Here is a 56,122-nt window from a genome sequence, read left to right on the forward strand (position 1 = left end):
GATCAGCGCGGAGGTGTAGAAGACGCGTTGGAGGCGGCGGCTGTATCGCTTGGGCCGGTGCAGGTTGCCGCTGATCTTGCCCGAGTCCCGGGCGGCGGGAGCGACGCCGGCGAATCCGGCGAGCCGGTCGGCGCTGTCGAAGGCGTCCATGTCGCCGCCGGTGGCTGCGATGAATTCGGCGCCGAGCAGGGGCCCGATGCCGGGCATGCTGGCGATCACTTCGGCGTGCCGGTGCTGGCGAAACCGGCCCTCGATGAGTTTGTCGGTCTCGGCGATCTTCTCGTTGAGGGCCATCACCTCCTTCGCGAGGGAGTGCACGACCTGGGCGGTGATCTTCTCGCCGGGGACGGCGGTGTGCTGTTTCTCGGCGGCCTGGACGGCTGCGGCGGCGAGCTGGTCGGCGCCGCGGACCTTGCGGTTGCGCAGCCAGGTGGCAAGCCGCTTGACGCCCGTGCGGCGGATGGCGGCCGGTGTCTGGTAGCCCGTCAGCAGTACCAGCGGGCCGGCGTTGCCGAGGTCGAGTTCGCGTTCCAGACCGGGGAAGATCCCGGTCAGGTGGCCGCGGAGCCGGTTGATGGCTCTCGTGCGGTCGTCGGCGAGGTCGCGGCGGCGACTGGTGAGGACCTTCAGTTCGGTGACCAGTTCGTCTCCGGTCCGCAGGGGCATCAGGTCGCGGCGGACGCGGGCCTGGTCGGCGATGATCGCGGCGTCCTTGGCGTCGGTCTTGCCGTCGCCGCGGTAGCCCTCGGAGGCGCGGTTGACGGCCCGGCCGGGGATGTAGAGCAGGTGCTGGCCGTGGTTGAGCAGGACCGCGATCACGAGGCCGGCCCCGCCGTCGGCCAGGTCGATGCCCCAGGCCGTCACCTCGCCCAGGTCCAGGACATCGCCAAGAAGCTTCAGCAGCTCGGTCTCATCGTTGGCCACCCGACGGGACAGCAGCCGCTTGCCGGTGTCGTCGATCACCACACAGTGGCGGTGGGTCTTCCCGGCGTCGATGCCGGCCCAGATCGCTGTCACTCGCCTCTCCACAGGTCGGTGTTCGTACAGGTACCACGGACGACCTCGCTGTCGAGTCCCTACTGAGCGATCAGTGCCGCAATTCCTCATGAGCAGCCGAGTCGTCGTGGGGGCCCGGCGGCGAATCGCAGTCAGCCACGGACGGCAGAGAGCTGAAAGCCACACCCGGGCCCCCTGGGTGAGCCAACCCTACGAATGGCTCGCTCATCCCGATCAACAAGGTAGGGAGAGCTGAGCGGTGCCCACCGCCGTACCCCGCCGTCGCCGGGCCCCGGCCCTGCCCGCGCGTCGTCCGCATGGCGCTCTTGATGGACAAGTTCTGTCGTCATGCATGGACGAGATTTGTCTATAGAGATGGACATCGACGAGGGCTCGTTCGAACTGGTGATGCGTCCGGCGGACGCCGCCATGGCCGCAGCCATCATCGAAGCGGAGAGGACCAGAGAGGAGGCAGAGCAGGCCGCGGCAAGGGCGCGCAAGGCTTTGGCCGCCGCGGCCAGGGAACTCACCAAGAAGGTCACGGTGAGAGATGCGGGCGCCATGCTGCACGTCTCTCATCAGCAGATCGCAAAGCCGGCGCCGAAAGGGAGCTGAACAACGGGGCGATGGTCCGCGGACGCGCCGCGAGACCACCGGTCCCGGAAGCCGCCGGGCGCATTCTTGCCCGGCCGCTCCCTCGCCCCGCACACCGGTGGCCGGCCGCGACTCGGGACCAGGTGGCTAGGTGCCGTCGGGGCGGGTGTTTTCCGGGGGAGTCTCGCCTGGGGCCGGCTCGCCCGGCTGCCGCGTCACCTCGCGCGGCAGCCGCCACCACCACCGCCCGTACCAGAGCCGGGAGACGGTGAAGCCGAAGGCCACGCAGGCCAGGCCGCCGACCGCGTCCAGCCAGAAGTGGTTCGCGGTCGCGACGATGACCAGCAGGGTCACGGGCGGGTAGAGCGCGCCGAGCACCTTCAGCCACAGCGGCCTGGCGAGCAGGACCAGCGCGATCGCGCACCAGACCGACCAGCCGATGTGCATCGAGGGCATCGCCGCGTACTGGTTGGACACCGAGGCCGCCGCGGTGTCCTTCGTGGCCAGCGAGCCCCAGGTGTGGTGCACGGTGGAGGTGTCGATGAAGTGGCCGCCCTCTATCAGCCGCGGCGGGGCCAGCGGGTAGAAGTAGAAGCCGACGAGGGCGATCGCCGTGGTCGCGAACAGCGCCGTCCTGGCCGCGCCGTAGCGGCCGGGGTGGCGGCGGAAGAGCCACACGAGGACCGCGATGGTGACCAGGAAGTGCAGCGTCGCGTAGTAGTAGTTCATGGGGACGATCAGCCAGTCGACCTTCGCCAGCGCGTGGTTGACCGCGCGTTCGAAGTCGAGGCCGAGGTGGCCCTGGAGGCGCCAGATGTCCCTGGCGTGGTCCTGGGCCTGCGCCACGCGCTCGGGGGCGGCGTTGCGGATGAGGGAGTAGACGCCGTAGCTGACGGCGATCAGGAGCAGTTCGAACCAGATCCTGGGGCGGGAGGGGGTACGCAGCCGGCGAAGCCTTCCCCGGGGACCGGGCGCGGCCTCGGCCTTTCGATCGCTCACAAGCCCTGCCGTCTTCTTCCGCGCCGTCTCCGGCCTCGCGCCGGTCTCCGCCCTCGTGCCCGTCTCCCCCATGGCCCCACAGTCTGCCAGAGGTCACCCGGGCGACCTGATCAACCTCCGGGCGCGGCCGGTCCGCAACCCGGGGCCCGGCCGGCCGGACGCGGGGGACGGGAGCCCGAGGAAGGACGGGAGACGGTGCGGGAGACGAGCGGGGGACGGGCGGGCGTGGCCGGTGTGGTTCAGGAGACGGCCGCGTCGAGGCAGCGGGCGAGTTCCGCGGGCGCCGAGAGCATCGGCCAGTGCCCCGTGGGCAGGTCGAAGCGCCGCCACGGCGGCTGGTGGAGAGCCGCCAGCATCGGCACCCCGGCGTCCAGCAGCCCCGTGAAGTCGCGGCAGGCGACCAGGACCCGGTCCACGCCGGCGCCGAACTCGGCCGGAGCGGCGAGTGGGTGTAGGTGCCGAACGGCTGCGGGGTGGCCCGCGCGTACAGCGCGTCGAGCAGGCCCTCGTCGAGCCCGTCCAGGCTGCCCGATCCGCCCAGTTCCTCGCGCGGCGGCATCGGCAGCCGCCGGCCCGGGCCGGCGGCGGAGACCTGCCGGCGCAGCCCCTCGGCCGCCTCGGCCGGCATCAGGTCAAGCATGCTCATGCCCGCCGAGAAGGGCGCGCTGTCCACGTAGATCACGCGCGCCAGCCGGTCGCCGAGGCGCCCGGCCGCCCCGGTGACCGGGGCGGCGGCGTAGCTGTGGGCGACCAGCGTGACCTCCCGCGGGCCGGCCTGCCCGGCGGCCTCGACGATGTCCGCGATGTGCGTGTCGAGGTCCGTCTCCGGCCCGCCCTGCCCGGCGCGTTCGGCCAGGCCGGTCAGCGTCAGCGGCAGCGCGGTGTGGCCGCGTTCCCGCAGGGCGCGGGCGGTGTCCTCCCACGCCCACGCGCCGAGCCAGGCTCCGGGAACGAGTACGAAGGTGGCCATGTGGATCTCCCCTGGTCAGGTGCCGTTGCCAAGGAGCGTAGAGTCCATACAGGACAGTTTCCGTCCTGAGTTTCCCGCCCAATCTGCCGAGTGATCCATGTCGCATCCCCTGACCCGCGTGCTGACCCTGCTGGAGCTCCTCCAGTCGCGCGCCAGGCTCACCGGGGCGGAGCTGGCCGCCCGCCTGGGCACCGACGTCCGCACGGTGCGCCGCTACGCCGCCCACCTGCGGGAACTGGGCATCCCCGTGGAGGCCGAGCGCGGCCGTTACGGCGGCTACCGGCTGGCCCGCGGATACCGGATGCCGCCCCTGGTCCTCACCAACGACGAGGCGCTCGCCGTCGTCCTCGGCCTGCTCGCCGCGGACCGCCTGGGCATGGCCACGGCCGCGCCGGCCGGCGCCGGCGCCCTGGCGAAGATCGAGCGGGTGCTCCCGCAGTCCCTGCGGGAGCCGCTGGCCGCCATGCGGGAGACCCTCTCGTTCACCGCCGTCGCCGTCCCGGGGCAGGCCCCGGGCACGGGCGTCCTGCTGGAACTGGCCCGGGCCTCCCGGGCCCGCACCACCGTCGCCCTCAGCCACGTGTCCTGGCGCGGCGAGCAGACCGAACGCGAACTCGACCCGTACGGCGTGGTGTTCCACACCGGCCGCTGGTACGTCGTGGGCCACGACCACCTCCGCGGGGAGCTGCGGACCTTCCGCATCGACCGCATCGCCTCCGTCACCCCGGGGACCCGCGGGTTCACCGCCCCGGACGGCTTCGACCCCGTCGCCCACCTGACCGCGAACCTGGCCCGGGGGACCTACCGCTGGGAGGTGGAGGCGACGATCCACGGCCCCCTCGACGCGGTCGCCCGCCGGCTGCCCGGCCCGGCGGTGAGCCTCACCGCGGGCCCCGGCGGCGTCCTGCTGCGCGCGTGGGCCGAACGGCTGGAGGACATGGCCCACCTGCTGGCCTCCCTGGAGTGGCCCTTCACCGTCCACCGCCCGGGCGAACTGCGGGAGGAACTGCTGCGGCTGGCGGACCGGCTCGCCGAGACCGCCCGGCGGGAGCCGGGGGAGCCGCCCCGGTAGCCGGCGCGTCCCGGTCGGGAACAGGCGGCCGGGAGGGAGGCCGCGGAGAGGAAGGCGGCCGGCGGTGGGCTCAGCCGGGGTGATCGGCGGGCGCGGCGGCCGTGGAGCCGCGCACCACCAGCTCCGGCATGAACACGAACTCGCTGTGCGGGGCCGGGGTGCCGGCGATCTCTTCGAGCAACGCCCGCACCGCGGCCTGCCCCATGGCGGGCACCGGCTGCCTGATCGTGGTCAGCGGCGGGTCGGTGAAGGCGATCAGCGTGGAGTCGTCGAAGCCGATGACCGAGAAGCGCTCGGGCACCGCCACGCCCCGCCGGCGCGCCGCCCTGATCGCGCCGAGCGCCATCATGTCGCTGGCGCAGATGACGGCGGTGCAGGAGCGGTCGAGCAGGGCGGCCGCCGCGGCCTGGCCGCCCTCCAGGGTGAACAGCGAGTGCTCGATCAGCCGCTTGGCCTCCTCCTCGGCCATCCCGAGCTCCTCCCGGCAGGCCTGCAGGTAGCCCTCGATCTTGCGCCGCACGGGCACGAACCTGGCCGGGCCCAGGGCGAGTCCGATCCGCCGGTGCCCGAGCGAGGCGAGGTGGGTGAGGGCCAGCCGCATCGCCGCCCGGTCGTCCGGCGAGACGAAGGGCGCGTTGACCTTGGGGGAGAAGCCGTTGACCAGGACGAAGGGCACGCCGTTGCCCCGCAGCCGCTCGTAGCGCTCCGTGTCGGCGGTGGTGTCGGCGTGCAGCCCCGAGATGAAGATGATCCCCGCGACCCCGCGCTCGACCAGCATCCCGGTCAGCTCGTCCTCCGTCGAGCCGCCCGGGGTCTGCGTGGCGAGCACCGGGGTGTATCCCTGCCGGGTGAGGGCCTGGCAGATGACCTGGGCGAAGGCCGGGAAGATCGGATTCTCCAACTCCGGCGTGATCAGGCCCACCAGACCCGCGCTGCGCTTCTGCAGCCGCGCGGGCCGCTCGTAGCCCAGCAGGTCGAGGGCGGCAAGCACGGACTCGCGGGTGGCCGTGGCGACGCCCGGTTTGCCGTTCAGCACGCGGCTGACGGTCGCTTCGCTGACCCCCGCCTGGGCTGCGATGTCAGCTAGCCGTGCGGTCACAGTTCCGGACTGTACCTGCCGTGGACTGCGCTGCCCACCGGGCTGGGCAAACAGTACCGAGATGTATGAATTTCACGCCTGTCATCCCACATGTGACGACCACCAGGCGGGCTCTTGCTGAAATTTGCCGCAAGGTCTTTCCAAGGTGGGGGCGCGCTGTTACGTTCCTGGACGGTCCGGCGCCGCAGCGGCGCGGCGCAGCGGGTGGCCAGACCGCCCGAACCGGGCGCAATCCATGGAGGAGTTGACATGCGGCGCAGCATAGGAACGACGGCCGTGGTCGCGGCGCTGGCCTTCGTCGCAACGGCTTGCGGCAGCGACGGCGACGAGGCCGGAGGCGGCGGCGCGGACGGGGAGCTCTCCGGAACCGTCACCTTCTGGGACACCTCGAACGAGACCGAGGCCGAGGTCTTCGAGGCCGTCGCAAGGGATTTCGAGAACATGCACCCCGGCGTCACCGTCGACTACGTGAACGTGGGCTTCGACGACGCGCAGAACCGGTTCAAGAACGCCGCCGCCGCCAACGAGGCACCGGACGTGATGCGCACCGAGGTCGCCTGGGTGGCCGACTTCGCCAGCCTCGGCTACCTCTACCCGCTCGACGGCACCGCCGCCGTCGAGAACCAGGAGGACTTCCTCGACGAGGCGTGGACCAGCACCCAGTACGAGGGGGAGACCTACGCCGTCCCGCAGGTCACCGACACCCTCGCCCTCTTCTACAACAAGTCCCTGCTGACCGAGGCCGGGGTCGAGGTGCCGCAGAGCCTGGACGAGATCGAGCAGTCCCAGGCCGCGTTCGAGGACATCGGCACCACCCCGCTGTACGTGCGCGGCGACGACCCGTACTGGTTCCTGCCCTTCCTGTACGGCGAGGGCGGGGACATGGTCGACGCCGAGGCCCACGAGGTCACCATCGACGACGAGGCCGGGGTCGCCGCCTTCTCCCGCATGCAGGAGCTGGTCGACTCGGGCGCCGCCATCACGGACACCAGCGACGGCTGGGAGAACATGATGTCCGCCTTCGCCGACGGCGACGTGGCCATGATGATCAACGGCCCCTGGGCCATCGCCGACGCCACCGCCGCCCTCGGCGAGGACCTCGGCGTCGCCGCCGTCCCGGCCGGCGGCCAGGCCCAGGCCGCGCCCCTGGGCGGCTGGGACTACGGCGTCTACGCCGGCACCCCGGACGCCGACGCCTCCTTCGAGTTCGTCCGCTACATGAGCTCCGCCGAGACCCAGGCCCGCATCACCGGCGAACTGAGCCTCCTGCCCACCCGCGCCTCGGTCTACGAGGAGCCCTCCGTCGCGGGCAACGAGATGGTGCAGTTCTTCAAGCCCGCCGTCGACGTCGCCCACGAACGCCCCTGGATCCCCCAGGCCCAGTCGCTCTTCGAGCCGCTCCAGATCTCCATCGAGGCGATGCTGACCGGCTCCGCCTCCCCCGAGGAGGCGGCCGGCGACACCGGCGACGCCTACCGCGAACTCCTCGAAGACTGGCAGTGAGCGGGCCCGGCCATGGCTGACGCTGTCAACTCCCTGCCGGGGGCGGTGCGGACCGCGGAACCCCGCGCCCCCCGCCCCGCCCCGGCCCGCTCGCCCGGGCGGCTGCGCCACCGGCTGGCGACCTACTGGTACGCCTGGGCGATGGTGGCCCCCGTGGTGGCCGTGATCGCCGCCATCGTCGGCTGGCCCCTGGTCCGCGGCGTCTACCTCTCCCTCACCGACGCGGACGAGTCCAACGTCGAACGCCACATCGGCGTCAACCGGATCGAGGCCAGCTACGAGTTCGTCGGCCTGGACAACTACCGCGCGATCCTCCGGGACGGCGACTTCTGGGACCGCCTCGGCTGGACCGCGCTGTGGACCGTGTCCTGCGTCGCCCTCACCTTCCTCACCGGACTCGGGCTCGCCGTCCTGCTCAACCGCACCTTCCGCGGGCGCGCCGTCTACCGGATGGTGCTGGTCCTGCCCTGGGCCATCCCGGCCTTCGTCTCGGTCTTCGCCTGGCGGATGCTCTTCAACGAGCGCAACGGCATCCTCAACTCCCTGCTGGAGGACGGCGGCATCGACGCGGTCCCCTGGCTGTCCGACCCCACCTGGGCCAAGGCCGCCGTGGTCGCCGTCAACGTCTGGCTCGGCGTCCCCTTCATGCTGATCGCCATGCTCGGCGCCCTGCAGTCCATCCCGGCCGAGCAGTACGAGGCCGCCGAGGTGGACGGGGCGAGCCCCTGGCAGCGCTTCCGTTACGTCACGCTGCCGGGCGTCCGCCCGGTCGCGATGACCGTGGTCCTGCTCAGCACGATCTGGACCTTCAACATGTTCCCGGTGATCTTCCTGCTGACCCACGGCGGCCCCGCGGGGGCCACCGACATCATGGTGACCGAGGCATACCGGCTCGCCTTCGTCACCAGCCCCAGGGACTTCGCGAACTCCGCCGCCTGGGGCGTGCTCATCCTGCTGCTGCTCGTGCTCTTCGCGATCGCCTACCGCAGGGCGCTGCGCAGGCAAGGGGAGGTGTGGTGACCATGGACAGGAACACCCAGGCGAAACCTGCCGCACCCCCGGCGGGTTCCGCCGCCGCCCCCGCCGCGGCCGCCGCCCGCCCCCAGGCCGGGCCCCGGGCCGGCGAGGAGGCCGCGGCGCCCCGCCGGGAGGGCCGGGCGGCGGGCCAGGCCGGACGCGCGCGGCGCCCCCGCCGCCGCGGCGAGCGCGGCCCCGCCGCCTCGATCGGGCTGCACCTGACGCTGCTCGTGGCCGCCTTCATCGCGGTGTTCCCGCCGCTGTGGCTGCTGGTCACCTCGTTCAAGCCGAAGAGCGACACCTTCACCCTGTCCCTGGTCTCGCACTTCACGCTCGGCAACTACGACCACGTCCTGAACGACACCGAGTTCCTCACCTGGTTCGGCAACTCGGTCCTCGTCGTGCTGCTGACCACCGTCATCGGCGTCCTCATCTCCGCGACCACCGGCTACGCGCTCAGTCGCTTCCGCTTCCCCGGCATGCGCCCGCTGATGTGGACCCTGCTGATCACGCAGATGTTCCCGATGGCCGTGCTCATCGTGCCGCTGTACAACCTCATGTCGCGCTACGACATGCTGAACCGGCCCAGCGCCCTCGTCGTCACCTACCTGACCATCGCCGTGCCCTTCTGCGCCTGGATGATGAAGGGCTTCTTCGACACCATCCCGGTGTCCATCGACGAGTCGGGCCGCGTCGACGGGCTCAGCCCCTTCGGCACCTTCTGGCGCCTCGTCCTGCCGCTGGCCAGGCCGGGGCTCGCGGTCACCGGCTTCTACACCTTCGTCACCGCCTGGGCCGAGGTCGCCTACGCCTCGGCCTTCATGACCGGCGAAAAGCACCTCACGCTGGCCGGCGGCCTGCAGACCTTCGTCAACCAGCACACCCAGGACTGGCACCTGATGACGGCCGCTGCCGTGCTCATCGCCATCCCCGCCACGCTGGTCTTCGGCTACGCCCAGCGCCACCTGCAGGCCGGGCTCACCGCCGGGGCGGTCAAGACCTGACCCGCCGCCCGGCCCCCGGCCCCGTTCGCCTCCACCGACCTGACCGATCCGACGACCACGAGGACGACATGACCCAGCACCTCGCTGACCGCGCTCAGCCGAGCAGCGACCCGGCCCAGGCCACGCCCTGGTGGCGCGATGCCGTCATCTACCAGGTCTACCCGCGCTCGTTCGCCGACGGCGACGGCGACGGCATGGGCGACCTCGCCGGCATCCGCGGCAGGCTCCGCCACCTGGCGGACCTCGGCGTCGACGCCGTCTGGCTGAGCCCCTTCTACGCCTCACCCCAGGCCGACGCGGGCTACGACGTGGCCGACTACCGGGCCATCGACCCCGTCTTCGGCGACCTGCACGACGCCGACGCCCTGATCCGCGACGCCCACGACCTGGGCCTGCGGGTCATCGTCGACCTCGTGCCCAACCACTCCTCCGACCAGCACGAGTGGTTCCAGCGGGCGCTGCGGCAGGGCCCGGGCTCCCCGCTGCGCGACCGCTACCACTTCCGCCCGGGCAAGGGGACCGACGGCGAACTCCCGCCCAACGACTGGGAGTCCATCTTCGGCGGCCCCGCCTGGACCCGCACCACCAACCCCGACGGCACCCCCGGCGAGTGGTACCTGCACCTCTTCGCCCCCGAACAGCCCGACCTGAACTGGGAGAATCAGGCGGTCCGCGACGAGTTCCGCTCCGTGCTGCGCTTCTGGCTCGACATGGGCGTCGACGGCTTCCGGATCGACGTCGCGCACGGCCTGGTCAAGGCCCCGGGGCTGCCCGACATGGGCCGCGCCGGCCAGCTGGAGCTGCTCGGCACCCAGGTGCTTCCGTTCTTCGACCAGGACGGCGTCCACGAGATCTACCGCTCCTGGCGCAAGATCCTCGACGAGTACCCGGGGGAGCGGATCGGCGTCGCCGAGGCGTGGACGCCGAACGCGGGCCGCACCGCCCTGTACGTGCGCGAGGACGAGCTGCACCAGGCGTTCAACTTCCACTACCTGACCACCCCGTGGGACGCCGCCGCGCTGCGGGAGGTCATCGACTCCTCCCTCGACTCGATGCGCCCGGTGGGGGCGCCCACCACCTGGGTGCTGTCCAACCACGACGTGGTCAGGCACCGCACGCGGCTGGGCGGCGGCCTGCGCAGGGCGCGGGCCGCGACCCTGCTGATGCTCGCGCTGCCCGGCTCGGCCTACCTGTACCAGGGGGAGGAACTCGGGCTGCCCGAGGTCACCGACCTGCCGGACGAGGTGCGCCAGGACCCGGCGTTCTTCCGCCGCGACCACCCCGCGGGCGGGCAGGGCGGGCTGCGCGACGGCTGCCGCGTGCCCCTCCCCTGGAGCGCGAACGGCCCCTCCTACGGCTTCGGTTCCGGCGGCAGCTGGCTGCCGCAGCCCGCGGACTGGGGCAGGCTCTCGGTCGCCGAGCAGACCGGGGACCCGTCCTCGACCCTGGAGTTCTACCGCGCCGCCCTGGCCCTCAGGCGGGCCGAGCGGGCGCTGGGCGCGGGGGAGGGCGTCGAGTGGCTCCGGGCGCCGGACGGCGTGCTCGCGCTGCGCCGCCGCGGCGCCGACGGAAGCGCCGTGATCTGCGCGGTCAACACCACGGGCGAGGCCGTCGAGGTGTCCTCGCTGCTGCCGGCCGAGGGGCGGCTGCTGCTGGCCAGCGGTCCGCTGCCCGACCCGTCCCCCTCGGCGGTGCTGCCGGCGGACACCACCGTGTGGTGGCGGGCGTGAGCGAGGCCGGGCCGGAGCAGAGCCCGGCCCGGCTCGCCGACATCGCCCAGCACGCCGAGGTGAGCGAGGCCACGGTCAGCCGGGTGCTCAACGGCAAGGCCGGGGTGGCCGCGGCCACCAGGCAGCGGGTGCTCGCCGCCCTGGACGTGCTGGGCTACGAGCGCCCGCTGCGGCTGCGGCAGCGCAGCGCCGGCCTGATCGGCCTGGTCATCCCCGAGCTGACCAACCCGATCTTCCCGGCCTTCGCGCAGGTCATCGAGCAGTTCCTGGCCGGGCACGGGTACACGCCCGTGCTGTGCACCCAGAGCCCGGGCGGGGCCACCGAGGACGAGCTGGTGGAGCAGCTCGTCGAACGCGGCGTCACCGGCATCGTCTTCCTCTCCGGCCTGCACGCCGACACCAGCGCGGAACCGGCCCGCTACACCAGGCTGGCCGGGCGCGGGGTGCCGTTCGTGCTGATCAACGGGTACAACGAGCGGATCAGGGCCACCTTCGTCTCGCCGGACGACGCGGCCTCCACCAGGATCGCGGTGCGGCACCTGCGGGCCCTCGGGCACGAGCGGATCGGGCTCGCGGTCGGGCCCGGCAGGTTCGTGCCGGTGCGGCGCAAGGTGGCGGGGTTCCTCGCCGAGACGGAGGGCGCGGGGCCGGTGCGGCACTCGCTGTTCAGCGTGGAGGGCGGGCAGGCGGCCTGCGCCGCGCTGCTCGACGAGGGCTGCACGGCCGTGGTGTGCGGCAGCGACATGATGGCGCTCGGCGCGATCCGCGCGGCCAGGCAACGCGGCCTCGCGGTGCCCGAGGACGTGTCGGTGGTCGGCTACGACGACTCGCCGCTGTTCGCGTTCACCGACCCGCCGCTGACCACGCTGCGGCAGCCGGTGCGGGCGATGGCGAGCGCCGCGGTGAACGCGCTGCTCGAGGAGATCGGCGGCAACCCGGTCCAGCACACCGAGTTCGTCTTCCAGCCCGAACTGGTCGTCCGCGGCTCCACCGCCAAACGCCCCGCCTGACCCCCGGCCCCACCCCCCGGGCCCCGGGGCGGGGCGGGTCCGGCGCCGCGCCGCGGCCCGGCGCCCCGTCCCGTGCGGCGTCCGCCGGCCCGCCGACGCTCGCCCGGCGCCACGGGTGACCCGTTCTTCTGCCAGGCCCGCGAGTGCCCGGGCACCGGCGCGTGCGCGGGGGGCCGCCGCCCCGGGGGGCGGTCGTCCGGGGGCGGCGGGGGCCGCCGGGGTCAGTTGCCCAGCATGGTCAGGGAGTTTCCGTCCGCCAGCCGGGCCGTGAGTTCCACCCGGGCGCCCTCGGCGGCCGGGAGGACCAGGGTGCGGCCCTCGGCCTGGCCGCGGACCCCGCCCTCGGCGGTGATCCGGGTGACGTCCTGGCTGCCGGCCGCCAGGAGGTACCACTCCTGGCGCGGCGACTTCCACAGCACCCCGCTCAGCACGGCCGCCTGCCGCGGCCCGCAGGCCGGGGCGTCCTCGTCGGCCGCCGTCAGCGAGCCGGGTTCTGCCTTCTCCGCGTCCCCGGCCGGGGGCAGGAACTCGGTCAGCGACCTGCTGCCCGCCCCGCGCCAGGTTTCGGCCCGCAGGCACAGCCAGCGCGCCCTGCCCCCGCCGTCCGGCAGGTCCTGCTCGGCGAAGGGCCACAGGTTCACCGCCCGCACCCCGCCGCCGGCGATCTGCGGCAGCCCGCAGGCGATACGTGCCCAGGCGGCGCGGGCCGCCGGGTCCCCCGCGGCGTCCGAGGGGCTCTCCGGGGCCCCGTGGGTGAGCAGGGCGGGCGTCAACTCGCCCAGGTCGGCGAGGAGATAGCGGTCCCTGGCGAGGGCGGAGCCCACCGAGAGCACGGGGAAGCCGGCGCACCCGGCGGCCGCGTCCCCGGTCCCGGCCGCGGTGCGCAGGGGCGCGGTGACGCCCGCCTCGTCCACGGCCAGGGCCGCGGGCTCGCGCGCCGGGTCCAGCAGGTCGGAGACGGCCGCGCCGGTCACCCAGGGCGCGGTCAGGTAGGTGGTGTTGCCGTCGCGGCGGGCCAGCACCACCGCGGAGGCGGCGCGCGCGTCGGCCCCGTCCGCCCGTGCGAAGTCGAGGAGCGCCCCACCCTCGCCCGCCCCGGCGGGCTCGGCGTACCGCACCAGGCGCAGCCCGTCGTACAGCAGCACCACCGAGAAGTCCGCCGCCCGCCCGGCGAACAGCAGTTGCGCGGGTCCCGGCGGGGGGCCGGTCTGGGTGCCGGGCGTGGCCGAGACCGTGGCCTCCTCGCCGGGCCGCGCCCACACCGCGAGCGCCCGCCGCAGCAGGCCGCCGTCGTGCAGCGCCCCTCCGCGGGCGGGCCACACCGAGAAGTCGGTGCGGGCCGAGTGCCGCCACACGTCGGCCGGGATGCGCCGCAGGCCCTGCGGGTCGAGCGCCGCCTGCGCGGCCTCGTTGCGCGCGTACGGCGGGGCGGCGGGACCGTCGGGGCCCCAGTCCCCGGGCGCGAAGGCGAGGCCGCAGGCGAGGAGCGCGAGGGCCGCGCAGCCGGCCAGGGCGGCACCGGCGAGCCTGCGGCGGCGCCGCAGATCGGTCGGCAGGGCCCGCAGCGCGCAGGGGTCGGCCGGGGCCGCCGCCGCGATGGCCCGCGGCAGCTCCCCGGCCGCGCCGCGCGCGGCGCTCAGCTCACCGGCCGGCACCCCGGCCTCGGCGAGCAGTTCGCCGATCGCCGAGTCGGGCAGCCCGTCGAGCCGCCACAGGGCGAACGCCGCCCGGGCCGCCGGCGTCAGGCCGGCCAGCGCCTCGTCCAGGGCGGCCTGCCCCGGCTCCGCGGGGGCGGGGACCAGCCGCAGGCCGAGCACCCGGGGCAGCAGCAGCGGCGGCCTCGGCGGCCAGGGCAGCGCGCGACCGCCGACCGTGCGCGAACGGCAGGCGCGCAGCGCGCCCTTGAGGACCCGCAGGCGCAGGCAGGCGTAGCCGGGGTCGCCCGGGGCGCCCGCCGCCTGCGGGGCGGCGGCCTCCGGCGGGCCGAGCGGGGGCTGCCCCTGCCCCGGGCCGTGGGCGCGCTGGGCCGGGAGGGCGGGGGGCGCGGCGGCCCGCCCGCCCCCGGGCAGGGCGCGCTGGACGAGGGCGTGCGCGGCCAGCACCCGCCGGTCGCGGCCGAGCCCGGCGGGCAGGATCAGGTAGCCGAGCCGGACGAGTCGTGGGTAGTGCTCGGCGAGTGCCGCCTCGGCGGCCTTGCGGCCGACGCCGGGCGCGGAGACGTCGCTGGGGGACATACCGGCTGAACGAGGACACCGCCCCCCGGTTACGAAGGGACAGCAGTGCGAGCCGCGCCTACCTGCGCTCCAGGTAGGCGAGCACCGCGAGCACCCGCCGGTTGTCGTCGTCGGAGGGCGGCAGGCCCAGCTTCGTGAAGATGTTGGAGGTGTGCTTGGCCACGGCCCGCTCGGTCACCACAAGACGCTCGGCGATCGCCGCGTTGGAACGGCCCTGCGCCATCAGCTCCATGACCTCCAGCTCCCGCGGAGTCAGCTTCTCCAGCGGGGAGTTCCTGGTGCGCTGGGCCAGCAGCTGCTGGATCACCTGCGGGTCCATGGCGGTGCCGCCCGCGGCGACCCGGCGGACCGCGTCCACGAACTGTTCGGCGTCGAAGACCCGGTCCTTGAGCAGGTAGCCGACGCCGCCGTTGCCGTCGGCGAGCAACTCGCGGGCGTACAGCTGCTCCACGTGCTGGGAGAGCACCAGGACCGGCAGCCCCGGCTGCTCGCGGCGGGCCTGCAGGGCGCACTGGAGGCCCTCGTCGGTGAACGAGGGCGGCAGCCGGACGTCGACCACGGCGACGTCCGGCTTCAACTCGGCCAGGGCGCGGGTGAGTTCGGGGCCGTTGTCCACCGCAGCGGCGATCTGGAAGTCGTGTGCCTCCAGGAGCCGGACCAGACCGTCCCGCAGCAGGAACAGGTCTTCGGCGAGGACGACACGCACGGGCTCTCCTGGGTGTTCGCGTGGGCTGGGTGGGCCCGGGGGCGGGGGCCGTGGCGACCCGGGGCCCCGGGCGGGCGAGGCACCAGCCTAGCCGCGCGGTACCACGGTGGACAGCACGGAGGGCAGCGCGTGCCAGTCCGAGCTGACCACGCTCGCCCCGGCCGCCGCGAGCGCGTTCACCCGCACCAGGGCCTCGGCCTCGGTGGGGGAGGTGGCCGAGATGGCGGGCGGCACGCCGTGCGCGTCGGTCATCACCAGCAGGTAGTGGCGGTCGGCGTACCAGGAGGTGTCCACGCCCTGGACGTAGGCGGTGGCGTCCCCGTCGAAGACCACGAACCACGGGCGCAGCGAGGCGTCCTGGTAGCGGCTCGCCCGCGGGTCGCCGGCCTGTGCGCCGTGCACCGCGGGGAAGGCGGCCGTCTCGGCGAGGGTGCCGGCCTGGGCGCTGTCGCGCAGGTGGCGGGCGTACTCGACGTCGGTCCACAGGCCGTCGAAGGGGTTGGCCTCCTCGACGGTGCCCGGTATGAGGTGGATGAGGAACCGCCCGGCCAGCTCCTGGCGGCTGGGCCAGCCGCCGGCCAGGACCGCCTCGTCGAGGGTGGCGTGGCCGCCGATCAGGTCGCCCGGGCCGAACACGGCCTCGCCCAGGGCCCCGCGCACCAGGCGGTCGAACTCGTCGGGGCCGCGGCCGAGGTTGTCGGCGAAGCCGTCCTTCAGCTCGACCTTGATCAGGACGGGGCGGTGCCCCGGGTGGGCGTCGTGCCAGGCCCGCAGGTCGGCCAGGCAGCCGGCCAGGGACCGGTTGCGCGCTCCGGTGCGCAGCCCGTCCGCGGAGGCGGCGCCCACGCAGTTGTTGGCGTTGCCGAACGGGTTGTCGTGCGAGACGCGCCAGCCGCTGCCGAACGCGTTGGTCCACACGTCGAGTTCGAGCATGCCGGCCCCCGAGTCGAGGGCGTCGGCGAAGTAGGGGAAGGTGTCCTGGAGGTAGGCGTTGTGCACGCCGACCGTGGTGGCGGCCGAGTAGGCCGCCCGGTCCCGGTCGCCGGCCTCGGCCGCCTGCGTGGCGGAGGGGAGGGCGAGGGGGGTGGCCAGGAGGGCCGCGAGGAGGGTCGCGGTGCCGGCCGCCCGCCGGACCAGCCGCATGGGACGCATACGCTGCCGCCTTCGCTGAGGGGAGGGCCGGCGCTCTCCCGGCGCCGGCCGTGAGCATGAACGCGGCACCAGCGTAGGCGGGTTGGCGGGCCCCGCGGTGAGGGCCGGGAGAACGGGCGGCCAACGCGGGCGGCTCAGCGGGTGGCCCCGCCTCCCGTGGCCGGGGTGCAGGGGATCTCGATGGTGACGAGGGTCGGCCCGCCCTCGGGGCTGCTGAGCGCGAGCACCCCGTCGAAGGCGCCGAGACGCCGCTCCAGGCCGCGCAGGCCGGTGCCGCCGTCCAGGCTGGCGCCGCCGCGGCCGTTGTCGGTGACGGCGATGCGCAGGGTGCGCTCCTCGCGCCCGTAGTACATGTCCACCCAGGCGCGTTCCGCTCCCGAGTGCTTGGCGGCGTTGGTGAGGATCTCGCTGACCGCGAAGTAGGCGGCGGACTCCACCGGCTCGTCGAACCGCCCCGGCAGGTCCACCTCCACGTCCACCGGCAGCGCCATCCGCAGCGCGAGCGCCCGGACCGCGTCCCCGAGGCCGCGTTCGGCCAGCACCGGCGGGTGGATGCCGCGGACCAGGTCGCGCAGTTCGGTCAGCGCCTCGGCCGAGTTCTCCCTGGCCTGGGCGAGCAGCCGCTTGGCCTGGCCGGGGTCCTTCTCGATCAGCGCCTCGACGGCGCCCAGGCTCATGCCCATCGCGACCAGCCTGGCCTGGGCCCCGTCGTGCAGGTCCCGCTCGATGCGGCGCAGCTCGGCGGCGGAGCTGTCGAGCGCGTCGTGCCTGGTCTCCTGGAGCCGGGCCACCCGCTGCGCCAGCAGCTGCTTCTCCGAGGCGCCGGTCATGCCGCGCAGCATCGCGAAGTGCCCGCGCAGCAGCGGCACGTTGCACCAGAAGGCCGCCGCCAGCAGGCCGGTGCCGACCAGGGCGGCGAGGAAGGCCGTGAACCAGGAGTCCACCGGCACGAACGTGTACCAGTAGGTGCCGCCCGCGTCCACGATCGGCCGCCACACCCCGGCGAGCAGCACCAGGCCGTAGAGGAAGTAGCCGGGCAGCGTCCAGGTGAGCATCACCAGGATGGAGCCGGCGACCGCGTCCGCGAACAGCCACTGCACGTCCCGCCAGGTGGCCGGGTCCCGCAGCGCGTGGGTCGTCAGCTGCACCTGGCCGGCCAGGCCGCCGGCCCGCACGGGCAGCGGCCGGTAGCCGGAGGGCACCGTCATGCCGAACCACTCCTGCGCCCAGGCGCGCCGCCGGTCCGCGTGGGCGCGCACCGCGCGGGCCAGCGGCGGGGTGGTGACCAGCCCCAGCCCGATGGGGACCAGCCCGACGGACACCAGGAACAGGATGAAGAGGGCCTGGGAGAGCACCAGGGTGTGCACGGTGAGCAGCATTCCTCTGGCGGCCGCCACCAGTGCCGCCCGTCCTCGTCGCGCTTCCACGCCCACCACACCTCTCGTTGCGTTCCCTCGCGGGTGCCGTACCTTGCGCTCACAGTCTCCTGCCGGGGCACGGCCACGTCAGTGGGGTACGGCGCCTGGCCGGGGGTGTACCCAGGTACACCGGCGGGGCGGGGCGTCGCGGGAGGCCGGGCGGTTCCGGGCGCCGGGGGCCGGTGCCGGAGCGTGAGGCGGCGGCCTTAGGGTAAGCGCCGGACCCGAGTCCCGGCGCACCAGGGGAGAAGCACCTATGAGAATCGGCCTGCTCGGAACCGGGCCCTGGGCGAGGCAGACCCAGGGGCCCGCGCTGCGGGAGCACCCGGAGGCGGAGCTCGCCGGGGTCTGGGGCCGCCGTGCCGAGGCCGCGGGCGAGCTGGCCGCCCGCCTGGGCACCCGGGCCTACGACAGCGCCGACGCGCTGTTCGCCGACTGCGAGGCCGTGTCCTTCGCGCTGCCGCCCGACGTGCAGGCGCCGCTCGCGGTGCGGGCCGCCGCGGCCGGCTGCCACCTGCTGCTGGACAAGCCGGTGGCCACGAGCGTGGCGGCGGCCCGGGAGCTGGCCGCGGCGGTGGAGGCGGCGGGCGTGGCCTCGGTGGTGTTCTTCACGCTGCGCTTCGCCCCGGAGACCGCGGCCTGGGTGGCCGCGCAGAGCGGCACCGAGGGCTGGCTGACCGGCCGGGCCGACTGGTTCTCGCCGGTCTTCGGCGGGGCGGACTCGCCCTACGCCGACTCGCCGTGGCGCAAGGAGCGCGGCGCCCTGTGGGACGTCGGCCCGCACGCCCTCTCGCTGCTGCTGCCGCCGCTGGGCGACGTCACGGGTCCCGAGGGCGTGGTGGCGGGCCGCGGCCCGGGCGACACGGTGCACCTCGCGCTGCGGCACGTCTCCGGCGCCTCCAGCGTGCTGACCCTCAGCCACAGCGTGCCCCCGCAGGCGGCGGCGGTGACCGCGGAACTGCGCGGCAGCGCCGGGGTATCGACGCTGCCCGAGCGCGGGGAGGGCGGCGCGGTGGTGCCGTTCCTGCGGGCGGTGGACGCGCTGATCGAGGCGGCGGGGGGCGGCCGGCGGCACCCCTGCGACGCCGCCTTCGGGGCCCGGGTCACCGAGATACTGGCCCTGGCCGAGGCGGCGCTTTCCCCCTCGGGCCAGGCCAGGCCGTAGGTTCCGGGGGCGGGCCCCGAACTCCGGGCCGCCGGGCTCCGGGGCCGGGCCGCCGGGCTCCGGGGCCGGGCCGCCGGGTTCCGGGGGCGGGTCCTAGGCGCGGAGGCGGCTCGCCAGGCGGGGGAGCAGGCGCAGCGCGTTGCCGCGGTCGACGGCCTGCCGGGCGGCGCCGCTCAGCGCCGGATCGGCCTCGTGGTCGCGGGTGATCACGCCCACCTCCTCCGCCGGCCTGGCCGGCCAGTCCGTGCCGAACAGGACGCGCGAGGGCCCGGCCGCGGCCAGCAGCGAGGGCATCGCGTACGGGGAGGCCGGCATCGCGGTGTCGTAGTGGAACCGGCGGACCGCCGCCGCCACCGCGCCGGGCGCCAGGCCCTCGCCCTGCCGGGCGGCGGACTCGGCGCGGCCGGCGAGGTAGGGCAGGAACCCGCCGGCGTGGGAGAGGATGATCCGCAGGTCGGGGTGGCGGTCCAGGGTGCCGGAGGCGATCAGGCTCAGCGCCGCCCGCGTGGTGTCGAACAGGAAGTCGGCGATGAAGTCGGGGACGCCGGGAATTCCGCTGCCGCCCTCGGGGAGCGAGTCGGGGTGGACGAAGACGACGGCGCGGCGCCGGTTCAGCTCGGCGAACAGCGGCTCGAAGGCGGGGTCCCCGAGGTAGCGGCCGTCCGCGCTGGTCATCAGGATGACGCCGTCGGCGCCCAGCTCGTCCAGCGCGTACGCGGCCTGTTCGAGGGCCAGGTCGGTGTGGAGCACCGCGAGGTTGGCGAAGAAGCCGAACCGGGTGGGGTGGTCGGCGGCCAGCTCGGCCATGGCCTCGTTGCACAGCCGGACGCCCCGCTCGGCGGTCGTCCGGTCGCGGAACGCCATGGAGGGTATCGGCGCCGAGACGACGCCGGCCGCGATGCCGTTGTCCTCCATCGTCCCCAGCGCGCCGTCGAGCGTCCAGTCCGCCCAGGTCGGCCCGCCCTCGGGCGGCAGCAGCCCCGCCTCGACGGCCCAGTCGTGCATCGCGCGGGTCAGGACGTGCTGGTGGGTGTCGATGCGCCAGGCCGGGGGCCGGTCGCCGCCCTCGGCCGCCGCCAGGGCCGGGCCGGCCGCCGCGGTGGCGCCCGCGGCGCCGAGCCCGGCGGCCAGCGAGGCGGCCCCCGCGGCGCGCAGCGCGTCCCGGCGGGAGAGGGCGCGGTAAGCCGGGCCGGCGGGCGCCGGGCGCGTCGGGGGCGGGGTGTTCATGGCGGACCTCCAGGTGTAAGGAATTGCTGACAGGGGTCCACCCTGCCGGACCGGCGCCCGCCCGGCCATCCGGGCAACTCCCCATATCCGCCTGCGGGTTCGCCCCTACCTTCGGGCGGCACACCCTTAGGGGCGACAGCCGCCCCCGCCCGCCGCTCCACGCGTGGCCTGGTCCGCGGTGTGGTGCGTGGGTGCCGGGCGGCGTGCCGGGTGGCGCGGTGCCCGGCGTGGGACGGCTTACGCGCCCGGCCCGGACGCCTCCTGCGCCGCCGCCCCCTCCCGCTGCTGCTGCTCCGCCCCCGCCTTCCCCTCCTGCCCTTCCCCGGGCGTCAGCGTGAGCTCCCAGTCCTGGCCGCGTTCCTCGGGGCCGAAGTCGGTGTGCGGGCGGGTGGCGACCAGGGTGAAGCCCGCGGCCTGGTAGATGCGCCTGGCGCTGACCAGCACGTCGTTGGTCCACAGCACCACCCGCCGGTACCCGGCCGCGCGGGCGAACCGCAGGCACTCCTCCACCAGGGCGCGGCCGATGCCCAGGCCCCTGGCGTGCGGCTCGACCAGCAGCAGCCGCAGGCGCGCGGTGGGCACGCCGCCGGCGCGCTCGGCCCCTTCGTCCACGCAGAAGACCGAGCCCACCGGCTCGCCCTCCCACTCGGCGATCCAGGCCGCCTCGCGCTCCGGGTCGTGCCCGGCCGCGAACTCCGCGACCACCTTGGCGACCAGCGCCTCGAAGGCGCCGTTCCAGCCGTACTCCGCGGTGTACAGGGCGCCGTGACGCTGGATCACCCAGCCGAGCTCCCCGGGCTGCGGCGGGCGCAGCCGGAAGTCCGCGGCGGTGTCCGCGGGAATCCGGAGCAGCCGGGAGGCGGTGGAGAGGGCGGCGAGCAGCCTTCCGTGCTCGGCCGGCGAGAGGCCGCCGACGAGTTCTCCCACGGCCTTCGTGGACCTGTCGTCGAGCAGGGCCGCGGCCTCACGGCCCCGGGGCGAGAGGGCGACGAGCTGCCGGCGCGAGTCTCCCGCGTCCCGCTCCCTGCGGATCAGTCCCGACTCCTCGGACCGGGCGAGGAGCCGGCTGAGCTGCCCCGCATCCATGTCCAGCTCGCGCCGCAGCTCGGCGACCCGCGTCCACTCGCCGCGGGCCAGCTCGTACAGCACGCGGGCCTCGGGCAGCGAGTAGGGGGTGCCGAGCCGGTGCCCGTAGTCGAGGGCGCCGATCACCCGCGTGAAGCCACGGCTGAACTCCCTCAGGCGCCGGACGAGCAGCGCATCCGCCGGCGCGTTGCGCGATCCGTGCGCCGGAGTGGCGGGGGGCGTGCCCGGCGGCCCGCCCGCCGCCGGGGGCGTCGGCGGCTGCGCCGACCCGATCGTTGACTCAGTCATTGACCCAGTCAAACGTGTGGCCGCGGCGGCTGTCAACGCCCTTGCGCGGCGGGCGAGACGGGGCCGGAACCCCCCGGGCGGGCCTCAGGCCCGCGGGCGGCGGCCCAGGGCCGCGGCGACCTCCTGCACGTTGGCGAAGGAGCGGTTGATCGGCAGTTCCCGCACCGTCTCGACCAGGCCGTCGGGCGCCCGGGTCGCGAAGAGGGCGCGCAACAGCGTCCGCCGCTTCGCCGGGAAGAGGGTGCGGGGCAGGTGCCTGGCCAGCTCGAAGCGGAAGGCCTCGTCCTCCGCCTCCTGCACGCCGGCCGAGCCGCGCGGCGGGACGGGTCCCTCGGCCAGCGCCGGATCGTCGTCCGCGCCGGGCTCCGGGTCGTTCCATTCCTCGGCCCGGGTGGGGTGGTCGCCGCGCAGCATGCCCTGCAACTCGTGCTTCATCTCGTCGTCGCGGTGGACGTTGAGGCGGCTGTTGCCACGCTGCTGCATGGTCTCGTCCTCCCTGGATGTCCTCGGAGGTTCTCGGAACCCCGCGGGTACCCCTCGGCCCCCCGGCCGACACGGCCGCCGGGACCCGGATGCCGGGGCGCGGGGCGGGGGTGCAGGGACGGGGGGTGCAGGGACGGCGGGCACGGGGGCCGGGGCGGGGTGTGCGTTTGCCGGGGGTGGGGGCGGGAACCCGTGCGCACGGCCGAGCGAGCGGCCTCGTGGGGGATGCAGGTTCCGGGCCGGGGATCAGGGGCCCCGCCCGGAGCCGCTCCCCGTTCACCTTCTGTGCGGCCACCAACCGGGCCAGTGTGGTGGCGACCGGGACCGGCCTTGGTGGGCACGGCGGGGAAGCGGGCCTTCGGCCACAGGTGGGCCTCGGCCTCGGCGGCCGTCGGGATGCACGGCTTCCGGGGCGGGGGCAGCCGCCCCCTTCGTTTCGGTTCCCGGGCGCCCCCGGACCCGTCGCCCCGTCTCCTTGCGGGCCCGTGCGCCGGCTCTTCCGGCGCCGGCCGCTCAGCCGCCCGGCCTCGACCGGCGGCCCAGCAGCGAGGCGATCACGGCATCGAGGTAACGGGCGTTCTCCTCGCCGGTGGGCAGCACCTCCGGCATGGCGTGCGCGAGCTGGGCGCGGCCCAGATAGCCGCAGTACGCCTGGAGGCTGCGCTGCCTGGCCTCCGCCTCCGGCAGCCCCAGCTCGCCGAAGAGCCCGGCCAGGTAGTCGAGGCGGCGCTGGGTGACCCGCCGCAGGACGGGACCGGCCACCGGGTGCCCGGCCTGGGCGAGCAGCGCGATCTCCGTGGGGTCCTCCGCGACCGCGGCCGTGACCTGCTGGAACAGCTCCCGGATGCGGGTCATCGGGTCGGTGGCGAGCTGGAGTTGCGCCAGGACCTCCTCGGTGCGCAGCGTCTCCCAGCGGGCGAGCGCCGCCTCGATCAGGGCGTCCCGGTTGGCGAAGTGCCAGTAGAAGCTGCCCTTGGTGGCGCCGAGTCGCGCGGCGATCGGCTCGATGGCGATCGCCGCGAGCCCGCCGCCCTCGCGCATCGCCGCGAGCGCCGCCTCGGCCCAGTCGGCGGCGGTGAGGTGGCCGCGCGCCCTGGTCCCCCGCTGTCGTGACATGGGGCGTACGGTAACCCATCGCCCACCGTACGTCGGCGTATGGCGTCGGGCGCGGGGGGCGTGCCGCGCCCGGGGTTCCGTCGTCAGCCGGCCGCCGCCGTGCCGCCGCGGCGGCGGCCGCGCCGCTCAGCGATCGCCGGGCTTACCGAAGTCCAGGTGCTCGGTGGGCGCCTCGCCCTGGTCGCCCGCGTCCTCGAACGGCCTGGTGGCCGGCTCCGGGGCGCGGGAGGAACTCTCGTAGCCGCGCGGGGAGTCCGCGGTGAGCGAGAGGGTGCCGGAATCCGCGTCGGAGGCGAACGCCCCGCCGGGCTCGGGCGCCTCCTCGCGGGCCGGCGGCACCGGAGGCGCGGAGCGGGGCGCCGCCGGGATCACCGTCGTCCGCGCGCCCCCGGCCGCCTCCTCCTCGTCTGGCCCGGCGTCGCCTGCCCCGGCGTCGGGCCCCTGCGCCCGCACCCGCTCCACCTGGGCCAGCGAGGCGCGCAGGTCGGTGAGCCAGCCGTCGACGTTCTGCTCCACCAGGCGCACGCACCAGGCCAGGGCCTCGCTGCGGCTGCGCGCCACCCCGCCCGAGATCAGCGTGTCGAGCACCATGCGCTCCGGCTGCCGCAGCCGGGTCATCACCGGGGCGGACACATGCGTGAACAGGGTCCGCTTGCCCCCGCACTCCACGCCCCACGAAACCTGCCGGCGGAAGCGCAGGTTCGCCTCCCGCGCCACCTCCACGCGCGCCCCCCTGGTGCGCTCCCTGAACTCGGTGACGCGCCCCTCCCGCGCCGCCTCGCGCTCCGTCTCCGTCGCCCCCGGCGCCAGCTCGGGCTCCGCGATCCGGCCGATGACCGTGATCTCCTCCCGGTCGACGGCCACCTCTACCAGGTGGGTGAACCAGTCCTGGGGCACCCGCCCGGTGATCCAGCCGCGCAGCTCCTGGCGGCCCTTCTCGGTAATCATGTAATCAACATTACACCTACGCGGGGTGACTGTCGCCACTCGCAGCGAAGCCGTTCCCCGGCAAGCGGACGGGGCGCCCCCGGTTCCGGGAGCGCCCCTGGGCCGCGTGGAGTGCGCCGCTACCTCTTGCGCCCCCTGACGCGGTACATGGCCCGCTGGTTGCGGGTGATCTCCCGCAGCCGCCCGGCGCGTTCGGCCCGCAGCCGCGCGTCGGTGCGCGAGGCCGCCCACTCGTTCTCCCGGCTCAGCTTCCGGTGGCTGAGCAGGCGCCGCAGCGGCAGCTCACCCGACTCCACGGCGGCGAGCACCGCGCAGCCTGGCTCGGCCACGTGCCCGCAGTCCGCGAAGCGGCACCCGGCCGCCAGCTCCTCGATGTCCGCGAACACCCGGTCCACCCCCTCCGCGGTGCCGTGCAGGCCCACCGAGCGCAGCCCCGGCGTGTCGATGAGCACGCCACCGCCCGGCAGCGGGAACAGCTCACGGGTCACGGTGGTGTGGCGGCCCTTGCCGTCGCCCGCCCGCACCTCGCCGGTGGCCAGCAGCTCCGCGCCGAGCAGGGCGTTGCCGAGCGAGGACTTGCCCGCCCCGGAGACGCCGATCAGCGCCACGGTGCCGGTGAGCAGCGCCGCGAGCTCGGGCACGCCCTCGCCGGTGTGGGCGCTGGTGATGAGCACCTCCACCCCGGGCGCCGCCGGCCGCACGGCCTCCTGGGCCTCGGCGGCGTCCGTGGCGCGGTCCGCCTGGGTCAGCGCCACCACGGGGGTGGCCCCGCTGTCCCAGGCCAGGGCGAGCAGCCTCTCCAGGCGCCCGAGGTCGGGCCAGGTGGCGAGCGAGACGGCCACCACGATGGTGTCCACGTTGGCGGCCAGCACCTGCCCGTGCGAGTCGCGGGCCGCCGAGGCCCGGACGATCGCCGTCCGGCGCGGCAGCAGGGCCTGCACCGTGGGGCGCGGTCCCGGCAGCAGGGCGGCCCAGTCGCCGCTGCAGGGCGCGGCCGACGGGTCGGCGGCCGGTTCGGCGCCGAACTCGGCGCGCACCCGGCCGTCCCCGGTGACGGCCTCGCAGCTGCCCCGGTCCACCCGCACCAGCCGGGCGGGCACCAGGCCGGCGGCGCGATGCGCGGCGAAGTCCTCCGCAAGCGCCGCGCTCCAGCCGTACGCGAGAAGCGCGGGCGGAACGGACTCCGTTTCCGCGGCGGCCCGGGAGCCGGAGGGGGCCGCGGGGGACGCGGGGGACGCGGCGGAACCGACGGGAAGCGAGGGGGAATCGCCGGAGGGAGAGGAGGGAGAGGAAGAAGAGGGAGACGACGAAGACGACGAAGACGACGAAGGGAACGGGGATCGTTCGGAAGAATGCACGAGAGACCCTTGGGGTGAGGTGGGCCCCGCGCGCAGGACGTCGGGGACGTCGCTGGGTCAGACCGGGGCCCGGGATACGAGGATGGGCCGGATGCTGCGCAGGGCAGCCCGCTGCACGACAGTCATCAACCTCACCTCCCCACGCCCCAGGGCGCTCTCTCGTCACCTCGCGCCCGCCTCCCGGGCGCCGCGTCAGGCTAGCACGCAACTCCCCTCGCCGGCCGGGAATTACCGCCCCCCGCCGCCCGGCCGCCCCCCGCCTCCCGGCCGCGCCCGCCCCGCACCGCGCCCATCCCGGCCGCCCTCCGCCTACCGCCCGCCCGCGCCCACCGGCCGGCGCGCGGCCGGGCCCGCCACAGGTGCCGGAGGCAGCGGCAGGCGCCGCAGGCGCTCCGGGTCGGCCAGGACGTCGATGCGGGCGAGGCCGTCCGCGGCGACCGTGAGGCCGGTGACGGACAGCACCACCCCCCTCGGCGCCGTGACCACCCCCGCCGCGCCGTTGACCAGCACCGGGCGCGCCCCGGCCGCGAGCCGGGACAGGGCGCCGGCCGCCCCGGCCACCTCCGCCGCCCCCCGCAGCTCCCGCGAGGCCCCCGCGCGCCCCAGGTCCACCCGGAGTACGGCCCCCGGCGCGAGCAGGGCGCCCAGCGCCGCGGGGGAGCCCTCGCGCACCGCCGTCAGGTAGGACTCCGCCGCGGCGCGCTGCCGGGCCGGCCCGCCCTCGGAGGCGGTCGTCGCCCCCCTCGCCTCGCGCCGCGCCCGGGCGGCGAGTTGCCGGGTGGCGGCGGCCGAGCGCCCGAGAATCCGGGCGATCTCCTCCCAGGGCACCGCGAACATGTCGTGCAGCACGAAGGAGACCCGCTCCGCGGGCCGCAGGCCCTCCAGGGCCACCAGCCCGCCGAGCCCGGACAGCCCGGCCAGCAGCGCCCGCTGCTCGGGCCCGGCGCCCCCCATCGGGCTCACCACCGGCTCCGGCACCCGTGGCCCCGGCGCGCGCCCCAGCCGTGCGGCGCGCGCCCGCAGCGCGTCGTGGCAGAGGCCGGCGAGCACCGCGGTCAGCCACGGGCCGAGGGAACGCACCCCCGTCGTGTCGGAGCGGCGCAGCCGCAGCCAGGTACGCCGCACGGCCTCCTCCGCCTCCCCGGGCGAGCCGAGCAGCCGGTAGGCCACCGCGCCCAGCCTGGGCCGGTGCTCCGCGAACCTCTCGATCAGCCAGTCCGACTCGTTCACGCCGCAGCTCCCCTCACGGGCCGTCCCCGTTCTTTCCACCCATGAGGACGCGGCGGACGCGCGGAATGTGACATCCGGCCGGAGACCGGCCCGGCCCCGCGCCGCCGGCGGCGGCCCCGCACACGGCCACGGCCACCCGGGCGGACTCGGGGAGTCCACCGGGGTGGCCGTGGCGGAGCGTGCACCGGGCCGCGGGCTCAGCGGCCCGCCGGCCGGCTCACACGTCGAAGTAGAGCTCGAACTCGTGCGGGTGCGGCCGCAGCTGCATCGGCGCGATCTCCTTCTCGCGCTTGAAGTCGATCCAGGTCTCGATCAGGTCGGCCGTGAAGACGCCGCCGGCCTGCAGGTACTCGTTGTCCGCCTCCAGCGCCTCCAGGACGGCGGGCAGCGAGGTCGGGACCTGCGGGAGCTCGGCGTGCTCCTCGGGGGCCAGCTCGTAGAGGTCCTTGTCGATCGGCTCCGGCGGCTCGATCTTGTTCTTGACCCCGTCGAGGCCGGCGAGCAGCAGCGCCGAGAAGGCCAGGTACGGGTTCGAGGACGGGTCGGGGGCGCGGAACTCGACGCGCTTGGCCTTCGGGTTGGACCCGGTGATCGGGATGCGCATGGCGGCGGAACGGTTCCGCTGCGAGTAGACCAGGTTGACCGGGGCCTCGAAGCCGGGGACCAGGCGGTGGTAGGAGTTCACCGTCGGGTTGGTGAACGCCAGCAGCGAGGGCGCGTGCTTCAGGATGCCGCCGATGTAGTAGCGGGCGGTGTCGGAAAGGCCGGCGTAGCCCTGCTCGTCGTAGAAGAGCGGGCTGCCCGACTGCCACAGCGACTGGTGGACGTGCATGCCCGAACCGTTGTCCCCGAAGATCGGCTTCGGCATGAAGGTGGCGGTCTTGCCGTTGCGCCAGGCGACGTTCTTCACGATGTACTTGAAGAGCATCAGGTCGTCGGCGGCGGCGAGCAGCGTGTTGAACTTGTAGTTGATCTCCGCCTGGCCGGCCGTGCCGACCTCGTGGTGGGCGCGCTCCACCTTGAGGCCCGCCTTGGCCAGTTCGAGGGAGATCTCGCCGCGCAGGTCGGCGAAGTGGTCCACGGGCGGGGCCGGGAAGTAGCCGCCCTTGTAGCGGACCTTGTAGCCGCGGTTGCCGCCCTCCTCGATCGCGCCGGTGTTCCAGGCGCCGGCCTCGGAGTCGATGTAGTAGTAGCCCGCGTTGGACTTGGTCTCGAAACGCACGTCGTCGAAGACGTAGAACTCGGCCTCGGGGCCGAAGTAGGCGGTGTCCGCGATGCCGGAGGAGGCCAGGTACGCCTCGGCCTTCTTCGCCACGTTCCGCGGGTCACGGCTGTACGCCTCGCCGGTGATCGGGTCGTGGATGAAGAAGTTGATGTTGAGCGTCGCGTCCTTGCGGAACGGGTCCACCCGGGCCGTGGACAGGTCGGGGACCAGGGCCATGTCGGACTCGTGGATGGCCTGGAAGCCACGGATCGACGAGCCGTCGAACATCAGGCTCTCGGTCGGGTCGAAGCTTTCGACCGGCACCGTGAAGTGCTGCATGATGCCCGGGAGGTCGCAGAAACGGACGTCGACGAACTTGACGTCGTTGTCCGCGATGTATTGGGTGATCTCGTCGGCGTTCTGGAACATCCGATGTCCTCCTAGCCCCGGCCCAGGGCGGGGCGGGGAACGTACAGCTCGGGAGTGGCAGGGGCCCGTCGCGCGGGTTTGCTGGGGCCGACACTAAAGACAGGCCATTTCTCCGCCGTGACCCGTTTGTTTCGCCGATGTTAACCGGACTTCTCCTCCGATACCGGTGACCGGCGAGACGGCGGGCCGCGCTACGGTGGAGCCGTGGACAAACGCCAGGCAATGGGCTCGTGGCTGTCGGGACCGCGCGCGGCGGCCGAGGACATGGGCGTCGACTTCGGTTACCGGGGCCAGCGGCTCGGGCTGCCCGAGGAGGGGCCGGGCTCGATCGCGCCGGTCGGCAGGCGGCTCGGGGCCATCTGCGTGGACTGGGCCCTGTGCCTGCTGATCGCATACGGTCTGTTTGCCGATGGCGAGGCCGCCTCGGTGAGCAACTGGGCCCTGCTCGTCTTCGTGGTGATGTCCCTGCTGACGGTCGGTACCCTCGGCCTCACCCCGGGCAAGCGCCTGCTGCGGCTGCGCGTCGTGAGCGTGCGGGGCGGGCGGCTCACCTTCCCGCGCGCCGTGCTGCGCACCCTGCTGCTCGGCCTCGCGATCCCCGCCCTCGTCTGGGACCGCGACTCCCGCGGCCTGCACGACCGCTTCTCCGGCGCGGTCCAGATCCGCTTCTGACCCCGCGGAATCCGGGCGCCCCTCGCGAAAGCGGCGTGCGGCGAAAGCGGCGTACACGGAGGCGGCGCACACGGAGGCGGGGCGCGATCACCGCGCCCCGCCCGTTGACGTGCTCCGCTGCCGGTCCGCCGGGGAAACGCCGCCCCCGCCGGGCGGCCCGGGGCTCAGCGGCCCCGGCGCTGGACGTTGCCCTTCGGCATCCGCATGCCGCGCGGCAGCGGGCCCTTGGGCACCGGCATGTTGTTCATCAGGTCGCCCATGGCGCGCAGCCGGTCGTTGACCTCGGTGACGCGGGGGCCGGAGAGGGTGCGCGGGAGCTTCATGATCGCGGTGCGCAGCTTCTTCAGCTCCACCTGGTCCTTGCCGTGCCCGACGATCATGTCGTGCACCGGCACGTCGGACAGCACGCGGTTCATCCGGCGCTTCTCGGCCGCGATGAGGCCCTTCACCCGGTTCGGGTTGCCCTCGCCGACCAGCACCACCCCGCACTTGCCGACCGCGCGGTGCACCACGTCCTGCTGGCGGTTGAGGGCGACGGCGGGGGTGAAGGCGATGCCGCGGCGCATGTTCTCCAGCACCGCGGCGGCGGCGCCCGGCTGCCCGTCCATCTGGCTGAACGCGGCCCGCTCCGCCCGCCGCCCGAAGACGATGGCGGTGGTGAGCAGCGCCGCGAGGAAGCCGAGGATGCCCAGGTAGATGGGGTGGCCGATCAGGAAGCCGAGGACGAGGACGACGGCGAATACGCCGATGCCTACCGCCGAGATGATCCAGCCGATCCACCGGTCGGCCCGCCGGGCCATTCGGTAGGTCAGGGCGATCTGCTTCAGCCGCCCCGCATCCTGCGGGCTCTCCGAGCCCTTCGCGGCATCCTTCGCCGCCTTGTCCTTCCGCGCCATGCCGCAAGTCTACGGGCGCGCGGCCGGGAAGGGACGCCCGGGTCAGGGCCGCCGGGCGGGCACCTGGGCCTGCTCGGGCCGCGGCGCGGGCCCGAGCACGGAGCGCAGGGCCCGCTCCGCCTCGAAGCGGGCGGCGGCCCGTTCGCGGTCCGCGAGCACCGCGGCCCTGGCGTTCTCCAAGGCCGTGCGCCGGCCGCCAGGCAGCAGCACCCGCTCCAGGACCCGCAGCGTGCCGGCCACGGCGGGCCGCACCTGACCCTCGAAGCGCATGGATCTTCCCCTCCCGGCGGCCGTACAACGTGCCGCTATCGTTATCTCGCTTTGTCTCGCCCGCATTGCGCATCCGTGACCGGCGGGACAAATCCGCCGGAAGGCGCGGTGGGGCGGGCCCGGCCGGCTCAGGCCGCCGGGCTGTCGGCGCGCTGCGCGACCGCCTGCCGGTACAGGCGCCCGGCCCGGTAGGAGGACCGCACCAGCGGCCCCGACATCACGCCGGAGAAGCCGATCTCCTCGGCCTCCTGGCGCAGCTCCACGAACTCCTCCGGCTTCACCCAGCGCTCCACCGGGTGGTGCCGCGGGGTCGGCCGCAGGTACTGGGTGATGGTGATCAGCTCGCAGCCCGCCTCGTGCAGGTCGCGCAGCGCCTGCCCGACCTCCTCGCGGGTCTCCCCGAGGCCCAGGATCAGGTTCGACTTGGTGACGAGCCCCGCCTCCCGCGCCAGCGTGATCACCCTCAGCGAACGCTCGTAGCGGAACGCGGGCCGGATGCGCTTGAAGATCCGCGGCACCGTCTCGACGTTGTGCGCCAGGACCTGCGGGGCGCTGGAGAAGACCTCGGCGAGCTGCTCGTGCACGGCGTTGAAGTCCGGGATCAGCAGCTCCACGCCCGTGCCCGGCATCAGGCCGTGGATCTGCCGCACCGTCTCCGCGTACAGCCAGGCGCCGCCGTCCGGCAGGTCGTCCCTGGCCACGCCGGTGATCGTCGCGTACTTCAGCCCCATCTGCCGCACCGACTCCGCCACCCGGCGCGGCTCGTCCCGGTCCAGGGCGGCCGGCTTGCCGGTGTCGATCTGGCAGAAGTCGCAGCGCCTGGTGCACTGCTCGCCGCCGATGAGGAAGGTGGCCTCCCGGTCCTCCCAGCACTCGAAGATGTTGGGACAGCCGGCCTCCTGGCAGACGGTGTGCAGGCCCTCCCGCTGCACCAGGCTCCGCAGCTCCTGGTACTCGGGCCCCATCTTCGCGCGGGTCTTGATCCACTCGGGCTTGCGTTCGATGGGGGTCTGGCTGTTCCTCACCTCAAGGCGCAGCATCTTACGACCGTCGGGTGCGACAGCGGACACGTCCGGCTCCCTACACTTTCGATTCAGCGGCTGAAACGCAGCTTACGCCTGCGCTTGTGCGGGTCACACGGCGCGTGGCAGGGGGACCGAGGTCTCCAGCACCTCGCGCAGATGCTTCTCCACTACGGGAAGCACCTCGGCGACCGGAACATTCCTGCCCAGCTCCTGGGAGAGCGAGGTCACCCCCGCGTCCCTGATCCCGCAGGGCACGATGCGGTCGAACGAGGTGGTGTCCGGATCGCAGTTCAGGGCGAAGCCGTGCATCGTCACGCCCTTGGCGACCCGGATGCCGATGGCGCACAGCTTGCGGTCCTCGCCGCGCTGCCCGGCGTTCGAGGGCGCGTACTCCGGGCCCATCAGCCGCGGGTCGTACTCCTCGTCGTGCAGCCGCGGGTCGAAGTCGAGCGTCAGCCCGCCGAGACCGCCGCGGCCCGGCTCCTCGACGGCGTCGCCCAGCACCCACACGCCGCTGCGGCCCTCCACCCGGGTCGTCTCCAGGCCGAACTCGGCGCAGACCCGGATCACCGCCTCCTCCAGGCGCCGCACGTGCGCGACGACGTCAACCGGGCGCGGCAACTTCACGATGGGGTAGCCGACCAGCTGCCCAGGGCCGTGCCAGGTGATCTTGCCGCCGCGGTCCACGTCGATCACCGGCGTGCCGTCCAGCGGGCGTTCGCTGTCCTCCGTGCGCCGGCCCGCGGTGTAGACCGGCTGGTGTTCGAGGAGCAGGCAGGTGTCGGGGATCTCGTCGGCGAAGCGCGCGGTGTGCACCCGCCGCTGCTCCTGCCAGGCCGCGCGGTAGTCGACGGCCTCGCTCCCGAAGCCCAGATGGACAAAGCGCAGCTCGCTCACCGCAACTCCTCGCTCGCACCGGCCCTGCGGCCGGCCCGCCGCGCGGGCACGCGCCCGCGTCCCCGGCCGGACGACCCGCCACCACTGTAAGCGGGGCGCTTGCGTATTCCTGGGGCGGCCCCTGGCTCACACATATGGATGAATCCTCCGTCCAGGCGGCGAGGAAACCGGTAGGGACCGTTACATTCACGCCGTTCCAGCCGCACAGCCGTAAGGCAGGAGACCGCACCGCCGATGTCCACGGAACGACCTGGAGGCCCGGCCTCCCCGCAATCCGCCGCACCGCGCACCCCGAACCGCCAGCTCGCCGCGCTCATCGCCGAAGCAGGATTCTCCCACGCCGGTCTGGCGAGAAGAGTCGACCAGCTCGGCCTCGAACACGGCCTCGACCTCCGGTACGACAAGACCTCGGTCACCCGCTGGCTCCGCGGCCAGCGCCCCCGGGGCACCACCCCGGCGCTGATCGCCGAGGTGTTCACCAGGCGGCTCGGCCGCCGGCTGTCCGCGCAGGACCTCGGCCTTGAGGCCTGCGCCCCGGTCTACGCCGGGCTCGAATTCGCCGCGAGCCCCGCCGAGGCCGTGGACATCGTGGCCGGGCTGTGGCGCAAGGACACCGGCAGCTACGCCGAGCTCCGCAAGATCGCCTTCACCCCGGCCGGCCTCGTGGTCCCCAGCCGGGACTGGCTGATCGGGCGGCCCGACGAGCGCGTCGCGCACGAGGAGCCGGCCGAGGGCGCCGCCGCCCCGCCCGCGTCCGGGCCGCCGCCGGTGGTCCGGGTGCCGGAACAGGGCCGCGGCCCGGCCGGCCGGCCCGCGCTGCCGCCCGGCGCCCCGGGCAGGCCGCTCCCGCCCGGGGTGGGCAGACCGGGCGCGAGCGCGGCCCCGCCCCTGGCGCGCGGGACGGCGCAGTCCGCGGCCAGGCCCGCGCGGCCGGGCCGCCCCGGCCCCCTCGACCGGGTGGAGCGCGGTCCCGGGCAGCGCGTCACCTCGGGCGACATCGCCGCGCTGCGCTCGGTCGCCGAGCTGTTCCGCACCCTCGACCAGGCCTACGGCGGCGGCCACGCGCGGCAGGCGCTGGTCCGCTACCTGGAGCACGAGCTCGAACCGATGCTGCGCGGCAGCTACGGCGAGCAGATCGGGCGCAAGCTGTTCTCGGCCGCCGCCGACCTGACCAGGCTCGCGGGCTGGACGGCGTACGACATCGCCGCCCACGGCCTGGCGCAGCGGTACTTCGTGCAGGCGCTGCGGCTGGCCCAGGCGGCGGGGGACCGCAGCTACGGCAGCTACGTGCTGGTCTCCATGAGCCGGCAGGCCGTCTACCTGGGGCACGGCCGGGAGGCGGTGCAGCTGGCCAGGGTCGCCCAGCAGGGCATGGCCAGCTCGGTGGGCCCCGTCGTGCAGGCCCTGCTGCACGCCGTCGAGGCCCGCGGGCACGGCCTGCTCGGCGAGGTCCGCTCCTGCACCGCAGCCCTGGCCAGGGCGGAGCGCGCCCTGGAGTCGGCGCGGCCGGGCGAGGACCTGCCGCAGTGGGCCAGGTTCTTCGACGAGGCCCAGCTCGCCGACGAGTTCGGGCACTGCCACCGCGACCTGAAGGAGTACCGCGCCTCCGCCAGGTACGCCGAGCGCTCGCTGCAACTGCGCGCCCCCGGGTACGTGCGCAGCCGGCTGTTCTGCCGCGTCGTGCTGGCCTGCGCCAGGCTCGGCCTCGGCGACGTGGACCAGGCGTGCGCGCTGGCCGCGGAGGCGGCGCAGCAGGCCACCGAGCTGCGGTCGGCGCGGGCGCACGAGTACCTGCAGGACTTCGAGCGCAGGCTGGAGCCCTACCGCGACGCCGCCGCGGTCCGCGCCTACCGCGACCGGGTCGCCGCCCTGGCGTAGGGCGGGCGCGGCCCGCGGGGGGCGGCCGGCCCCCGGCGGGGCCCGCCGGGCGGCGCCCGGGCGGCCCGGCGTGACCGGCCCGGCGGGGGCGGGGGCCGCCCGCGGGGGCGAGGTTGCGCGGCGGGGGCGCGTTCGGCCAAGGGCGCACCGGGGGCGCGCGAGTGCCCAACGGACCTGCCGCCCACGCCGGTTCGCGGCGCCCCTGCTGCCCTCCAGAGGCCGCCGCCCGCCGCGCAGATCCGCGCGACCGCGGCGGGGTTCCGCGGCGGCGCTACCCGGGGTGGGCCGCCGCCCCGGCCGGCTCCGGGTCGCGGGGCCGCGGCGCCCGCAGGCCCAGGTCAGCGAGCAGCGCCTGGGCGGCCCGGTGCGCGGAGGCCAGGTCGCCGGTGGGGCCAGGCGTGTCCCGGTGGTCGCCGCAGACGTACAGGCCGTGCAGCAGGCGTGCGGTCCGCACCCCCTGCTGCGGCACGGCCACCGGCACCGCCTCCGGGTCGTGGCGCGCGGCCAGCAGCTCCCAGCCCTCGGCCGGCACCCCGTACATCTCGGCGAGCTGCGGCCTGGCCGCCTTGTCCAGCAGCTCGGCCGGTTCGCCCGCCCGCGGCCCCACCACGACCGAGGTCACCAGGGTGCGCCCGGCCGGGGCCCGCAGCGGGTCGGCGGCGGAGACGGCCAGGGTGTGCGAGACCGGCCCGCGCGCGGCCGTGTCCACGATCAGCGTGGGCCCCGTCGGCAGGCTCCCCTCGGCCGCGTGGTGCAGCACGGTGACCGCGCGGAAACGCGGCACCCGCAGCCCCGGCAGGAGCCTGGCCGCCTCGGCGGCCCCGGTCGCCAGCACCACCGCGCGGCACCGGAAGGTGCCGTGCCCCTCGGTCACCACCTCGGTGGTCGAGGCGGAGACGGCCCGGACGCCGGTCCGCACCGCGCCGGGCGGCAGCGCGGCGGCGAGCAGCTCGGGCAGCGCGGCGGCGCCGCCCGCGGGCAGGCCGAGGCCGCGGCGGGCGAAGGCGCGCAGCGCGACCTCCCCGTTGCGGCCGCCCGCCGGGTGCTGCGGGTCGTGCAGCAGCGCGGCGAGCAGCGGGCGCAGGGCACCCTCGGCCACCCTGGCCTGCAGGCCCCGCGCGCCGAGCCTGGCCTGCGGCGGGCGGCCGAGCCGCAGCAGGTCCGGGCGCGGCCACACCTGGTCGAAGGCCGTGGACCTGGCGGCGGGCGCGTCGGCGCCGTGCCAGGGGACGTCGCCGATCCGGTGCGGGTGCCCGGCGCCGTGCAGCAGCACGCCGCCGGTCAGGCGGCACAGCGGCAGCGGGCGCGGCAGCCGCCGCAGACCCGGGGAGTCGGGCAGGGACAGGTGGCTGGCGCGGTCGAGGCGGAAGCCGTCGCGGTGCTCGGTGGCCATCCGGCCGCCGATGCGGCCCGACGCCTCCAGAACGGTCACGGCGAGACCCGCCTGCGTCAGCTGGTGCGCGGCGGCGAGCCCGGCGGGGCCGCCCCCGATGACGACGACGTCGGAATCCGCGGGGTGTGCGTGGGGTGGTCGGCTGCTGAGCACGTGGCCTCCCGGTGAGGTGGTCGGTGCGCGCGAGCGGCGGGCCCAGGCAAAGGCTGTCGTGGGCCTGTGGATGCAGATGCCCGCTGGGGGCCGGGGCTAATGCCCGAACCGCCTGTGACCCTCTCACGCCGGGCGGAACGTGACAGAGCGCACCGACCGGGCATGGGCGCACAGAGGTCGCACGACGCGCGGCCGCGGGGCGTTCAGCGCCGGGCCGCCGCCGCGCGCACCGCCTCCTCCACCGTCGGGTGGGCGAAGCGGAACCCGGCGTCGAGCAGCCGCCGCGGCAGCACCCGCTGGCTGCCGAGCACGTCCCCGGCGAACTCCCCGAGCGCGAGCCGCAGCAGCGGCGCCGGCACGTGCAGGAAGGCCGGGCGCCGCAGCACCCGGCTCATGACGGCCGTCGCCTCGCGGTTGGTGACCGGATGCGGCCCGGTGAGGTTGACCGGCCCCGACAGCGCCTCCCGGTCGAGCAGGAAGCGCAGGGCCGCGACGTGGTCGTGCAGCGAGATCGCGCTCCAGAACTGCCGCCCGTCGCCGAGCCTCCCGCCGAGTCCCGCCCGAAACAGCGGGAACAGCCTGCCCCAGGCGCCCCCGGAGCGGGCGACCACCAGGCCGGTGCGCAGCAGGACGGTGCGCACGCCGGCGCGTTCCGCCGGCCGGGCCGCGGCCTCCCAGTCGCGGCACAGCTCCGCGAGGAAGCCGGTGCCCGCGGGCGCCGTCTCGTCCACCGCGCGCTCCCCGGTGTCCCCGTAGTAGCCGATCGCGCTGCCGCACAGGAAGACCCGCGGCGGATCGGCGAGGGAGGCCAGCGCCGCCGCCAGGGCGGCCGTGCCGAGGACCCTGCTGTCGCGGAGCTCCCGCTTGTAGCGCGCCGTCCAGCGCCTCGCGCCGACCCCGGCGCCCGCGAGGTGGACGAGGGCCGTGCAGCCGTCGAGGGCGGCGGCGTTCTGCTCCTGACGGCGGCCCGAGGGGTCCCAGCGCGCCTCGTCGGCGGCCCGCGGCTCGCGCCTGACCAGGCGGCGGACGTCCACGCCCGCCGCGTGCAGGGAACGGACCAGGGCACTGCCGATCAGGCCGGAGGAGCCGGTGACGGCGACACGAGGCGGCATGCCCCCATCCTCGCCCATGCCCGCCCCCGGCCGGGCCCTCCCCCCGGCCGGGCCCTCCCCCCGGGGCGCGCGGGGCGCGTCCGGCCGGGGGGCCTCAGGCCCCCGGCTCCCCGGCCGGCCCGGCCCGTTCCGCCGGCCGCGGACCCGCCTCCTGGGCGCGGAACCTGGCCCACAGGCGCGGGTAGGCGGCGGCCAGGGCGGCCGGGTCCTCGAAGTCGAGCGGCGTGCCCAGCGGTTCCGCGGGCGGCTCCGGCAGCCCGAGTTCGGGCAGCTCGTCCCCGGTGAGCAACTCGTACGCGTCGAAGGCCGCGTAGCCCAGGTCCTCGGCCTCGCCGTCCCGCCGCTCGTCGAACGCGTCCAGCAACTCGGCCAGCGCGTCCGGCTCGTGCAGGGTGCCCTCGAAGACCCGCCGGCCGCGGCCGATCAGCCAGCAGCGGAAGTTCTCGAAGGCGTCGTCGCCCACGCCGTCGAGCAGCACCCAGGCGGCTCCCCACACGTCCCAGCGGTAGGCGCGCACGAAGCGGGACTCGAAGTGCCGGGCGAAGTCGGTGACGGTCTCGGGGTCGAACGAGGTCAGCCGGTCGACGAGCAGTTCGGCGTGCGCCTCGGGGTCGCCCCCGGCCGCCGCCCTGGTGCCGTCCACCAGCTCCCAGAAGTCCGTTTCGTCCATCACGGTTACAGCATCCGCGCCCCGGCCCCGGCCCGCACGCCGAACGGCCCCGGCCGGCCGGGCACGGGAGCGGCGCGGTCACGGGGAAACGCGGGAATCGCCGGAGCCGGCCGGAAAGCGGACAGAGGGTGTCGGGTTTCGCTGAGAGTTTCCCCGCGAGCGTGGGCGCGGCCGACGGGGGAGCGGGCGGCGGCGCGTACGCACCCGGGAACCGGACCGGAACCGAACCGGAACCGCACCAAAGCAAGCGACGAACCGGCGACGAAAGGGAGCGAAACAGGATGACGGCGGACGCGAGGCGGCAGGAGACGTCACAGGCCGGAGGGCTGGCGGGCCGGATCGCCCTGGTGGCGGGGGCCACCAGGGGCGCGGGGCGGGCGATGGCCGTCCAGCTGGGCGCGGCCGGGGCGACCGTGTACGTGACCGGACGGACCACCAGGTCGGCGGTGAGCGAGGTGGGCCGCAGCACGGAGACCATCGAGGAGACGGCCGAACTGGTCACGGCGGCCGGCGGCACCGGCATCGCGGTCCCCACCGACCACCTGGACCCGGACGCCGTCGCGGACCTGACCGCACGCATCGACGCCGGCCACGGGCGGCTGGACGTGCTGGTCAACGACGTCTGGGGCGGCGACCACCTGATGGGGTACCCCTTCACCGGGAAGATGTGGGACTTCCCGCTGGCCGACGGGCTGCGCATGCTGCGGCTCGGCGTGGAGACCCATCTGGTCACCGGCAGCCACGCCCTGCCGCTGCTGGTCCGCAACCCGGGCGGGCTCCTGGTGGAGGTCACCGACGGCACCGAGGAGACCAACCGCACCTACCGCGGGCATCTCTTCTACGAGCTGGCCAAGTGGGCGCCGATCCACCTGGCGCGGATGCTCGGGCAGGAGCTCGCCGAGTACGGCTGCACCGCGGTGTGCGTCACCCCGGGCTTCCTCAGGTCGGAGGCGATGCTGGACACCTACTTCGGGGTCACGGAGGAGAACTGGCGCGACGGGATCGCCAAGGACCCGCACTTCGCGATCTCCGAGTCCCCGCTCTACCTGGCCAGGGGGGTGGCGGCGCTGGCCGCCGACCCCGAGGTGGCCAGGTGGAACGGCCGCTCGCTCTCCAGCGGGGAGCTGGCCGCCGCCTACGGGGTCACCGACGCCGACGGCTCCCGCCCCGACGCGTGGGCGTACATCAGGGACGTGGTCTACGGCGGCAGGCAGGCAAGCGCGGAGGAGTACCGCTGAGCACCCGCGGGGCGGGCGGCCCGCCGCGGCCGGGGCGTCAGCCGTAGTGGGCCGCCATCCGCCGGGCCGCGGCGGCGAAGCGCTCCCGGAGCGCGGCCGGGGCCGTGATCTCCGCCTCCGGGCCCAGGGCCAGGAGCTGGGAGTAGGCGACGTCGAGGGACTCGACCCGGAGCGTCACCCGGCGCCGGCCCCGCGCGTCCCGCGGTCCCGCCCCGCGGAGCGCCTCCTCGGCCGCGGCCCGGTCGGTGACGTGCCGCAGCATCCCGCGGCCCGCCTCGGTCAGCCACAGCTCCACCTCCTCGCGCAGGAGGGCCCTGGCGAACTCCGCGGCCCGCTCGGCCCAGAAGCCCGCGAGGTCGAACTCCTCGCGGGCGAAAGGCACTTCGCCCACCGTGACCTCGGCGAAACGCGCCACCCGGTAGACCCGGTGCCCGGCCCCGCCGCGGGGCCGGGCCGCCAGGTACCAGGCGCCGGCCTTGAGGATCAGCCCGTAGGGTTCCAGCTCACGCGCCACGCGCGTCCCGTCCCGGCGCCGGTAGTGGGCGGTGAGCGGAAGGTCCTCCCAGACGGCCTCGGCGACCGCGGGCAGCAGCGGGGGCGTCTCCGGCGGCTGCCACCAGCCGGGCGCGTCGAGGTGGAAGCGGCCCGCGGCGCTCTCCGGCGCGTCGCGCAGCTCGGGCAGCAGCGCGGCCGACAGCTTCAGCCGGGCGGCGAGGGCCGCGTCCGCCCGGCCCATGGCGCGCAGCGCGGCGGGCACGCCGGACAGGAAGAGCGCCTCGGCCTCGCTGCGGTCGAGCCCGGTCAGCCGGGTGCGGTAGCCGCCGACGAGACGGTACCCGCCGCCGCGGCCGCGGTCGGCGTAGACCGGTATCCCGGCCTCGGACAGGGCGAGCACGTCCCTGGAGACGGTGCGCTCGGAGACCTCCAGCTCCGCGGCGAGTTCGGCGGCGGTCATCGTCCGCCGGTTCTGCAGGAGGAGGACCATCTTGATCAGCCGGGCCGCGCGCATGGCACCATGATCCCGTGAGGGCCGGGCCCCGTGCTTTGGCGCGACAATCGGGACCCGGGCCTCGGGTGGGGAGCCACGCCACAGGCAGGACAGGGCAGGCGGCGTGGCTCGCTTGCATTCTCTTGCGGGGAAAACTCTAGTCGCCTGATCGATGATCGATCAAAGGTCTTCCCACAAAAAACCCGGAAATCGGAGAAATTGGCACACCGTGCCAGGGGGGTGGGCACCCAGTGCAGGGGGCTTGCCGCCTGGGTTCCGGGGGCGCTCGGTTGTTGATGGCCCGGGGTGCCGGGGGCGGCGTCTCTGTGCGGGGTGAGCCATCCTGTGGCCGGGGGTGACCGTGGTGGGGCGGCCAACGCGCCGTGTTCGGCGGGGGTTTGCCGCCCACGCCCCGGCACCCCACCCGGGACGGTGGGGGTGGCTGGAGGGTGGGACAGCTCCCGCGGGAGGTGGGGAAGGGAGGCGGGGGAGTAGGGGAGAGCGGGGGGAGCGGAGAAGGCGGGTGGGGAGGGGGACTTCGGGGGTGTGGATGGGGGACTTCGGGGGGTGTGGGCGGGGTGGGGGGTCAGGCTTGGGGGGCGCAGTTGAGGACGTGTTCCTTGACCAGGTCGCCGATGCGGGGGTCGCGGCGGACGAAGGCGTCGATGAGCTCCTGGTGCTCCTCGGCGTAGGAGCGCTGCCTGGTGCCGAGCCAGCGGATGGACAGGGCGGTCCAGATCTCGATGCCGAGCGACTCCCAGGTGTGCCGCAGCACGCTGTTCCCCGAGGCCTTCACCAACTCGCGGTGGAACGCCACCGTGTGGCCCACCTGCGCCTCCGCGTCGCCCAGCCGGTCGGCCTCGTACAGGGCGGCGACCTCGGGCTCGAGCGCGGAGACGTCCTTGGCCAGGCGTTCGGCCGCCAGCTCCGCGGCGATCTGCTCAAGGCCCGCCCTGACCGGGTAGATCTCCTCCAGGTCCGCGGCGGTCAGCGCCCGCACCCGCACGCCCTTGTTCGGCGCCGACTCGATCAGCCGCAGCGCCTCAAGCTCGCGCAGCGCCTCACGCACCGGAGTCTGGCTGACCTGGAGCTCGACCGCGATCCGCCGCTCGACGATCCGCTCGCCCGGCTGCCAGCGCCCGCTGACGATCCCCTCCACGATGTGCTCGCGGATCTGCGTGCGCAGCGAATGGACGATCGGCGGACTCATTCTCCTGCGTCTCCTTTCCCGCAGCCCGTGGCGCGGCGCGCCGGCCCGTGGCCCGGCCCTGCCGACGATAGGCCCTCGGCACGGCGCGCGCCCCGCCCGGAAGGTTCCGGACGGGGCGCCGCCGGTGGGTCTCCCCGGGCCGCCGGGACCCGGGTGCCTGGTGCCGCCCGGTTACAGGCCGAGCTCTCCCTCGAACTCGCCCGCCTCCAGACGCGCCTTGACGTCCACGAGGTAACGGGCGGCGTCCGCGCCGTCGACCAGCTGGTGGTCGTAGGACAGGGTCAGGTAGACCATGTCCCGCACGGCGATGGTCTCGCCGAGCTCCGGATGGTCGACGACCACGGGGCGGCGCACGGTGGCGCCGATGCCCAGCTCGGCCACCTGCGGGTAGTTCACGATGATCGTGTCGAACAGCGCGCCGCGCGAGCCGGTGTTGCTGATCGTGAACGTGCCGCCGCTCATGTCGTCCGGCGCGAGGCCGCCGCCGCGGACCTTGCCGGCCAGCTCGGCGGTCTTCTTGGCGATGCCGGCCAGGCTCAGGTCGCCCGCGTTCTTGATGACGGGGACCATGAGGCCCTTCTCCGAGTCCACCGCGATGCCGACGTTCTCGACGTCGTGGTAGGTCACGGTGCCGTCGTCGTTGATCTTCGCGTTGATCGACGGGTGGGCCTTGAGGGCCTCGGCGGCGGCCTTCACGAAGAACGGCATCGGCGAGAGCTTCACGCCCTCCCGGGCCAGGAACGCCTCCTTGGCGCGGGCGCGCAGCCGCATCACGCGGGTGACGTCCACCTCCACGACGGTCGACAGCTGGGCCTGGCTGTGCAGCGCCTTCAGCATGTTCTCGCCGATGAGCTTGCGGATGCGGCTCATCTTGACGGTCTGCCCGCGCAGCGGCGAGGGCTGCGGGGCGGCCGCCCTGGCGGGAGCGGCGGGGGCCTGCGGCCTGGCGGCGGCGGCCCGGGCCGCCTCGGCGGCGTCGAGGACGTCCTGCTTGCGGATGCGGCCGCCGACGCCGGAGCCCTTGACGGTGTTCAGGTCGACGCCGTTCTCGGCGGCGAGCTTGCGCACCAGCGGGGTGACGTACACGCCCTCGGCGGCGGGCGCGGCCGGAGCCGGAGCGGGGGCCGGGGCGGGCGCGGGAGCCGGGGCCGGGGCGGGCGCCTGCGCGGCCGGCGCCGGCGCCGGGGCGGGCTGCGGGGCGGGGGCCGGAGCGGGCTGCGGCGCCGGGGCCGCCGGAGCCTGGGCCTGGGGGGCGGGAGCCGCCGGGGCCTGGGGCTGCGCCGGGGCGGCGCCCGCGGCGCCGATGACGCCGAGCTTGGCGCCCACCTCGGCCGTCTCGTCCTCGCCGACGGTGATCTCCAGCAGGGTGCCGGCCACCGGCGAGGGGATCTCGGTGTCGACCTTGTCGGTGGAGACCTCAAGCAGCGGCTCGTCGGCCGCGACCGACTCGCCGACCGCCTTCAGCCAGCGGGTGACGGTGCCCTCGGTGACGCTCTCGCCGAGTGCGGGCAGCACCACGTCGGTGCCCTCGGCGGCCCCGGAGGGCGCCGGGGCCTGGGCCTGCGGGGCGGGAGCCGCCGGGGCCTGGGCCTGCGGGGCGGGCTCCGGCTGCGGCGCCGGGGCGGGCTCGGCGGCCGGCGCCGGGGCGGCGGCGGGCGCGCCCGAGCCGTCGTCGATGATCGCGAGCTCGGCGCCGACCTCCACCGTCTCGTCCTCGGCGACCTTGATGGAGGAGAGCACCCCGGCCGCGGGGGAGGGGATCTCGGTGTCGACCTTGTCGGTGGAGACCTCAAGCAGGGGCTCGTCGGCCTCGACGTGCTCGCCCTCCGCCTTCAGCCAGCGGGTGACGGTGCCCTCGGTCACGCTCTCGCCGAGCGCCGGAAGGGTTACGGAAACCGCCATGGTTTCTGTTGCTCCTTACGAAAAGTGGCAGTTGATTACGCGCGCTCTGGGAATGACGCGACCTGGTCAGTCATGGGAGTGCAGCGGCTTGCCCGCCAGGGCGAGATGGGCCTCGCCCAGCGCCTCGTTCTGCGTGGGGTGTGCGTGGATGAGCTGGGCCACCTCGGCGGGCAGCGCCTCCCAGTTATAGATCAGCTGGGCCTCGCCCACCTGCTCACCGAGCCGGTCCCCGACCATGTGGACGCCGACCACCGCCCCGTCCCTGATGCGCACGAGCTTGATCTCGCCCGCCGTCTTCAGAATCTTGCTGCGGCCGTTCCCGGCCAGGTTGTACTTCAGCGTGACCACCTGGTCGGCGCCGTACAGCTCCTTGGCCCGCGCCTCCGTGACGCCGACCGAGGCGACCTCCGGGTGGCAGTAGGTGACCCGCGGCACGCCGTCGTAGTCGATCGGCACCGGCGACAGGCCGGCGAGGCGCTCGGCCACGAGGATGCCCTCGGCGAAGCCGACGTGCGCCAGCTGGAGGGTCGGCACGAGGTCGCCCACCGCCGAGATCGTCGGCACGTTCGTCCTCATGTACTCGTCGACCAGCACGAAGCCGCGGTCCATGGCGACCCCGGCCTCCTCGTAGCCCAGGCCCTGGGAGACCGGGCCGCGGCCGATCGCGACGAGCAGCAGCTCCGCCTCGAAGGTCTTGCCGTTCTCCAGGGTGACCCGCACCCCGTCGTCGGTGTAGTCGGCGCCCTTGAAGAAGGAGCCGAGGGAGAAGGCGATGCCGCGCTTGCGGAAGGCGCGCTCCAGCAGCTTGGAGCTGTTCTCGTCCTCCACCGGCACCAGGTGCGGCAGCCCCTCCACTATCGTCACGTCCACGCCGAACGACTTCCACGCCGAGGCGAACTCGACGCCGATGACGCCGCCGCCCAGCACGATCGCCGACTTCGGCACCCGGTCGAGGACCAGCGCGTGGTCCGAGGAGATGATCCGGTCCCCGTCGATGGTCAGGCCGGGCAGCGACCTGGGCACGGAGCCGGTGGCGAGCACGATGTGCCGCCCGGTGTAGCGCAGGCCGTTCACGTCGACGGTCGTCGGCGAGGTGAGGCGGCCCTCGCCCTCCACGTAGGTGATCTTCCGGGAGGCGACGAGCCCCTGGAGCCCCTTGTAGAGGCCGGAGATCACGCCGTCCTTGTACGCGTGCACGCCCGCGATGTCGATGCCCTCGAAGGTGCTGCGCACGCCGAACTCGGCGCCCTCGCGCGCCGCGTCCGCGATCTCCCCGGCGTGCAGCAGCGCCTTGGTGGGGATGCAGCCGTTGTGCAGACAGGTGCCGCCCAGCTTGTTCTTCTCGATGAGGGCGACGTCCAGGCCCAGCTGCGAGGCACGCAGGGCCGCTGCGTAGCCACCGCTGCCGCCACCGAGGATCACTAGGTCGTAAACGGTACTGGCGTCGTTCGCCACGTCACGTTCCTCCAAGATGGGGTTGTGTGCCGCCGGTGAGACGGCGTGGTGTGGCTCGCCTGGGTGGTTGAGCCGGGCCCTGTCCTGCCGGCCCCCATCTTCGCACGCTGCGCCGTCCGGGCGGACGCGGCCCGGGGACCGCCGCCGCGCGGGCCCGCGGTCCCCGGTCCGTGCCGCTCAGGCGGCGGCGAGCTCCCCGGCGGCGGCGCGCTCGGCCAGCCGGATCAGGGTGCGGACCGCCGCGCCCGTGCCGCCCTTGGGGGTGTAGCCGAAGGCCGCGCCCTCGTTGAACGCGGGGCCCGCGATGTCCAGGTGCGCCCACCTGGTGCCCTCGGCGACGAACTCCTGCAGGAAGACGCCGGCCAGCAGGCCGCCGCCCATCCGCTCGCCCACGTTCGCCAGGTCGGCCACCGGGGACTTCAGCGAGTCGAGCAGCTCGGGCGGCATCGGCAGCTGCCAGGACTGCTCCCCGGCCTCCCCCGCCGCCTGGTCGACCAGCTCGCGGAACGCCTCGTCGTTGCCGAGGACGCCGAAGGTGCGGTGGCCGAGCGCCACCACCATCGCGCCGGTCAGCGTGGCCACGTCCACCAGCGCGTCCGGGCCCTCCTCGCAGGCCCTGGCCAGCGCGTCGGCCATCACCAGCCGGCCCTCCGCGTCGGTGTTCAGCACCTCCACGGTCTTGCCGCTGTACATGGTGAGCACGTCGCCGGGGCGGACGGAGGAGCCGGAGGGCATGTTCTCGGCGAGCGCCAGCCAGCCGGTCAGGTTCACCGCGAGGCCCAGCCTGGCCGCGGCGACCACCGTGGAGAACACGGCGGCGGCGCCGCTCATGTCGCACTTCATCGTCTCGTTGTGGCCCACCGGCTTCAGCGAGAGGCCGCCGGAGTCGTAGGTGATGCCCTTGCCGACCAGGGCGAGGGTGGCGCCGGCCGCCGGGTGAGTGTAGGCCACCCGCACCAGCCGGGGCGGGGCCGAGGAGCCCTGACCCACGCCGAGGATGCCGCCGTAGCCGCCCTCCGTCAGCTCCTCCTCGCCGAGCACCTCCACCGTCACGCCGTACTCGGGGGCCGCGCTCTCCACCACGGCCGCGAAGTCCCCGGGCCGCAGGGCGTTCGCCGGGGTGTTGACCAGGTCCCTGGCCCGCGCCACCTCCTCGGCCACCACCAGGGCCCGCTCCACGGCCGCGGCGTGCGTCTCCTCGCCGGCCGCCGGGTCGAGCAGGGTGATCCTGGCCAGGGGGGCGGAGGCCGCGCCGTCGTGGCCCCGGCCCTTGAAGGCGGTGAAGGCGTACGCGCCGAGCAGCGCGCCCTCGGCCACCGCCGCGACCGCGGCGGCGTCGCCCACCGGCAGCGCGAGGGCGGCGTGCCCGGTGCCGGCCAGCGCCCTGGCCGCGGCCCCGGCCGCCCGGCGCAGCGTCTCGGGCCGGTAGCCGGCGCCCTCCGCGGCCTCGCCCTGCCCGGGCGCCGGGCCGAGACCCACCGCGACGATCAGCGGCGCCGCGACTCCCTCCCCGGCGGGGAGCCTGGTGATCTCCTCGGCCTCGCCCTTGGCGCCGAGGGTCGCCAGGGTGGCGGCGAGTCCGCCGCCGAGCGCGTCGTCGACGGCCGTCGCGACCTGCGATCCGGGGGCGAGGAGCGGGCCGGATTCGCCCTTGGCCAGGCCGATGACCACGGCGTCCGCCGGCACCGTCGTCGCGGGGAGATTGCTGAGGGTCAGAACAGTCACGGTGATGGAATCCGTTTCGTCTCGTACGTGGTGGTCCGTCGTGGCAGGCACCCCTGCGCGGCAACTCCCGGTGCGGGCGCGGGAGTGCGGTCGTGACGCCGGGAGGACGACGGGAAGCAGACTACGCCCGGCCCCGGGCGGATCAGGGGGCGGCGACCGCGAGTACCAGCAGCGTCACCGTGCCCGCCGTCTCGGCCACCGCGCCGAGCACGTCCCCGTTGATCCCGCCGAACCTGCGGTGGCAGTGCCACATCGTCAGCTCGGCGGCGTTCAGCGCGAGCACCACGCTGCACCCGCAGGCCACCGTCCCGGCGGCCCTGGCCCCCTCGGCGGCCAGCGCGCCGGCGAGGGCGGAGGCGAAGGCCACCACGGCGGCCACCGCGAGCGCCTGACGCAGCGGCACCGTCCGCACCACCACGGCCCCCAGGCCCTCGGCCCGCGCGGCGGGCGGGCCCTGCGCCCGGCAGGCCCAGGTCAGCGCGGTGCGGGCGTTGACCGCCGCGAGCACCACGCAGGTCAGCGCGTAGGCCCGGCCGTGCCCGAGGAGTTCGTCGAGCGCCGCGATCTGGGTCAGCACCACGAAGAGCAGCGCCAGCACCCCGAAGGGCCCGATGTCGGACCGCTTCATCACCTCCCGCGCCTCGGCGGGCGGCTTGCGGCTGCCGAGCCCGTCCGCCACGTCGGCGAGGCCGTCCAGGTGCAGCGCCCGGGTCAGCAGGGCGGGGACGGCCACGGTGAGCACCGCGGTCAGCAGCCGGCCGGTCTCAAGAAGCAGCAGCACCCAGCAGGTCAGGCAGGCCGCGAGGCCGACCACGAGGCCGGCGGCCGGCGCGCAGAGCATGCCCTGCCTGGCCGTGTACCGGTCGAAACGCGGCACCCGCACGGGCAGCACGGTCAGCGTGCCGAGGGCGAAGCGCAGTCCGTGGCTCAGTGCGTCCGTCCCGGTGGCGGGGGGCGGCTCGGCGGGGGGCGGAGGCGGCGTGGCGTTCATCGCACCGCAGCCTAGCGGCGGACGCTGAGGGGTCATGGGGAACTGGTGGCATCGCAACATCGTCGAGCCCGAGAAGCTGCCGCTGCTGCTCGCGCTCGCGGCGTTCGTGGTCACCTTCGCGGTCACCCGCTTCGTGACCCGGATGATCCGCGCGGGCCGCGGCCCCTTCCACGACATCTCCCCCGGCGGCCGGCACGTGCACCACGTGGTGCCCGGGGTGCTGCTGATGTGCCTGGGCGGATTCGGCGGCCTGGCCACCACCCTGCACGGCTTCGTCGCCTACTCGGCTGCGGTGGCCTTCGGCATCGGAACCGGCCTGGTGCTCGACGAGTTCGCGCTGCTCCTCTACCTGCACGACGTCTACTGGACGTCCGAGGGCCAAAAGAGCGTGGAGGTCGTGGTGGTGACCGCCGCGCTCCTCATGTTCATGCTCGCCGGGTTCTCGCCGCTCGGCGTCAACGACATCGGCGGCCTGGAGCGGGCCGGCCGCGGGGTGGCGCTCGGGGTGCTGATCGGGAACTTCCTGCTGGCGCTCGTCGCGCTGCTGAAGGGGAAGCTGCGGGTCGCCGTCTTCGGGCTCGTGCTGCCCTTCGTCGCGCTGATCGGCGCGCTGCGGCTGGCCCGGCCGACCTCCCCCTGGGCCAAACGCCTCTACCGGCACCGGCCGCGGCTGCGGGCGCGGGCGGAGCGGCGCGCCAGGAAGCACGAGCGGCGGTGGGGCCGTCTCGAACACCGCCTCGACGACTGGCTGGGCGGCACCCCGACGAACGACCGCCACTGAACCGCCCCGCGGCCCCCGGCCCGTCTCCGCACGGCGCGCGGCGGTGGCCGGCACGTGGGGGGCTGTGGGCGGGTGCTGCGGGCGTGGGCTGTGGGCGTGGGCTGCGGGTGGGGGCGCTGCCCCCGGGGGCCCGGCGGCCGGGCTCAGGTGGCGTCGGCGATGGCGGGGCGCGGCGGGGCCGCGGGCTCGGCCTCCTCCGGCGCGGCCTCGGGGGCCTCGGGCAGCTCGGGCAGTTCGGCCGCCAGCGCCGCGGCCGCCCGCACCAGCGGGAGCGCGAGCAGCGCCCCGGTGCCCTCGCCGACCGTCACGCCGTGGTCGAGCAGCGGCTGCATCGCCATCCGGTCCAGCGCCTTGGCCTGCCCCGGCTCCCCGCTCGCCTGCCCCGCCTGCCACCAGTCGGGCGCGCGGAACGCGATCCGCTGCGCCACCAGCGCGCACGCCGCCGAGACCACGCCGTCGAGCAGCACGGGCGTGCGCCGTACCGCGCACTGGAGCAGGAAGCCCGTCATCGCCGTGAGGTCCGCGCCGGCCACCGCGGCCAGCAGCCGCAGCTGGTCGCCGAGCACCGGACGCGCCCGGCGCAGCCCGTCCCTGATGGCCGCGCACTTGCGCATCCAGGCCAGGTCGTCGATGCGCACCCCGCCCCGCCCGGTGACGACCGAGGCGTCGGTGCCGCACATCGCGGCGATCAGCACCCCCGCCGCCGTCGTGCCGCCCACGGACACGTCGCCGAGCACCAGCAGGTCGCTGCCCGAGTCGGCCTCCTCGTCCGCCACGGCCATCCCGGCCCGGAAGGCCCGCTCGGCCTCCTCGGCGGTCAGCGTGTCCTCCACGTCCAGCCGCCCCGAGCCGCGGCGCACCCGGAACCTGGTGACCTCGTCCGGGAGTTCCTCGGCCGGGCAGTCGAGGGAGGTGTCGACCACGCGCAGCGGCACGCCCGCCTGCCGGGCGAGCACCGCGGCCGGGCTGGTGCCGTCCAGCACGGCGCGCACCAGCGCGGAGGCGCCACCCGCCGGGCGGGCGGAGACGCCGAGCGAGGCGACGCCGTGGTCCCCGGCGAACAGGACGGCCCTGGGGCGCTCGACGGGCCGCACCGGCACCCTGGCCTGCGCGGCGGCCAGCCAGGATCCGACGTCGTCCAGCCGCCCAAGTGCCTTGGGGGCGATGCCCGTTCTGGCCCGGCGCTCCTCGGCCTGCCGCCGGAGCCTGGCACTTGGCCGCTCGATGAGATTCCCGAAGTCATCGAGGTTCAGACCGCCGTCACTCATGCGCACGAGGGTACCGCCCGAGCCGTCCCCCGCCCCTGCCGGGCACGGCGGGATCCGGCCGCAGAGGCCGCCTCACCGCAGCCGCTGCGCCAGCCCGGCCGTCACCAGCAGCACGCAGTCGCACTCCGCCGCCACCGCCGCGTTCAGCCGCCCGAGTTCGTCGCGGAAGCGGCGCCCGGCCGGGGTGGCGGGCACCACGCCCGAGCCCACCTCGTTGCTCACCGCCACCACCGTGCGGCGGGCGCCGCGGAACGCGGCCACCAGCGCGGCGGTGCGCTCCGCCAGGGCCGCGCGCGCCCCGCCGCGCCCGCCGCCCGCACCGGCTCCCGCCCCCGCCGTGCCCGGGCCGGCCGGTCCTGCGGGGCCGGCGTCATCCGGCCCGGGCGGGTCGTGCGGCCCGGGCGGGGCGTGCGGGTCCTCCCAGGCCGGGTCGTCCCAGGCGCCGACGGCGTCCATCGCGTCGGTCAGCCACAGCGAGAGGCAGTCGACGAGCAGCGGCGGGCCCTCTGCCGTCAGCAGCGGCACCAGGTCGCAGGTCTCGGCCGTCGTCCAGTGCGCCGGGCGGCGCGCCCGGTGCCGCGCGACGCGGGCCGCCCATTCGGCGTCCCCGGGTCGCCGCCCGGCGGTCGCGACGTAGTGCACGCCGGGGAAGGCCGCCAGCCGCCGCTCCGCCTCGGCCGACTTGCCGGAACGCGCCCCGCCCAGCACCAGCGTGCGGCGCGGCACGGGCACGCCCCGCCCCTGGGCGGCGGCCCCCGGTTCGGCGCCGTCGGGCAGCGCCCTGGCCCCGGCCGCGGCCAGCCGCCGCCCGGCCTCGGGCCAGGGCGGCGCCTCGTGCCCCAGGTGCACGGCCACCACGTCGGTGGCCGGCGTGACCGTGCCCGCGGCCCGCAGCGCGGCCAGCGCGTCCGGCCGCCCGAGCACGTCCAGCAGCACCAGGTCGCAGGGCTGGCCGCCGGGCGCGGCGAGGGCGGCGCCCGGCGGCAGGTAGAGCAGCCGCCGCCCGCCGGGCGAGGTCACCTCGTAGCCCACCTCCCCGGCCGGCCGGTCGAGCGCCGCCGCCCGCACCCGGTGGCCGCCGGGCAGCACCTCCTCCGCGCCCGCCGCCAGCGCCCGCGCGTCCGGCAGCCCGGGGACCCGGCCCGCCCCGGCCGCCCGGCTCGTCAGCAGCGTCCGCACGCCCGTCAGCGAACGCCCGGCCCTGGCCGCCGCGCCCCAGACCCCGGGCGGGGCCTCAAGCAGCAGCGTTCCGTCGACGAGTACGGAGGTCGCGCCCCGCGCCCGCCCGCCCAGGGCGGCGGCGCAGGCGGCGCAGGGACAGCCCTCGCGCGGCAGCCCCCCGTCACCCCCGGTGCCCAGCAGGACGACGCTTCCTTCCGGTCCCGCCGGTCCTTCCGGTCCTGTCGGTCCTTCACTTCGCTCCAGCATGTCCCCGATCCTCGCGCGCCGCGGGAGCCGCCCGCGCCCGGAATCCGCACGCCGGCGGGCGCGTGAGCCGTGCCCCGCCGGGTATCTCCGAGGAGGCCCGGGGAGCGCGAGCGGAATGGCGCGGCGCGCAGTGGTGCGTCGCGCGACGGGCCGTGGTTAAGTGCGGGCAGGAAGTCGCGGCAGGGGAACGGGAGGCGCAGATGGCCTGGGAGTGGCGGTTCGAGAAGGCGGACGGCTCGACGACCGAGGCGCCCCAGGACCCCGGGGACTTCGGGACGCAGGGCGACGCCGAGTCCTGGATCGGCGAGATCTGGCGGGAGCTGCTGGAGGAGGGCGTGGACCAGGTCAGCCTCTTCGAGGACGGCACCAAGGTCTACGGCCCCATGAGCCTGCACGCGGCGGCCGAGGACTGAGCCCCCCCGCCCCGGCGGGGGAGCCCCGGGGGACCAGGCCCCGCCCGGCCTGACGGGGACTACGCCTCTACGCCCCGCCCGGCCCGACGGGGACTACGCCTCGCCCAGCTTGACGCGGGCGGTCCTGTGGCTGCCGTTGCGCGTGTAGCCGACCCGGACCCGCTGGCCCGGGCGCTTGCCGGCCAGCTCCTCGGAGAGGGAGACCACGTCGGTCACCGGCTTGGAGCCGAGCTTGTCGATGATGTCCCCGGCGCGCAGTCCCGCGTCGGCCGCCGGGCCGTCCTCGGCCACCTCGACGATCGCCGCCCCGGCCGGCTCGAAGCCGTCGCCGAGCACCGTGCGCACCGTCACCCCGAGGGCCGCCCGGCCCGAGTCCACCACCCGGCCGTGCTCGATCATCTGGTCGGCCAGGAAGGTCACCGTGGAGGCCGGGATCGCGAAGCCGATGCCGGGGGCCTGGCCCCCGCCGAGCCCCGGGTCCTTGGCGGCGAGCGTGGGGATGCCGATGACCTGGCCGGAGAGGTTCACCAGGGCGCCGCCGCTGTTGCCCGGGTTGATGGAGGCCGAGGTCTGCACCATGTTGCCCAGCGTCGCCTGGCCCTCGCCCTCGCTGACCGAACGGCCCACGGCCGAGACGATGCCCTGCGTGACGCTGGAGGACAGTCCCAGCGGGTTGCCCATCGCCAGCACGATCTGCCCCACCTCGACCTTCGTCGAGTCCCCGAAGGTCGCAGGCCGCAGCCGGTCGGGCACCTCCTCCAGCTCGATCACCGCCAGGTCCTGCGGCTCGAAGGCGCTCACCAGCCGGGCCCTGACCGGGGTCTGCCGGGTCGCCAGCAGCACCTCGAAGGACCGGCCCGTGCCGACGACGTGCGCGTTGGTGACGATGTGGCCCCGGTCGTCGTAGACGATGCCGGAGCCGAGGCCGTCCTCGGTGGTGATCTGCACGACGGAGGGCAGCACGTCGTTCACCACGCGCTCGTACGCCTCCTGAAGCTCGCCGGAGACGGTCGGCTCCGGGGCGGTCTTCGCGACGTGGGAGCCCGACACGCAGCCGGAGCCTCCGGCGAGCAGCGCCGCCGCGCAGAGCGCGGCGGCGGCCGGCCTCGGCCGGCGGGTGGGGGTCAGCGCCATAAGCGGCATTCTCACCGGCCCGCGCCGCGTGGCGCGGGAGTGGCGCTACGCCGTTGCGGGCGAGCAGGCCCGCCGGGACGACCTCAGCGGGGGGACTCGCCGCGCTTGATCTGCGGGCGCGGCAGGCGCATCCGGCGCATCTGGAGCGTCCGCATCAGGGCGTAGGCGCTGGTGCCGCGGAGGCTCTCGTCCGGGAACCGGCTGCGCAGCTGCTTCTTCAGCCGCCGGGTCAGCAGCACCGAGTCGAGGACGATCATCACGATGACGACCAGCCACAGCAGCAGCGCGATGTTCCTCGCCTGCACGGAGGGCAGCATGCTGAGCACCAGGATCGTCACCGCGATCGGCAGGAAGAACTCCGCCACGTGGAACCTGGCGTCCACGAAGTCGCGGACGTAGCGGCGCACCCGGCCGCGGTCACGGGCGGGCAGGTGCCGCTCGTCGCCGCTGAGCAGGGCCTCGCGCTGCTTGCCCAGCGCCTCGCGGCGCTGCTCGCGGGCGCGCCGCGCGGCCTCCTTGCGGTTGGCCGGAGGCTTGACGGTGGCGCGGCGCAGGGCCTCGGCCTCGCTGCGCTTGGGCGTCGGCCGCCCCTTGGGCGCCTGCGGGTCGCGGCCCGTGCGCTCCTCCTGCGCCGGCACGGCGGCGGGGGCGTCGTCTTCTTTGGAACGGCTACGGAACACCCCTCCAGCCTAAACGGCCGCGCGCGCAACCCGGCCGCCCCGGAACGGGAACGATCTCGCAACGGCCCCAACCGCCCTGCCGGCCGCCCCGCGGGGCGCCGCCCGCGGCCGCCCGCCGCGGACGTTCCCCGGGTTCCCCCGAGGCGTTTGTGCTCCCCGTCTCGGGGGCGGGGCTCCTCCCAGGGCGGGACGATCCGGCGCCGCCGATCGTTCTGAGGGAGGAGTCATTCCTGGCCGAGCGGTGCGCTAATGGATGAGGGCCCCGTAGGCTAGGAGGGGATCTGCACGATGGTCATTGGTTCGAGCCCGGCATGAAGGGGGCGCGCGAAGCCCATGAGCGGTGTCATGAAGCGGATGGGGATGATCTTCCGCGCGAAGGCGAACAAGGCCCTTGACCGGGCCGAGGACCCGCGCGAGACGCTGGACTACTCGTACCAGAAGCAGCTGGAGCTGCTGCAGAAGGTGCGGCGTGGCGTCGCGGACGTGGCCACCTCCCGCAAGCGCCTCGAACTCCAGCTCAACCAGCTGAACCAGCAGTCCACGAAGCTGGAGGAGCAGGGCAAGAAGGCCCTGGCGCTGGGCCGCGAGGACCTGGCCAGGGAGGCCCTCACCCGCAGGGCCGCGCTCCAGCAGCAGGTCTCCGACCTCCAGCAGCAGCACGAGACCCTCCAGACGGAGGAGAACAAGCTGACCCTCGCCGCGCAGCGGCTCCAGGCCAAGGTCGACGCCTTCCGCACCCGCAAGGAGACGATCAAGGCCACCTACACGGCGGCCCAGGCGCAGACCAGGATCGGCGAGGCGTTCTCCGGCATCTCCGAGGAGATGGGCGACGTCGGCATGGCCATCCAGCGCGCCGAGGACAAGACCGCCCAGCTCCAGGCCCGCTCCGGGGCCATCGACGAGCTGCTTGCCTCCGGCGCCCTCGACGACCAGACCGGCACCACGAAGGACGACCTGACCGCCGAGCTCGACCGCATCTCGGGAAACGCGGACGTCGAGTTCGAGCTGGAGCGGATGAAGGCGGAGCTCGCCGGCGGCAGCTCCGGCGGGCGCCAGGCCATCGAGGGCGGCGGCTCGGCCTCGGCCGCGGGCGGGCAGCAGGAGCAGCGGGAATCCCCCAAGTTCGACAAGCAGTGAGCCGGGCCCACCGGGCCCGGCCAGGCACGGCAGTCCGGTAACGGGTACCGGACGCCACCGAAAGCCCGGGAGAGCATCATGATCGTGCGGATCATGGGGGAGGGGCAGGTGCGGCTGGACGACAGCCACCTGCCCACGTTGAACAAGCTGGACGACAGGCTGATGGCCGAGGTGGACGCGGCCGACGAGGAGGGCTTCCGGCAGACCCTGGACGCGTTGCTCACCGCGGTCCGCGACCTCGGCTCCCCGCTCCCCGACGACTCTCTCGAACCGTCGGAGCTGATCCTGCCCGCCGCCGGGGCCTCCCTGGACGAGGTGCGCGCCATGCTCTCCGACGACGGGCTCATCCCCGACGGGCTGCTCCCGGACTGATCCCGCCCCGGCCGTGTCGTACGAGCAAGGCTCCCGCGTCCGCCGGTGGCTGCGTGACCATCCCCTGGCGCTCGACACCCTCGTCGCCGCCGTCGTGCTCGGCGTCGTCCTCTGCGCGTCGGTCACCGTCTCGGGCCCTCCCGGCGGCGGCTCCGGCTTCGGCAAGCGCCACCTGGCCGCCCACAGCTGGGTCCTCACCGTGCTCACCTGCGCGGTGCTGATCGCCAGGCGCAGATACCCGGTCGCCGTCCTCGCCAAGGTCACCGGGCTCAGCGCCCTGGAGCTGATCCTCGGGCACGGCACCTACCCGCCGAGCGAGCGGAACTCCTCGCTGGTCATCGCCGTCGTGGTGGCCCAGTTCACCGTGGCCCTGAGCACCGACAGGCGCACCACCGTGCGCACCGGCGTGGCGGCGATCGCCCTGCTGGCGCCGACGGCCGTGGTGATGGGCACCGGCCCGTGGTACTCCTCGGAGAACCTCGGCGTCTTCGCCTGGATCGCGCTGGCCGCCGCCCTCGGCGAGGCCGGGCGCAGCAGGCGCGCCGTCTTCGAGGCGTACAAGGAGCGGGCCGAGCGGGCCGAGCGCACCCGCGAGGAGGAGGCCCGCCGCCGGGTCGCCGAGGAGCGGATGCGCATCGCCCGCGAGCTGCACGACGTGGTCGCCCACCACATCGCGCTGGTCAACGTGCAGGCCGGGGTCGCCTCGCACGTCATGGACACCAGGCCGGACCAGGCCAAGGAGGCGCTCGGCCACATCAGGCAGACCAGCCGCAGGGCGCTGAGCGAGCTGCAGAGCACCGTCGGGCTGCTGCGCCACCAGGACGAGCCTGTCGCCCCCACCGAGCCGGCCCGCGGGCTCGCGGTGCTGGGCGAGCTGGTGGACGGCTTCGCCCAGGCCGGCATGTCGGTGACGGTGGACGCCCCGGCCGCGGCGGGGCCGCTGCCCTCCGCGGTCGACCTGGTGGCCTACCGGGTGGTGCAGGAGGCGCTGACGAACGTCCACAAGCACGCGGGTCCCGCGGCCACCGCCCGGGTGTGCATCGTCAGGGCGGGGCTCGCCGCGGCGCCGCGGCTCGACATCACGGTGGACGACGACGGCCCCTGCGCCACGGCCGGGGCGGGCGGCGCGGCGGCGGACGCCGGCGGCAGCGGGCACGGCCTGACCGGCATGCGCGAGCGTGCCGCGGCGCTCAGCGGCACCTGCGAGGCGGGCCCCAAGGAGGGCGGCGGCTTCCGGGTGCGGGTCTCCCTGCCGCTGCTGCCGCCGGGCGGGGCGGAGGAGGCGGAGCCGGGCGGGGGCCGCGAGCGGCGGGCGGGTTCCGGTCCCTGCGAGGGCGGCGAGGCCGGCGAGGGACGTGAGGGCCGCGAGGGAGCCGCGGCCGAGCCCGCCAGGCGGCCCGCGGCCCGCTGCGCCGGGCAGGGCGTGGGCAACAGGCGGTCCCAGGGCTGGGCGGGGCGCCGTGGACGAGGGGAGAGCCCGACGTGATCCGGGTGGTGCTTGCCGACGATCAGGCGCTGCTGCGCAGCGCCTTCCGGGTGCTGGTGGAGTCCGAGCCGGACATGACGGTGACCGGCGAGGCGTCCGACGGCGCGGAGGCGCTGCGGGTGGTGCGGGAGGCGGGGGCCGACGTGGTCCTGATGGACATCAGGATGCCGGGCACGGACGGCCTCGCGGCCACCCGCGCCCTCAGCGCCGACCCGGAGCTGGCCGGGGTGAGGGTGGTGATCCTCACCACCTTCGAGCGGGACGACTACGTGGTGGAGGCGCTGCGCGCGGGGGCCGCCGGCTTCCTGGGCAAGGGCGCGGAGCCCGCCGACATGCTGGGCGCCATCCGGGTGGCCGCGGCCGGGGAGGCGCTGCTCTCGCCGGCGGCGACCCGCGGCCTCATCGCCCGCTTCCTCGAACAGGGCGACGGGCCGAGGCCGGAGGCCGCGGCCGCGCTCGACGTGCTGACCGCCCGGGAGCGCGAGGTGCTGGCCGAGGTGGCCGGGGGGCTGTCGAACGACGAGATCGCCGCCCGGCTGACGGTCAGCCCGCTGACGGTCAAGACCCACATCAACCGGCTGCTCACCAAGCTCGGCGCCAGGGACCGGGCACAGCTGGTGATCGCGGCCTACGAGAGCGGCCTGGTGCGGCCCCGCGTGGGCTGAGCCGGGCCGGTGCGGCGCGCCGGACCCGGGTCCGTGCGGGGCCCGCCCGCGGCGGGGCGGCCCGGCCGGCGTACGGCCGGGCGCCCGGCGTCACAGGAAGGCGGCGGAGGGCAGGTAAGGGGCGGGCGGGCGCATCCCGCGCAGGCACAGGTAGCCGCCGGGGGCGAGCCGCAGGCCGGCGGCGAGGCCGACGTCCACCGCCCACTCCTGCTCGGCCGTCAGGCGCGGAATGGCCGCCGCCGCCC

At 75.3% G+C, this 56,122-nt stretch carries 51 protein-coding genes and 1 pseudogene (1 of these 52 cut by a window edge); 18 read left to right on the top strand and 34 right to left on the bottom strand.

Features of this window, described 5'->3' with window-relative positions:
* A partial coding sequence (locus D7294_RS12160) for an IS110 family RNA-guided transposase (protein WP_120678723.1) occupies positions 1–1,017 on the bottom strand: 1,017 nt, incomplete at its 3' end.
* Between the two features lie 354 nt (positions 1,018–1,371).
* Between D7294_RS12160 and D7294_RS12165 the strand changes: the two genes are divergently transcribed.
* A complete protein-coding gene (locus D7294_RS12165) occupies positions 1,372–1,611 on the top strand; it encodes a hypothetical protein (protein ID WP_120678725.1) in 240 nt (79 codons plus the stop codon).
* Between the two features lie 126 nt (positions 1,612–1,737).
* On the opposite strand, the gene D7294_RS12170 is transcribed toward D7294_RS12165, so the two are convergent.
* The gene (locus tag D7294_RS12170) at positions 1,738–2,661 is read right to left on the bottom strand and encodes a phosphatase PAP2 family protein (RefSeq protein WP_120678727.1); all 924 of its coding nucleotides are present in this window, start codon (positions 2,659–2,661) and stop codon (positions 1,738–1,740) included.
* 167 nt (positions 2,662–2,828) lie between these two features.
* Positions 2,829–3,005 carry a hypothetical protein gene (locus tag D7294_RS33115; RefSeq protein ID WP_241562304.1) on the bottom strand — a complete coding sequence of 59 codons (177 nt, stop codon included), beginning with the start codon at positions 3,003–3,005 and terminating at the stop codon, positions 2,829–2,831.
* 39 nt (positions 3,006–3,044) lie between these two features.
* Between D7294_RS33115 and D7294_RS33120 the strand changes: the two genes are divergently transcribed.
* Entirely contained in the window at positions 3,045–3,266 is a 222-nt protein-coding gene (locus tag D7294_RS33120) for a hypothetical protein (protein ID WP_241562305.1), read from the top strand.
* A 390-nt stretch (positions 3,267–3,656) separates the two neighbouring features.
* Positions 3,657–4,631, top strand: a complete 975-nt coding sequence (locus D7294_RS12180) for a helix-turn-helix transcriptional regulator (RefSeq protein ID WP_120678729.1) — start codon at positions 3,657–3,659, stop codon at positions 4,629–4,631.
* A gap of 70 nt (positions 4,632–4,701) precedes the next feature.
* Here D7294_RS12180 and D7294_RS12185 read toward each other — a convergent pair whose 3' ends face one another.
* Positions 4,702–5,730, bottom strand: a complete 1,029-nt coding sequence (locus D7294_RS12185; RefSeq protein ID WP_120678731.1) for a LacI family DNA-binding transcriptional regulator — start codon at positions 5,728–5,730, stop codon at positions 4,702–4,704.
* Between the two features lie 249 nt (positions 5,731–5,979).
* On the opposite strand from D7294_RS12185, the gene D7294_RS12190 reads away from it, so the two are divergent.
* The 5 genes from D7294_RS12190 to D7294_RS12210 all read left to right on the top strand — a co-directional run bounded on the left by D7294_RS12190 (position 5,980) and on the right by D7294_RS12210 (position 11,994).
* On the top strand, positions 5,980–7,233 hold the full coding sequence (locus tag D7294_RS12190) for an extracellular solute-binding protein (protein WP_120678733.1): 1,254 nt from the start codon (positions 5,980–5,982) through the stop codon (positions 7,231–7,233).
* A gap of 141 nt (positions 7,234–7,374) precedes the next feature.
* Positions 7,375–8,253, top strand: a complete 879-nt coding sequence (locus tag D7294_RS12195) for a carbohydrate ABC transporter permease (RefSeq protein ID WP_241562334.1) — start codon at positions 7,375–7,377, stop codon at positions 8,251–8,253.
* Positions 8,254–8,255: 2 nt separating this feature from the next.
* Positions 8,256–9,254 carry a sugar ABC transporter permease gene (locus D7294_RS12200; protein ID WP_120678737.1) on the top strand — a complete coding sequence of 333 codons (999 nt, stop codon included), beginning with the start codon at positions 8,256–8,258 and terminating at the stop codon, positions 9,252–9,254.
* A gap of 68 nt (positions 9,255–9,322) precedes the next feature.
* Positions 9,323–10,984 carry a glycoside hydrolase family 13 protein gene (locus D7294_RS12205; protein WP_120678739.1) on the top strand — a complete coding sequence of 554 codons (1,662 nt, stop codon included), beginning with the start codon at positions 9,323–9,325 and terminating at the stop codon, positions 10,982–10,984.
* Entirely contained in the window at positions 10,981–11,994 is a 1,014-nt protein-coding gene (locus D7294_RS12210; RefSeq protein WP_241562306.1) for a LacI family DNA-binding transcriptional regulator, read from the top strand. The genes D7294_RS12205 and D7294_RS12210 overlap by 4 nt, the downstream gene beginning before the upstream one ends.
* A 221-nt stretch (positions 11,995–12,215) precedes the next feature.
* Here D7294_RS12210 and D7294_RS12215 read toward each other — a convergent pair whose 3' ends face one another.
* The 4 genes from D7294_RS12215 to D7294_RS12230 form a co-directional block, all read right to left on the bottom strand.
* A complete protein-coding gene (locus D7294_RS12215) occupies positions 12,216–14,228 on the bottom strand; it encodes a hypothetical protein (RefSeq protein WP_120678743.1) in 2,013 nt (670 codons plus the stop codon).
* A 58-nt stretch (positions 14,229–14,286) separates the two neighbouring features.
* Entirely contained in the window at positions 14,287–14,934 is a 648-nt protein-coding gene (locus D7294_RS12220) for a response regulator transcription factor (RefSeq protein ID WP_120678745.1), read from the bottom strand.
* An 87-nt stretch (positions 14,935–15,021) separates the two neighbouring features.
* Positions 15,022–16,077, bottom strand: a complete 1,056-nt coding sequence (locus D7294_RS12225; RefSeq protein WP_120678747.1) for a phosphatidylinositol-specific phospholipase C domain-containing protein — start codon at positions 16,075–16,077, stop codon at positions 15,022–15,024.
* Positions 16,078–16,220: 143 nt separating this feature from the next.
* Entirely contained in the window at positions 16,221–17,513 is a 1,293-nt protein-coding gene (locus D7294_RS12230; protein WP_241562307.1) for a sensor histidine kinase, read from the bottom strand.
* A 247-nt stretch (positions 17,514–17,760) separates the two neighbouring features.
* Here D7294_RS12230 and D7294_RS12235 point away from each other — a divergent pair, with 247 nt between their 5' ends.
* Positions 17,761–18,669, top strand: a complete 909-nt coding sequence (locus tag D7294_RS12235) for a Gfo/Idh/MocA family protein (protein ID WP_120678751.1) — start codon at positions 17,761–17,763, stop codon at positions 18,667–18,669.
* 93 nt (positions 18,670–18,762) lie between these two features.
* Here the strand turns inward: D7294_RS12235 and D7294_RS12240 are convergent, their stop codons facing one another.
* The 8 genes and pseudogenes from D7294_RS12240 to glnA form a co-directional block, all read right to left on the bottom strand.
* Entirely contained in the window at positions 18,763–19,896 is a 1,134-nt protein-coding gene (locus D7294_RS12240) for an amidohydrolase family protein (protein ID WP_158674614.1), read from the bottom strand.
* A 237-nt stretch (positions 19,897–20,133) separates the two neighbouring features.
* Positions 20,134–21,153 carry a bifunctional helix-turn-helix transcriptional regulator/GNAT family N-acetyltransferase gene (locus D7294_RS12245; RefSeq protein WP_120679307.1) on the bottom strand — a complete coding sequence of 340 codons (1,020 nt, stop codon included), beginning with the start codon at positions 21,151–21,153 and terminating at the stop codon, positions 20,134–20,136.
* A 201-nt stretch (positions 21,154–21,354) separates the two neighbouring features.
* Entirely contained in the window at positions 21,355–21,753 is a 399-nt protein-coding gene (locus tag D7294_RS12250) for a DUF2795 domain-containing protein (RefSeq protein WP_120678755.1), read from the bottom strand.
* Positions 21,754–22,266: 513 nt separating this feature from the next.
* On the bottom strand, positions 22,267–22,869 hold the full coding sequence (locus D7294_RS12255; RefSeq protein ID WP_120678757.1) for a TetR family transcriptional regulator: 603 nt from the start codon (positions 22,867–22,869) through the stop codon (positions 22,267–22,269).
* A gap of 399 nt (positions 22,870–23,268) precedes the next feature.
* Positions 23,269–23,817 (bottom strand): annotated as a pseudogene (locus D7294_RS12260) (hypothetical protein); the annotation flags it as partial.
* 119 nt (positions 23,818–23,936) lie between these two features.
* Positions 23,937–24,917, bottom strand: a complete 981-nt coding sequence (gene rsgA / locus D7294_RS12265) for a ribosome small subunit-dependent GTPase A (protein WP_241562308.1) — start codon at positions 24,915–24,917, stop codon at positions 23,937–23,939.
* A gap of 567 nt (positions 24,918–25,484) precedes the next feature.
* On the bottom strand, positions 25,485–26,405 hold the full coding sequence (locus tag D7294_RS12270; RefSeq protein ID WP_120678760.1) for a sigma factor: 921 nt from the start codon (positions 26,403–26,405) through the stop codon (positions 25,485–25,487).
* Positions 26,406–26,622: 217 nt separating this feature from the next.
* The gene (gene glnA / locus D7294_RS12275) at positions 26,623–28,038 is read right to left on the bottom strand and encodes a type I glutamate--ammonia ligase (protein WP_120678762.1); all 1,416 of its coding nucleotides are present in this window, start codon (positions 28,036–28,038) and stop codon (positions 26,623–26,625) included.
* Positions 28,039–28,242: 204 nt separating this feature from the next.
* Between glnA and D7294_RS12280 the strand changes: the two genes are divergently transcribed.
* Positions 28,243–28,710 (top strand): RDD family protein, encoded by a 468-nt coding sequence (locus D7294_RS12280; RefSeq protein ID WP_120678764.1) that lies wholly within the window; start codon positions 28,243–28,245, stop codon positions 28,708–28,710.
* A gap of 164 nt (positions 28,711–28,874) precedes the next feature.
* Here the strand turns inward: D7294_RS12280 and D7294_RS12285 are convergent, their stop codons facing one another.
* The 4 genes from D7294_RS12285 to lipB form a co-directional block, all read right to left on the bottom strand.
* A complete protein-coding gene (locus D7294_RS12285; RefSeq protein ID WP_120678766.1) occupies positions 28,875–29,606 on the bottom strand; it encodes a DUF4191 domain-containing protein in 732 nt (243 codons plus the stop codon).
* Between the two features lie 42 nt (positions 29,607–29,648).
* Positions 29,649–29,876 (bottom strand): hypothetical protein, encoded by a 228-nt coding sequence (locus D7294_RS12290; RefSeq protein ID WP_120678768.1) that lies wholly within the window; start codon positions 29,874–29,876, stop codon positions 29,649–29,651.
* 128 nt (positions 29,877–30,004) lie between these two features.
* Entirely contained in the window at positions 30,005–30,946 is a 942-nt protein-coding gene (lipA, locus tag D7294_RS12295; RefSeq protein WP_120678770.1) for a lipoyl synthase, read from the bottom strand.
* A gap of 63 nt (positions 30,947–31,009) precedes the next feature.
* Entirely contained in the window at positions 31,010–31,798 is a 789-nt protein-coding gene (gene lipB, locus D7294_RS12300) for a lipoyl(octanoyl) transferase LipB (protein WP_120678772.1), read from the bottom strand.
* 234 nt (positions 31,799–32,032) lie between these two features.
* On the opposite strand from lipB, the gene D7294_RS12305 reads away from it, so the two are divergent.
* A complete protein-coding gene (locus D7294_RS12305) occupies positions 32,033–33,676 on the top strand; it encodes an NsdA family TPR-like regulatory protein (RefSeq protein ID WP_120678774.1) in 1,644 nt (547 codons plus the stop codon).
* 271 nt (positions 33,677–33,947) lie between these two features.
* On the opposite strand, the gene D7294_RS12310 is transcribed toward D7294_RS12305, so the two are convergent.
* The 3 genes from D7294_RS12310 to D7294_RS12320 all read right to left on the bottom strand — a co-directional run bounded on the left by D7294_RS12310 (position 33,948) and on the right by D7294_RS12320 (position 37,004).
* Positions 33,948–35,222 (bottom strand): FAD-dependent oxidoreductase, encoded by a 1,275-nt coding sequence (locus tag D7294_RS12310; protein WP_120678776.1) that lies wholly within the window; start codon positions 35,220–35,222, stop codon positions 33,948–33,950.
* A 203-nt stretch (positions 35,223–35,425) separates the two neighbouring features.
* On the bottom strand, positions 35,426–36,334 hold the full coding sequence (locus tag D7294_RS12315; protein ID WP_338325644.1) for a TIGR01777 family oxidoreductase: 909 nt from the start codon (positions 36,332–36,334) through the stop codon (positions 35,426–35,428).
* Positions 36,335–36,428: 94 nt separating this feature from the next.
* Complete coding sequence (locus D7294_RS12320; protein ID WP_120678780.1) at positions 36,429–37,004, bottom strand: DUF4240 domain-containing protein; 576 nt, start codon at positions 37,002–37,004, stop codon at positions 36,429–36,431.
* Between the two features lie 281 nt (positions 37,005–37,285).
* Here D7294_RS12320 and D7294_RS12325 point away from each other — a divergent pair, with 281 nt between their 5' ends.
* Complete coding sequence (locus tag D7294_RS12325) at positions 37,286–38,242, top strand: SDR family oxidoreductase (protein WP_120678781.1); 957 nt, start codon at positions 37,286–37,288, stop codon at positions 38,240–38,242.
* A 37-nt stretch (positions 38,243–38,279) separates the two neighbouring features.
* Here the strand turns inward: D7294_RS12325 and D7294_RS12330 are convergent, their stop codons facing one another.
* From D7294_RS12330 to cobS, 6 genes are all read right to left on the bottom strand, one after another.
* Positions 38,280–39,251, bottom strand: a complete 972-nt coding sequence (locus D7294_RS12330; RefSeq protein WP_120678783.1) for a helix-turn-helix transcriptional regulator — start codon at positions 39,249–39,251, stop codon at positions 38,280–38,282.
* A 565-nt stretch (positions 39,252–39,816) separates the two neighbouring features.
* Positions 39,817–40,440, bottom strand: a complete 624-nt coding sequence (locus tag D7294_RS12335) for a GntR family transcriptional regulator (protein WP_120678785.1) — start codon at positions 40,438–40,440, stop codon at positions 39,817–39,819.
* A 171-nt stretch (positions 40,441–40,611) separates the two neighbouring features.
* Positions 40,612–42,342: a 2-oxoglutarate dehydrogenase, E2 component, dihydrolipoamide succinyltransferase gene (sucB, locus tag D7294_RS12340; protein ID WP_120678787.1), complete on the bottom strand. Its 1,731-nt coding sequence runs from the start codon at positions 42,340–42,342 to the stop codon at positions 40,612–40,614.
* A 66-nt stretch (positions 42,343–42,408) separates the two neighbouring features.
* Positions 42,409–43,797, bottom strand: coding sequence for a dihydrolipoyl dehydrogenase (gene lpdA / locus D7294_RS12345; RefSeq protein ID WP_120678789.1), 1,389 nt, complete (start codon positions 43,795–43,797; stop codon positions 42,409–42,411).
* Between the two features lie 177 nt (positions 43,798–43,974).
* Positions 43,975–45,522 carry a leucyl aminopeptidase gene (locus tag D7294_RS12350; RefSeq protein ID WP_120678791.1) on the bottom strand — a complete coding sequence of 516 codons (1,548 nt, stop codon included), beginning with the start codon at positions 45,520–45,522 and terminating at the stop codon, positions 43,975–43,977.
* 142 nt (positions 45,523–45,664) lie between these two features.
* On the bottom strand, positions 45,665–46,513 hold the full coding sequence (gene cobS, locus D7294_RS12355; protein WP_120678793.1) for an adenosylcobinamide-GDP ribazoletransferase: 849 nt from the start codon (positions 46,511–46,513) through the stop codon (positions 45,665–45,667).
* 34 nt (positions 46,514–46,547) lie between these two features.
* Between cobS and D7294_RS12360 the strand changes: the two genes are divergently transcribed.
* The gene (locus D7294_RS12360; protein WP_120678795.1) at positions 46,548–47,294 is read left to right on the top strand and encodes a hypothetical protein; all 747 of its coding nucleotides are present in this window, start codon (positions 46,548–46,550) and stop codon (positions 47,292–47,294) included.
* A gap of 143 nt (positions 47,295–47,437) precedes the next feature.
* On the opposite strand, the gene D7294_RS12365 is transcribed toward D7294_RS12360, so the two are convergent.
* Both D7294_RS12365 and D7294_RS12370 read right to left on the bottom strand, forming a co-directional pair.
* Positions 47,438–48,562, bottom strand: a complete 1,125-nt coding sequence (locus D7294_RS12365; protein ID WP_120678797.1) for a nicotinate-nucleotide--dimethylbenzimidazole phosphoribosyltransferase — start codon at positions 48,560–48,562, stop codon at positions 47,438–47,440.
* A gap of 72 nt (positions 48,563–48,634) precedes the next feature.
* Positions 48,635–49,990, bottom strand: coding sequence for a bifunctional adenosylcobinamide kinase/adenosylcobinamide-phosphate guanylyltransferase (locus D7294_RS12370; protein WP_120678799.1), 1,356 nt, complete (start codon positions 49,988–49,990; stop codon positions 48,635–48,637).
* A gap of 200 nt (positions 49,991–50,190) precedes the next feature.
* Between D7294_RS12370 and D7294_RS12375 the strand changes: the two genes are divergently transcribed.
* Positions 50,191–50,403 (top strand): hypothetical protein, encoded by a 213-nt coding sequence (locus D7294_RS12375; protein WP_120678801.1) that lies wholly within the window; start codon positions 50,191–50,193, stop codon positions 50,401–50,403.
* A gap of 93 nt (positions 50,404–50,496) precedes the next feature.
* Here the strand turns inward: D7294_RS12375 and D7294_RS12380 are convergent, their stop codons facing one another.
* Both D7294_RS12380 and D7294_RS12385 read right to left on the bottom strand, forming a co-directional pair.
* On the bottom strand, positions 50,497–51,537 hold the full coding sequence (locus D7294_RS12380; RefSeq protein ID WP_120678803.1) for a S1C family serine protease: 1,041 nt from the start codon (positions 51,535–51,537) through the stop codon (positions 50,497–50,499).
* An 83-nt stretch (positions 51,538–51,620) separates the two neighbouring features.
* On the bottom strand, positions 51,621–52,217 hold the full coding sequence (locus D7294_RS12385) for a DUF3043 domain-containing protein (RefSeq protein ID WP_120678805.1): 597 nt from the start codon (positions 52,215–52,217) through the stop codon (positions 51,621–51,623).
* Positions 52,218–52,550: 333 nt separating this feature from the next.
* Between D7294_RS12385 and D7294_RS12390 the strand changes: the two genes are divergently transcribed.
* From D7294_RS12390 to D7294_RS12405, 4 genes are all read left to right on the top strand, one after another.
* Positions 52,551–53,354, top strand: coding sequence for a PspA/IM30 family protein (locus D7294_RS12390; protein WP_120678807.1), 804 nt, complete (start codon positions 52,551–52,553; stop codon positions 53,352–53,354).
* A 78-nt stretch (positions 53,355–53,432) separates the two neighbouring features.
* Positions 53,433–53,726 (top strand): PspA-associated protein PspAA, encoded by a 294-nt coding sequence (gene pspAA, locus D7294_RS12395; protein ID WP_120678809.1) that lies wholly within the window; start codon positions 53,433–53,435, stop codon positions 53,724–53,726.
* 13 nt (positions 53,727–53,739) lie between these two features.
* The gene (locus D7294_RS12400) at positions 53,740–55,212 is read left to right on the top strand and encodes a sensor histidine kinase (RefSeq protein ID WP_120678810.1); all 1,473 of its coding nucleotides are present in this window, start codon (positions 53,740–53,742) and stop codon (positions 55,210–55,212) included.
* A complete protein-coding gene (locus tag D7294_RS12405) occupies positions 55,209–55,877 on the top strand; it encodes a response regulator (protein WP_120678812.1) in 669 nt (222 codons plus the stop codon). Before D7294_RS12400 ends, D7294_RS12405 begins: the two co-directional genes overlap by 4 nt.
* Positions 55,878–55,967: 90 nt before the next feature.
* On the opposite strand, the gene D7294_RS12410 is transcribed toward D7294_RS12405, so the two are convergent.
* A protein-coding gene (locus tag D7294_RS12410; RefSeq protein WP_120678814.1) for a GNAT family N-acetyltransferase crosses the window boundary here: on the bottom strand, positions 55,968–56,122 show its final stretch. The gene runs 724 nt beyond the window's last position; only the last 155 of its 879 coding nucleotides appear in the window; its start codon lies beyond the right edge, outside the window — the gene reads right to left on this strand; its stop codon occupies positions 55,968–55,970.

It is taken from the genome of Streptomyces hoynatensis (assembly GCF_003626535.1).
Taxonomy (GTDB): Bacteria; Actinomycetota; Actinomycetes; order Streptomycetales; family Streptomycetaceae; genus Streptomyces; species Streptomyces hoynatensis.

Bases quoted from the DNA above. Each gene is read 5' to 3' on its own strand.
- D7294_RS12165 (WP_120678725.1), top strand. From the start codon at position 1,372: ATGGACATCGACGAGGGCTCGTTCGAACTGGTGATGCGTCCGGCGGAC.
- D7294_RS12170 (WP_120678727.1), bottom strand. From the start codon at position 2,661: ATGGGGGAGACGGGCACGAGGGCGGAGACCGGCGCGAGGCCGGAGACG.
- D7294_RS12180 (WP_120678729.1), top strand. From the start codon at position 3,657: ATGTCGCATCCCCTGACCCGCGTGCTGACCCTGCTGGAGCTCCTCCAG.
- D7294_RS12190 (WP_120678733.1), top strand. From the start codon at position 5,980: ATGCGGCGCAGCATAGGAACGACGGCCGTGGTCGCGGCGCTGGCCTTC.
- D7294_RS12195 (WP_241562334.1), top strand. From the start codon at position 7,375: ATGGTGGCCCCCGTGGTGGCCGTGATCGCCGCCATCGTCGGCTGGCCC.
- D7294_RS12200 (WP_120678737.1), top strand. From the start codon at position 8,256: ATGGACAGGAACACCCAGGCGAAACCTGCCGCACCCCCGGCGGGTTCC.
- D7294_RS12205 (WP_120678739.1), top strand. From the start codon at position 9,323: ATGACCCAGCACCTCGCTGACCGCGCTCAGCCGAGCAGCGACCCGGCC.
- D7294_RS12215 (WP_120678743.1), bottom strand. From the start codon at position 14,228: ATGTCCCCCAGCGACGTCTCCGCGCCCGGCGTCGGCCGCAAGGCCGCC.
- D7294_RS12225 (WP_120678747.1), bottom strand. From the start codon at position 16,077: ATGCGGCTGGTCCGGCGGGCGGCCGGCACCGCGACCCTCCTCGCGGCC.
- D7294_RS12235 (WP_120678751.1), top strand. From the start codon at position 17,761: ATGAGAATCGGCCTGCTCGGAACCGGGCCCTGGGCGAGGCAGACCCAG.
- D7294_RS12240 (WP_158674614.1), bottom strand. From the start codon at position 19,896: ATGAACACCCCGCCCCCGACGCGCCCGGCGCCCGCCGGCCCGGCTTAC.
- D7294_RS12250 (WP_120678755.1), bottom strand. From the start codon at position 21,753: ATGCAGCAGCGTGGCAACAGCCGCCTCAACGTCCACCGCGACGACGAG.
- D7294_RS12255 (WP_120678757.1), bottom strand. From the start codon at position 22,869: ATGTCACGACAGCGGGGGACCAGGGCGCGCGGCCACCTCACCGCCGCC.
- glnA (WP_120678762.1), bottom strand. From the start codon at position 28,038: ATGTTCCAGAACGCCGACGAGATCACCCAATACATCGCGGACAACGAC.
- D7294_RS12285 (WP_120678766.1), bottom strand. From the start codon at position 29,606: ATGGCGCGGAAGGACAAGGCGGCGAAGGATGCCGCGAAGGGCTCGGAG.
- D7294_RS12290 (WP_120678768.1), bottom strand. From the start codon at position 29,876: ATGCGCTTCGAGGGTCAGGTGCGGCCCGCCGTGGCCGGCACGCTGCGG.
- D7294_RS12305 (WP_120678774.1), top strand. From the start codon at position 32,033: ATGTCCACGGAACGACCTGGAGGCCCGGCCTCCCCGCAATCCGCCGCA.
- D7294_RS12315 (WP_338325644.1), bottom strand. From the start codon at position 36,334: ATGCCGCCTCGTGTCGCCGTCACCGGCTCCTCCGGCCTGATCGGCAGT.
- D7294_RS12320 (WP_120678780.1), bottom strand. From the start codon at position 37,004: ATGGACGAAACGGACTTCTGGGAGCTGGTGGACGGCACCAGGGCGGCG.
- D7294_RS12325 (WP_120678781.1), top strand. From the start codon at position 37,286: ATGACGGCGGACGCGAGGCGGCAGGAGACGTCACAGGCCGGAGGGCTG.
- D7294_RS12330 (WP_120678783.1), bottom strand. From the start codon at position 39,251: ATGCGCGCGGCCCGGCTGATCAAGATGGTCCTCCTCCTGCAGAACCGG.
- D7294_RS12335 (WP_120678785.1), bottom strand. From the start codon at position 40,440: ATGAGTCCGCCGATCGTCCATTCGCTGCGCACGCAGATCCGCGAGCAC.
- sucB (WP_120678787.1), bottom strand. From the start codon at position 42,342: ATGGCGGTTTCCGTAACCCTTCCGGCGCTCGGCGAGAGCGTGACCGAG.
- cobS (WP_120678793.1), bottom strand. From the start codon at position 46,513: ATGAACGCCACGCCGCCTCCGCCCCCCGCCGAGCCGCCCCCCGCCACC.
- D7294_RS12360 (WP_120678795.1), top strand. From the start codon at position 46,548: ATGGGGAACTGGTGGCATCGCAACATCGTCGAGCCCGAGAAGCTGCCG.
- D7294_RS12365 (WP_120678797.1), bottom strand. From the start codon at position 48,562: ATGAGTGACGGCGGTCTGAACCTCGATGACTTCGGGAATCTCATCGAG.
- D7294_RS12370 (WP_120678799.1), bottom strand. From the start codon at position 49,990: ATGCTGGAGCGAAGTGAAGGACCGACAGGACCGGAAGGACCGGCGGGA.
- D7294_RS12375 (WP_120678801.1), top strand. From the start codon at position 50,191: ATGGCCTGGGAGTGGCGGTTCGAGAAGGCGGACGGCTCGACGACCGAG.
- D7294_RS12380 (WP_120678803.1), bottom strand. From the start codon at position 51,537: ATGGCGCTGACCCCCACCCGCCGGCCGAGGCCGGCCGCCGCCGCGCTC.
- D7294_RS12390 (WP_120678807.1), top strand. From the start codon at position 52,551: ATGAGCGGTGTCATGAAGCGGATGGGGATGATCTTCCGCGCGAAGGCG.
- pspAA (WP_120678809.1), top strand. From the start codon at position 53,433: ATGATCGTGCGGATCATGGGGGAGGGGCAGGTGCGGCTGGACGACAGC.